This window comes from Rhodococcus sp. P3_B8, from assembly GCF_056402775.1.
In genome coordinates this window covers 1-40,416 of record NZ_JBFUGT010000048.1, presented here as the reverse complement: position 1 = coordinate 40,416, position 40,416 = coordinate 1, and the positions used below count along the sequence as shown (strand labels likewise).

Below are 40,416 nucleotides of genomic sequence, written 5' to 3'. Positions count from 1 at the left end.
GTGACGGAACACTGCGAAAGTCCATCCAGTGCCCGTGAGGAGTCCATCCCATGTGGAACGGGAGCTCGATGCGACAGATCGGCCCAGTGCTGATGTCATCCGTATCAAAGATCTGGAACTCGCCGAGGTGCTCCTTGAACTTGGACACAGGAACGATGAGGTAACCATCGCCTTCGGGGGCGTCTACAGTCCGAGGGACAAACGCCGGCTCGAACGGGGACTCGTGGCGATTTGCGGTCAACTTCACTCGCTTGTCCGACCCACTGCGCATGTTGCGTCGAATTAGCGTGTCCATCCGCATCGCGCCTGGCCTGCTATCGCTGGGCGAGCCTCCCACGAGAACACCCCAGTCGTAGGGTCGGCCGAAGTGCCGTTCATCGATCTTCGGGAGCTCGCACATGACATCGTCGAGCACCTCACTCGTGACTGTTCGTGTCTTGAGGTTGATCGTCCATCTGCCAAGCACACTCGGCGCAACCTGGAAGAACGGAATGAAAGGGTCACCTGGTGCTGACATCTCGTCGGTTTGGAACGGCGGACGCCCGAACAACGGTGCGTCGAGCTGGATCGTGTCACCGATCTCGTTAGCCGACAGCATGTGCATCATGTACTGCGGCGGCAAGTCGGCAGTGATCCAGATGATCTCCGAGTTGATGTCGAAGCGGTTGATCAGCGCCAGCATGATCGGCTTGGCGACTTCCCATCCGTACCCACCAAGGCCCTTATTCGCCTTTTCGCTCGAGAGCGTGAACGGTTGGAACGGCAGAATGAAGTAGTTCTCGGACAACCACGCGTCGTGGGCGACGGTGTTGTACGGGGCATCGAGGATAGGACGCGACTGGACATCGCCGTTGGGCTTGATCCAGTGAAGGGTGACGAACGGGCGCACGTCGCTGTAACCCCACGCATACAGCATCCCCGTGTCCGCATCCCACTTCGGGTGCGGCGCCATATTGCCGTCATTCTCGTCGATGGGCTCACGGATACCCCGTGAGAGGTCCTTGCCCCAGGAGGGGAAACCCTTGGTCTCGAGCGTTATTGGATCGATGCGAAGCGGAGCCCCGGCCTGCTCACCAACCGCGAAGATGTCGCCAGCGAAGGGGAAAGCATTCACCAGCGCCGTGTTGTGAGAAAGCAGACGCGTCTGCTCATTGCGGATGATGTCACCGAGACCCATCGCACGCCAGTCTTGGCTGATCGCGCAGTCCTCCCACTCGAAGAGGGCTTCTCCGGCCTTCTCCTCGGCCAGGAACTTGGGCGTCCTTACCCACCGGTTGCGGAAGGACGCCTTTCCGTTCTCGAGAACCAAGCCCTGAACCATGCCATCAGTGGTAAAGACACTCTCGACCCCCTGACGCGCAGGGCGTCGAACGGTCGGGCCGTTATGGTACAGCCCACCGTAGATGTCCTTGGGGATCTGACCCTCAATGACTCGACATTCCGGAACCGTGGCCTCGAAGGCCATGGGCCAGAACACTCCCCTTTGCTGCATGCTCATCGCTCCTCAGTCTTGAATCTACTTTTTTGAATCTTGATTTAATTATGCTCTTGGCTAGGATCACGTGTCAACACGACGAGTTCAGAATGAGCGCAGCATGACCTCCGACATATCGGCCGCTCAGGGCATTTCGCGCTTTTAGGGTGGCCACCGCAAGCTAGTCGTTAGCGAGCAATTCAGCGCCATCATCGATCGCGCCTCGCCGAACGGCTCTGTCGGCGGTGAGGGGCGAGTACTTCAGCCTCTGGATGCTGCCAAGACGGTCCAAGACACCGGAGTCGGCGGGCTACGGTCGGCACAGCCCGCCATATCTGATCGTCAGGTGGCTGCAGGAGCGCCATGCCGGCGGATTCCTCTCAGCGATGGGCCGCTGGAGAAGAGGCTTTGAGGTCCGTCATCGGCTTTGCCATTTAAATTCGAGTCTCCGGCCCCCGTGCAATCGGATCAACGAGGAGTAGGAGGAGCCCTTCCTCTTGAACGGCGAGGCATCGGACCCGAGCTGGCTGCTTTCACTTCTCACATAACCTCATGCCAGACGGCGGATAGTCAGACCAAGCATCGGGTACCGCTCGAATGCACGTATTGCACTCCGAAGACCTGCCGGGGCAGCACCCGTCGGGGTGGCGCCTCAAATCGCAGCCCGCCTATCCGCGAAGTCCTCGCGGAACGGCTCATGCTTACAGAGACGGGCAAGGTTGGCGGCCGGCTTCGAATCAGGAGCGAACGACTAACGCCCCTTGACCGCTGATCCGCCCACCGCGAGTCGTGCCATCCGCTCCCCGAGAACCCGCCGCGACTCGCTCGTCCGCGCCCAGCGACTCGAGCATGTCGGGATTCTGCGCGTTTAGGATATCCTGGCGGTTGAAGGTGATACGACAGCTGCCGTCCGTCTGGTCAACCAGCAGTGAGCCGGATGTCAACGTCGCCATAAAGCACCTCCGTTGTCAGGACGGTGGCACCTAGGGATTGTGCACGCTGAATGACGAGGCGATGTCACGCCCGATGATCTCTTTCATGATCTCGGTCGTACCGCCGTAAATCGTCTGCACGCGCGAGTCGATGAAGGCACGGGCAACGGGATACTCGATCATGTACCCATAGCCGCCATGCAGCTGGACGCATCGGTCAACGATCCGTTTCTGGAGCTCAGTGGTCCACCACTTACCCTTCGCCGCATCCGTGGCCGTCAGGGTCCCAGCGTTCTGGCGGACGGCGAGGCTGTCGACATAGGTTTCCGCGATGTCCAGTTCGGTCGCCATTTCGGCCAGCGCGAACCGTGTGTTCTGGAACTCACCGATCGGCTGACCGAATGCCTTTCGCTCGAAACAGTACGCAGCGGTCAGGTCGAAGATGGCGCGAGCATCCGCAACCGCGCCAAGTGTCGTGCTCAGCCTCTCGCGTGGGAGGTGCCTCTTGAGCTGTGACAACCCGGTCCCGTACGTGCCGAGCAGGTTCCCCAGTGGTAGACGCACATCGTTGAAAAAGAGCTCGCCGGTGTCCTGYGAGTGCAGACCCACCTTCTGCAATGGCCGCCCGCGCTCGAATCCAGGCATGCCGTCCTCGACCACGAACAAGCTGAAGCCCAGAGAACCATCGTCTTTCACCGTGCGCGCCGCAACGATGACGATTCCGGCAATCGTGCCGTTCGTAATAAATGTTTTGCGACCTGATAAGACCCACTCGTCACCGTCTCGGCGCGCCATCGTTGACATCCCCCGCAAATCGCTGCCCGCTTCCGGTTCGGTCATAGCGACGGCTCCGACAATCTCGCCCGCCGCAAGACCAGGCATCCAGCGATCGAGCTGCTCGTCCGTACCGAGGTCCAGCAGGTAGACCAGAACCATGTCGTCCTGGTTCGCCAGGCCGATCGAGAAGGTGGTCGCTCTCGCCAGCGCCATCTCCTCGCTGACCACCATCCGGAAGCGCACATCGGTCTCGCCCGGTCCCCCGAACTTCTCCGGGATCCCCAGTCCGTAGATTCCAGCGTTGATCGCGGCGGTGAAGGCTGACAGGTCGATTCCACCCTCCTCCTCCCAACGGGCGTAGTGAGGCGTGACCTCCCGTTTGATGAAAGTCCTTACCGTGTCGCGGTACTGCTCGTGCACGTCCTCGTAGATCGCGCTGCTCATGAGACCGGAGCCATCTGGGGGGCGCCCGCAGAACGCTGTGACACGCTGACGCCAGGAAGGATCAACGCGGCGATCGCGTTCCTCAACACTGGCGGGCTGCCGCCGGCCACAATTGTTGCCACGACGTCTCGATGGATGCGCTCGATGGCGTAATTCGTGGTCGCCCCGTAGCCGCCATGGAGCTCCAGCGCCTTCAGCGTGATCTGCGAGGCCACTCGCGCGCCGTAGAGCTTGGCGGCCGTTGTCTCCAACGCCCGCGGGTAGTTACCGTCGATTGCCGAGGCCGCGGCATTTCGCGCCATCAGCCGCAGCGCCTCGAGGTCCGTCCACATGTCGACCAGGGCGTGGTAGACGGCCTGGAACTCGGCCAATGGCCGTCCAAAGGCGACTCGTTCGCGGACGAACCTCTCCGCTTCGTCGTATGCGGCGCCAGCCATGCCGAGGTTGAACGCACAGTTGTGCAATCGCTCCATGTTGAAGGCAGTCATCAGGTCACCGAAGCTGCCCGGCCCCCGAATGATGTTCTCGACAGGAATCACGACGTTCTCCAGCGTCAGGTCCCCGTGAGGGATACCTCGGCACCCAAGGAATTCGGGGCCAGCCTCGATCGTCACACCAGGCATGCCTTCTTCGACGATGACCGCGCCGATTCCTCGGTGCCCCGGAATGTCATCGAACCGAACGAACACGGCATAGAGCTGGTTTACCGTTGCTCCGGTCACAAAGTTTTTCTTGCCGTTGAGGACCCAATCGTCGCCTCTTCGCTCTGCAGTGGTGACGAGGGAGGTCAAGTCCGACCCAAAATCCGGCTCGGTGAGCGCAATGGCGCACTGCCTTGCTCCGGTGACGAGGTCCGGAAGAAACTTGTCCCGGGTCGTCTGCGACTCGGCCATCATCACCATGCACGGTCCCGGTCCGGCTGTGGCGAACAGCGGCTCGCCGATCGCCCAGAACTGCGAGTTCCTGAACATCGCCTCGACGGTGATCAGATAGTCCATCGCGGTCAGTCCCTGGCCGCCGTACTCGGTAGGCATCGTCAGGCCAAGGAGCCCGTGCGCCCTGACATGCTCCACGACCTCGGAGTACGGCACCTTGTTCGACCGATCCCATTCCGCCGACCTGCCACGAAGGGCGGCTCCAGCGGCCTTCGCACGCTCCTGCAGTTCCAGCTGTTGCGCACTGAGGGTGAAATCCACAGCATTCTCCCGTCCTCATACGCTCGACACGAGCGCATGCTTTTGAAACTTGATTCAAAACTGTATACTACATGAAGAACGGAGGCGCGTCACGGCCTCGAACCCCTCATCGATTCCGAAACGTGTCGAAGAATGACGGTGCGTCGCATAGTGTTCGAGAAGAAGCCGTGAAGACTCCCGCGCGATGGTGACGCCATTCCTGAGTCTTTCGCGTCCTGAGTCTTTCGCGATCGTAGTTGCGACGCGGCAGACGCCCTCGCGTCGACCTTCTGCGGGGTGCCCCGGATGCGGATTGACCACCACGGGTCGCTGCGTGCAGGTCGACGTGCCGACTCAAAGTTCGGCAAGTCCCACCGACCGCTGCTGTATCGGTCGCCCGTCTCGGCGTTGCCGACGCTCGCGTGAAATCGAAAATACCGAAGTGGTGGGCACGTCCCGTCCGCCGCGGCCAGCGGTCCAGATCCCGATCACCACTTCGGCGAGCTGTTTCCCGATCAGCGCATGCAACCGCGCGATCCCGTCCACTCCTTCCGGAAGCCGGCCTTGCTCAGCCTCCGTCCGGCCGGGCCCATCAGCTCGAGATCATGATGATCCTGAGTTCAAACGTCTCCTACAAACAGCAACATCAGCGGCGCGTCTCGCTGCGTCATGTTCGCCACTCCCTGCCGTCAGCGTGCGGAAGAACTGTCAGCAATCTATGTGGCAGTGCTTCAGTGACACTGACATTCCATCAGCGATTCCGTTCTGCCCGGCGGACCGGCAGGGCACGATCATTTTCCAGGACTCCAAGTCCAACAGGAAGAGCACTCACCTACCCGCCGCTACCGGTCACGAGTCTGCCGCATGGCCAGACCCGCTAGCACTCGATAGGGACTCGGGAGGCGGGGTTGGGCGCGCGGCTACTCGCCAAAGGCGACCAACGAAGGCTTGGACCGATGACGAAGAAGCGGATCCGGGATGCGGGCCGAGGTGACACTCACGACGAGACCCGAGCCGACGTGGTGCGGATCCCCCCGCCAGACGAGCCTCAGCCGAGGTTATCGAGGAATTCGACCACATGGGTGGCGAAGACATCGTTGTCGTCACCCGCGATCATGTGGCCGGCGTCTGCCGACTCGACCTGGGCCTGAGGGATGAGCGCCTTCATCTCCTGCACGCCTGCTTCGCTGACGACGTCTGAGTGCTTCCCGCGGACCAGCAGGGTCGGGACGGTGATTGCTCCCGCCGCCTGTGCAAGGCGCTCGACGTGAGCAACGCTCATTCCTTCGTCGGACTGGGTGAGAAACTGAGGATCCCAGTGCCAGTACCAACGGTCGTTCGCATGCAGACGGACATTCTTCCTGAGCCCATCCAGTGATGCGGGTCGAGGACGATGCGGGTTGTAGCCATGGATCGCGTCGGAGACTTCTTGCAGGTCGGCGAAGCCATCAGGCGAGGCCTCCATGAAGTCACGAATGCGCGCCGCGCCTGACTCTTCCACTCGCGGCGTGATATCGACGAGAACGAGTGCCCGCGCGAATCCCGGAGCCTCACCTGCTGTCAGCATGGCCACGATGCCGCCCATTGATGCGCCCACCACGACCGGGTCTCCGCCTACGAGCGCACATGCGCGACTGAGGTCGCTCACCATCGCATCGAACCGGTAGTCTCCGGTCGGATCCCAGTCACTGTCGCCGTGACCACGAGCGTCGTATGCGAGGACTTTCCAGCCCGCCCGAGCGAACAGCGCGCTGCTGACCCTCCAGGAATGGCGAGTCTGTCCGCCGCCGTGAAGCATGACTATCGAGCCGCGAGGTGGCACCACATGGTCAGGAAGCCACAAGTCGCCGACTAACGCAATGCCGTCATTCACCTCGAACTTGACGATCTCGTGCGACACGCCGTTCCTCTCGTCGGCAAGGAGAAGCCTCCTCGCGCGTGTTGTCTGATCTAGGCGCATTCGATGACAGGTGCCATTCCGTGGCCGCCACCATGTCTGCGGGCGGTGAGGCCGTGCGGCATTCTTCGCCAGCAGATCTCGGGATGTGGGTACATACAGCGGCGATATTCTTGGCGGAACCGGCCTTCTGTCAATCGTGCTCCCAGCGCCCGTCACTTCTGCTCGTTCGCGGGCCGTCGTAGCCCCCGCCGGATTGTCGACTGACTTGACGAACCCGTTCATCGACCTGTCTTAATATAGATTAAGTCATGCTTTGGCGTACCGGGCGCCGGATCCGCGCCTATGAGCAGAACACATTGCCTTCTTGGGCTCTACCGTCCCATCAATCACTTCCCGCACGTCGAGCAGTCGAATCCTGCGGCGGACGTCGCTGTCCGGGGCGGGCTAGCGAAGTCAAGCGTTACCCGAACGGACTGTTCGGTCTAACTCAGCTCGAGTTCACGCCTATCAAACTCTCCGGCCGCAGTGCGTGGTATGTCGTTGACGAAGTCAACCCTCTGAGGTGCCTTCTCGTGCGCAACTCGGTCGCGGGCGTAGTCGATGATATCGGCAGCTAGGTCGGAACATTCGCGGACTTCCGGCTTGACCCTCACGACTGCTTTGAACTGCTGTCCCCGCTTCAGATCGTCGACGCTGATCACAACAACGTCGTAGATTGCCGGGTGCATCATCAAGACGTCTTCGACCTCCTCCGGGCAGCGGTCGACTCTGCTGAAGGTGGTCATGTTGCTGTGCGATCGGCCAGGAACAAATAGCCATCCGCATCAAGAAATCCGTGGTCACCCACTGCGGTCCAGGTGGGATGGTCGGGATGTCGAGCAGCAGCAGTTTTCTCCGGGTCCTTGTGATACTCGAACGGCTGGTCTTCACGTTCGAAATAGACGGTGCCAACCTCGCCGGCGGGTAGCTCTGTCCCCTCGTCGTCACAGATATGCAGTGTTCCGAGCACACTGCGACCTACCGAACAGGGTTTCGTGAGCCATTCGTCCGACGAGATGGTGGTAAATCCGTTTCCCTCGGTGGGCGAGTAGTACTCGTTCAAAATCATTCCTACCCAGTCGATCATGGACTTCTTGACGGAGGGAGGACATGGTGCTGCAGCGTGCACGACACTGCGCAGACTGGATAGGTCGTATTTCGCGCGAACGGCTTCGGGCAGCTGCAGCATACGCACGAACATAGTCGGCACCATCTGGGCGACGGTAACGAAATGCTGCTCGATGACCCGCAAAGCCTCCTCCGCGTCGAATTTCTCCATCACTACCACGGTGCCCCCATACGCGTGAACAGCACCGCACCAACGAAGAGGTGCAGCGTGATAGATCGGGGCCGGCGAGAGATACACATCTGAAAAGGTCAATTCATATGCAGAGCCGATGGCGCTCGTGGTGGGATCACCCGGCTGATCGACCTCGATCTGCAGCAGCGGCGATTTCATCCCCATTGGGCGGCCCGTAGTTCCAGAGGAGTAGAGCAGGTCGGAGCCGCGGGGACACTGGACAAGCGGCACACCTATGTTCGCACGCATGTCCTCGTAGGACCGATACCCCTCGATCTGACCGCCGAAACAGAAGCGGTCCGCGATCTGCAGGGTGAGCGGAACCAACGCTTCGGCAAGTGCCCGGACACCCGCCGAAACGACGAGAACCTTCGAATCACTGTCGTGAATGATGAAGGCAGCGTCGACGGGTGAGAGATTGCGATCGACCGGTGTCACGTACAGACCGGAGCGCAGGGCAGCCCAATATAATTCGAAGCACTCCGGCGCGTTGTCCGACACAAAAGCGAACGCGTCGCCCTTACGAAGCCCCAGGTCGTGGAGAACCCGCGCGAACCTCGCCGAGTTCTCGTTGAGTTCTCGATAGGTCAGAGTGCGTCCCGACTCGCTCATGACTACAGCTGGCCGGTCAGGCGATGTCACAGCATGCACACCGGGAAACATGTCGCTACCTCTCGAGTCGTTATCGACGGTGGGACGGTGGGTGACGATCAGCCAGAGAGGCTTCTGCGGCCGTCTCGCAACGCAGGGTTCCGTCGGAGATCATCTGGCGAACTTCGAGGGCGCGAACCTTGCCCGAAGCAGTGGTGGGCAGCGTGTCGGTGAAGTACCACCGCTGTGGCACCTTGTACTCCGCCAGATGCGTCGCACAGTGCCGTTCCAGATCCTCTCGAAGTGCGTGATGGTCGGTGGCCGCGTTGCACACCACCACTCCTGCGACGATCTCACCGAGCCGCTGATCAGGTATTCCGACAACGACCACCTGAGCGACAGCGGGGTGACCGCTCAAGCAGTCGGACACTTCGTTCGGAGAGATGTTCTCCCCTCCCCGGATGATCAACTCTTTGAGCCGGCCGGTGAGCGTGATCATCCCACGCTCATCCATCGATCCGAGGTCGCCGGTGTGGAGCCATCCGTCGAGGTCTACGGTGCGGGCAGTGGCCTCAGGGTCTCGAAAGTACCCCAGCATCTGCTGGTAACCACGCGCGCATATTTCTCCGGGGACGTCGACCTCTTGCGTATGCCCCGTGACCGGATCGGCGATGCGGCATTCGACCTGCGGAAGCGGGCGGCCGACTGTTGTGGTGATGCCCCTCGCGCTGTCGTCGCGTCGCGTCGCGGTCAATGGGGCCGATAGCTCCGTTTGACCATAGACGTTGAGCACCGTGCCACCGAACAATTCCCTAGCCTTCTCGATCATCGAGGAGGGTACGCTTGCGGCGCCGACCAGGATGGTGGGAATGGTTTGGGGTGCACTATGACCCGCCTCCGCCGTCTGCAGGAGACCATGCAACATCGCGGGTACCAAGAGAATCGTCGAGACCCTCTCACGTTCGACGGTCGCCAGTACCTCCGTCGGATTCCAGCGGTCCACGATGACGAGGGTGCCGCCGACCGCGAGCGCTCCGAGGGTCGAGGTTACGCATCCGGCGGTGTGAAACTGCGGAAAAGGCGAGAGGATGACCGAGCCGGGTTCGACGCCAGCGGTCAGCAGCGTGATGCGTGCAACGTTGACCATGGACCGGTGTGCGAGGAGAACGCCCTTTTGCTTCCCCGTGGTGCCCGAGGTGTATTGCAGCATGGCGGCAGTGTGGGGATCAACGGACGGCCACTCGAACGCGGGATCGAGCGATTCCGTTGCCCAACGGGCGACGGTATCCAGGGAGTGAGCTGCTCGCACAAGTGGGCAATCGGGCAATATCGCCTCGATGACGGCGCCTAAGTCACGGTCACGGTAGGACGTCGTGAAGAGAAGCATCGTCGCTTCGGAGTTTGCAAGTGTGTATCGCAGCTCGTCGATTCCCGCTTGCGGGTTGAGGGCAACCAGGACCCGGCCGGTCATCGCGGCCGCGTACTCGATGAGCGGCCATTCGACGACATTGGCCACGAGCAGCGCGACATGTTCCCCAGGACGGGTGTGTTCGAGGAGAGCAGCGGCGATCGCCCGCGCCTTTTCGAGGATCTGGTGATATGTCAGGCGCTGATTCTCTCCGCGATGATCGTTACCGATCAGAGCCAGACGGTCCCCGAACTGGCCTGCCTGTGCTGTCAGCAGGGTGGCCGAGGTGTGGTCGAGCAAATCGATGCTCTCGTCTCGAGTCCAGTGTGCCTGCCGAAGCGGCGTGCCGATCCCTGCGGACATTATGTCTTCCATTCTCCCAAAGGCACCCGCTGCCCGGTCGGTCGTGAGCGGATGGTGTGAGACTCGTCCGACCAGGTGCCGGTTATCGCGATTTTCAGCTGCTGACGAATTACGCTGGCGGATTCGTAATGTCGTTCCGGACGTCGGTTCGCGGCCATCCCACTCCCCGATGTCTGCCATCCGCCGTCGATGACGAGATTTTGACCGGTGACGTACGACGACTCGTCCGACGCGAGGTACACCGCTCCTGCGGCGATGTCGTCGCCTGTTCCGAAGCGCTTGACAAGCATGTGATCGAGGCGCCTGGTGTCCGAGGTTCGACCGCCTGATGACAGATTTGGAGCTCCGACCTTCCTACATCAGCCGTCCGCCGCCGACCTCGAGGACTGCACCCGTCATGAAGCTCGACAGATCCGAGGCCAGGAACAGTGCCGTACCCGCGACCTCATGCGGTTCCCCCGCGCGCTTCATCGGAATCGTCGATTCCAGGTTCGCGAACGCTTCGGCAGACATCGCTGCGGTCATGGGTGTGCGGATGAGTCCGGGCGCGATCGCATTGACACGAACAGCCCTGCTCGCGAGTTCCTTCGCGGATGCTTTCGTCATGCCCACGATGCCGGCCTTTGCCGCGCTGTAGTTGGTCTGGCCGAAGTTACCGCCCTTACCCGACAGGGAAGACATATTGATGATCGAGCCGCGCCCCTGCTCGCGCATGATCGCGCCGGCGGTCTTCACACCGAGCCAGGTGCCGGTCATGTGGACGTTGACGACCAGTTCGAAGTCGCTGAGCGACATTTTCGCCATCCGGTTGTCGCGGGTGATACCGGCATTGTTGACCCAGATGTCGAGTGATCCGAACTGTGACACAGCGCTGTCGGCTACCCGTGAAACCGCGTCTTCGTCGGTCACATTGCATGCAAGAGCCACCACATCCCCGCCACCAAGCGATTCCGCGGCGATCTCGGCCTTGGCCTGGTCGAGATCGGCGATGATGACCTTCGCGCCGTGCTTGGACAACGCCGCGGCGATCTCGTAACCGATTCCCTGAGCGGCTCCGGTGACGACGGCCACCTTTCCTGCTACCAAGCCCGGCTCTGTGACAAGCAATTCCGGAGCCAATGCAATTTCAGACATTCGTCAAACCCTCTTCTCATAGCATGCTCGGCCGATGATCAGCTTCTGCACTTCATGGTTGCTTCGTAGATGCGTTACATATGGGGATCGCGATGGAACCGCTCGGTCGGGGGGCGTTCCGCATCTGCCCGAGGGCCTTTACACCTCCGGTCCGCGATGCCGTGGTTTCGTCCCGAACAGAGACCGGAGGACTAAGTGGCCGAATTCCACTGCGAGCTGTACGTCTTCTCGCATTTTCAACCCATGCCCGCCGTACTCCTCGGGAAGGGCACACCCGAACAGAGGCACCGCAATGGATGTACTCGGCGATAGCGTCGGCCTCGTCGCGGCGAAGTCCTCTGCTTGCGTATGAATACGATTACTGCCGTGACTATCTGGACGAAGCCGTCTTGGTCGATGACTCGAGTTCTTATCTGTATCGAGTCGTGCTGGGAGGTATACGCTCAATGCCTTCGTAGGCGGGTTCGGGACGCCAGGGGAACCATTCCGGAAGGTCGGAGCCCGGGTTGAGGGTCCACACCGGGGTACGCTTGTCCAGGAACGCCTTGACTCCCTCTGCGGCGTCCGGGCCCGATCCGGTGTACGCGATCGCCGCGGACTCGATCTCATGCGCGACCATCGGGTGGTCGGCGCCCATCATCTGCCACAGCAGTTGGCGCGTCAGCGCGACGGATACCGGGGCGGCGCTTCGTGCGATTTCCTGCGCAATCTCGGTGGCGACGGCGAGGACTTCTTCGGCGGGATGGAGGCTGCGCACCAGCCCGGCTTCAAGAGCTTCCTTGGCCCGGAACACTCGCCCGGTCATCGCCCAGTCCAGGGCACGGTTCGGTCCGACGACGCGCGGGAGGAACCAGCTTGCCGCGCCGTCAGGAACGATGCCACGAGCTGTGAACGGGAACCCAATCTTCGCCGAGTCCGCGGCGACCCGGATGTCCATTGGAAGAGTCAGTGACGCACCGAATCCCACGGCCGGCCCGTTGATCGCAGCGATGACGGGCTTGAGGGAGCGGAAAATGCGCAGGGTTACTCGCCCACCGGTATCACGGGGCGGACCTGATTCGCCGTTTGTCCGGTTGAACGAGTCCCCCCCGGAGGAGAGGTCCGCCCCAGCGCAGAACGCGCGCCCGGATCCTGTCACCACGACGGCGCGCACCGAGTCGTCGGCGTCGGCAGCGTCGAAGGCGTCGATGAGTGCGTCGCACATGGCGGTGGTCACTGCGTTGAGGTTCTCGGGGCGATTGAGTGTCACGAATGCGACGTTGTCGGAGACCTCGTAGAGGATGTCGGGCACGGTCTGTGGTCCTTTTCCGGCTTGTTCAGTGGTTGAGGAGTTCGAGGATCGTGGCGTTGGCCATGCCGCCACCCTCGCACATCGTTTGGAGCCCGTATCGGATTCCGTTCGCCTTCATGTGGTGGACGAGCGTGGTCATCAAGCGGCCACCAGAGGCGCCGAGCGGATGGCCCAGGGCGATGGCGCCACCATTCGGGTTCAGACGGGTCGGGTCGGCACCGGTCTCGGCCAGCCAGGCCATCGATACGCTCGCGAACGCCTCGTTGACCTCGAATGCACCGATGTCGGCGATGCCCAGCCCGGCCTTACCGAGGACCTTCTCCGTCGCCGGAATCGGACCGGTCAGCATGAGCACTGGGTCGACACCGGCCAGCGCGAAGCTGTGCAGTCGTGCGAGCGGCTTCCATCCCAGCTGACGTGCACGTTCGCTGGTCGTGATGAGCAGTGCGGAAGCGCCGTCGGAGATCTGCGAGGAGTTCGCGGCCGTGATGACTCCGTCCTCGGAGAATGCCGGCTTGAGCTTGGCCAACGACTCGAGCGAGCCGCCGCGCCGCACACCCTCATCGGTGTCGACGACCGATGACGTTCCGTCCTCACCCGTCACCTCGATGGGAGCGATTTCGTTCTTGAAACGGCCTGCATCGATCGCCTCGGCGGTCTTGGCGTGCGACTCGAGTGCATGCTGGTCGAGATCGGTGCGGCTGAAACCCCAGCGGCGGGCGATGGTCTCCGCGCTCACTCCCTGGTTGAACTCGATTCCGTCGTAGCGAGCAAGAGCTTTGGGTCCGTACGGTTCCCCGAACCCTGCCCGCCGCGGTGAACCCATCGGCACGCGACTCATCAGCTCGACACCGCCGGCGACCGCGATGTCGTACTGACCCGACATGACACCCGCGGCGGCGAAGTGGACTGCCTGCTGCGACGAACCACACTGACGGTCGATGGTCACCGCGGGGATGTCCTCCGGCCAGCCGGCTCCGAGCACGGCGAAGCGGCCCAGGTTTCCACTCTGTTCACCTACCTGCGACACGCAGCCCCAGATCACGTCCTCGACCAGGGTGGGATCGAGGTCGTTGCGGGCCGCGAGTGCCTCGAGCACCATGGCGGACAGGTCAACCGGGTGGACGCCGGCCAAGGCGCCGTTGCGCTTCCCTACGGGGCTTCGTACTGCATCGACAATGACGGCGTCTCTCATTGGACTACCTTTCTCGGCTTCTGACTACGGTCGCGACGGCACCCTCTGGCCGTCGTGGGGGGTCGATCGATTTGTGGGTCTTCAGGATCCGGTCCACTTCGGCGTCCGCTTCTCCGCGAACGCCCGGGCACCTTCTTGTGCGTCGGAGGACGCGAAGACAGGACCGGTGATGTCTCGTTGGCGATCGAACTGCTCGGTGGTGGACCAGTCACGCGCCTGCGCGACCACTTGCTTGGTGGCGCGCACGGCGAGCGGACCGTTGGCCACGATCCGTCCGGCCAACTCGAATGCCCCGGCCAGCGCCTCGCCCGGTTCGGTTACCCGATTGATCAGTCCGAGTTCGAGAGCGCGGTCGGCGGTGAGGTGCTCACCGGTCAAGGCGTACTCGAGTGCGACTCGTTCGGGGATCAGCCTGGGCAACCGGAGCAGTCCCCCGGCGGCGGCAACCAGACCCCGTTTGGTTTCTGGCAGGCCGAAGACAGCGGCCGATGAGGCCACGACCAGATCGCAGGCAAGTGTGATTTCGAAGCCGCCTGCCAGGGCATAGCCCTCGACTGCGGCGATCAGGGGCTTCTGTGGTGGGTTCTCGACGAAACCTGCGAAGCCGCCCTGGGGTGTGGCCGGGCGGATTCCTTGTACGAACGCCTTGAGGTCCATTCCTGCGCTGAAAGTGCCGCCGGCTCCGGTAATGATGCCGACGACCAGATCGTCCCGCCGGTCCAGTTCCGCGAGCGCCGACTCGATTCGCTCTGCGACTTCCAGATCTACCGCGTTCCGTGCGCTGGGCCGATTGATGGCAATCACCAGTGCGCCATCTGTGACTTCGGTGAGCACGACTGGGGCATGCGTCTTTGGCTCAACTGCTGTCATCGCGATCCTCCTGTGGCAGTGCGATTCATAAGCCCAGCGACTTGCTGATGATCGTTTTCATGATTTCGCTGGTTCCGCCGTAGATTCGGGTCACCCGTGCGTCGGCGTAGAGACGGGCGATGGGATATTCGAGCATGTATCCGTATCCGCCGAACAGTTGCAGGCACTTGTCGACCACTCTGCCCTGTAACTCTGTGCAGAAGAGTTTGACCTTGGCCGCGTCGACGGCGCTCAGTTCGCCTTGGTCGTGGTCGTCGAGCGCCCTGTCGACGAGCATCTGCCCCGCCTCTATCTCCGTCGCGCATTCGGCGAGAATGAATTTCGTGTTCTGCATGCTCGACAGCGGCCTGCCGAAGACGTTGCGGTCCTTGACGTAGGTGGTGGTTTCGTTTAAGGCGGCGACTGCGGCAGCCTGTGATCCCACTGCGATCGACAGCCGTTCCTGGGCGAGATTGTGGCCGAGGTAGTCGAACGCACGACCTTCTTCGCCCAACAGGTTCGCAGCCGGCACCCGCACGTTGTCGAAGTACAGTTCGACGGTGTCCTGCGCCTTCATCCCCAGCTTGGACAGGGTGCGGACCACACCGAATCCGGGGCTCGAGGTTTCTACGACGAGGATGCTCAGGCCCGCGCGCCGGTTGTCCAGGTCGACCGGTGCCGTCCGTGCGACGACGAGCATCAAGTCTGCGTTGACGCCACCGGTGATGAAGGTTTTCGACCCGTTCAGCACGTAGGTGTCGCCATCGCGGGTGGCGGTACTGCTGATGCCTGCGAGGTCCGATCCGGTCCCCGGTTCGGTCATTGCGATTGCGGAGATCAGGTCGCCGCTGGCGGCGCCGGGAAGCCATCGTTGCTTTTGTTCCGCAGTGGCGTACTTCAGCAGGTACGGCAGCACGATGTCCATGTGAACTCGCAGCGACCCCAGGCCGAGCTTCGCGCGCAGGGTCTCCTCGGTGAGGACGGCGCTGTACTTGTAGGTCTGCTCGCCGCTTCCTCCGTATTCTTGCGGGATCTGGATTCCGAGAATGCCGAGCTCGCCGACCTCGTTGTAGAATTCGCGCGGCGGAGCGCCCTGCTCTTCCCACTTCTCGAAGTTGGGTACGACATTCTTTTCGAGGAACCCTCGTACCATCCGCCGGAATGCGTCGTGTTCGTCCGTGAAAACCTTGCGTTTCATCTCGACTTTCCTGATCAGTGAAGGGGTAGTCGTGGCCGTGGTGGTCCAGCCTCAGTTATCGCGGTGCCATGCGGTTGGCGCCGTCGAGCCGGAGGGTCTCACCGTTCAGGTAGCCGTTGTCGATGATCGAGCACGCCAGCTTGGCGTACTCGTCCGGTTCACCGAGTCGCGCCGGGTGGGGAACCCCACTTGTAAGGGACTGGCGCACGTCGTCACGCAATCCTGCAAGCATCGGGGTATCCATTAGGCCCGGCGCGATCGTGCACACTCTGATGTTCTTTGTAGCAAGGTCGCGCGCTGCGCAGATCGTCAGGCCTGCGACACCTGCCTTGGATGCGGCGTATCCGGCTTGTCCGATCTGCCCCTCGAAGGCAGCGATGGACGCGGTCCACACCATCACGCCACGCTCGCCGGCGATCAGCTCGTTTCCGGCCATGTTTGCGGCGGCAACACTTGACACGTTGAAAGTCCCGAGGAGGTTGGTGCGCACGATAGTGGCAAACAAGTCACCGTCACCCCGCGAGCCGTCCTTGTTCACAAGCCGGACCGAGCCTCCACGGCCGGCTGTGTGCACGAGCACTCGGAGCGGTGATCCGAGCGATGCCTCCGCAACGGCGTTCTCGACTTCGCCGATGTCAGTCACATCGGCAGGAACGAATCGTGCGCGTTCACCGAGCGATGCCGCGACTTCCTTTCCCTGCGAGGACGGAAGATCAGCGATGACAACCGACGCACCCAGGTCGATCAGTCGGCGAGCTGTTGCGAGCCCCAGTCCGGAGGCTCCGCCCGTCACCAGAGTGGACTTGCCGTTGATATCCATAACTCCCTCACCAAACATGTAGGTGCGACCTACTGGCGGCAGCAGTTCAGCCACCCCGTGCCGCGTCGCGGTCGGCGAGAGCGATCGTCGTGCACCGATCCGCTCACATAGATTTTATACTAGATTAAATCTAGCAGGGTCAAGGGGGATTGCCGTGCGGATCGCCAGGACCAACTAGTGCATGGACACAGAGCGGTGACACCCAAGCACTGTTACGCCGTCATTCGCACTACCCGGGCCAAACAACGGTCCGCAGGGCATTTCTACCCACGGTATGCGCACCCCAGACCCATGCTGGGACACTGCCCGGTCCGTTGGCTGCCAAGTGGACGCGGAAGTTTTATGCCGACACCAGTTTTCTAATGTAGATTCATACTATAATGTGGTAGTCACTGGTAGTTTGGTCTACTGCGAGAATTTCGGACATTGAAGGGGATTGATTCAGGCCGCGATCGTCGGCCGCTGGTAACTGCAGTGGACGTCGTCCGGGTACCGGTAGCCGAGCGCAGAATCCCGGCGCCGCGAGTTGTGAACCCTACGATGCACCTGACGATGTCCTGTCGCGCTCGCTGTTTCGTTGCATAGAACGTGCGGTAGACACATTCGTTCTTTAGCGCTGCGAAGAAACTTTCGGCCATACTGTTGTCCCAGCACACCCCCGGTACGCCCCATCGAGGATCGAATTCCCAATCCGGCCACGAGCCGCCGAAATGCGCCAGAGGTGTACTGGGCGGCCACGACCGGAGTGAAAGACCGCCCCCGGCTCGATCAGGGTCGTCGAGGCCGCGTTCGCCAGCTCGGCTGCGATCAAGTCAGTGCGCATGTGATCGGGCGATCGACCACCCGACCACCTTGCGGGAGAAACAGTCGATGACCGCCACAAAGTACTGCAACGACAGTTTGCGATGTCGACGTTTGTAGTGGCTGGCGCGCGCTCTGGCCTGGCTGGCGCGGCGCCAGTTCGACCAGTGCCAGACATGCACGAGGGCGTGTTCGACCGGACAGGCGACGCGGTTGAACAATCGCCGGATCTCGTTGATTGTCAGAGGTATTAGATCTCGGTTACCAGCCGGAGATCCCGTTTTTGAGCGCCGCGGCGCAGGATCGTCAGGAAGGCGGCCGCGGCCATCGACAAGGTGATGTGCAAGTACCAGGCCGGGTACCCGCGAACCTGGTAGTGGTCGAGCCCGGTCTCGTTCTTGGTGGTCTGAAAGCACTCCTCGATCGCCCAGCGACTACCGGCCACCCGGACCAGCTCGGCGGGTTCGGTCTCGGCGTGGCCTTAACATATGTAGTAGGCCATCTCGTCGGGGTCAGTGATCGACCGGCGGGCCAGCAGCCGGTGATCGCGACCCCGTTCGCCACATTCGGAGTCGCCCGAACCCAGCCGGCGCTTGTAGCCGTTGGGCGCGCTGGCTTCTGGGTCTCGACCACTCCGGCGCCTAGACGGCCGCCCAGTTCGAACTCATCGATGCCGGTGGTCATCGACCTGAACCATCCCGTCGGTGGTGAACACGCTCTCGACGCCCTGGCGCGGGGCCGCTGGGCAGGTCCGTTTCCGGTAGAAGCCACCGAACACGTCCTTGGGGATCTCCCCGATCGCCTGGCATTCGGGGACCGTCGCCTCGAACGCCATCGGCCAGAACACACCACGCTGACAGATATGTTTCCCGTCTCCGTAACCAATCCGGTTGATCGGCCGCAAGTCCCCAGCGGACGGCCCGGTGGGGGACTCCTCCGCGCGGGGTCAGCTCCATGGTTGGACTAGGTCAAGCACGAAGGCCATCACGCCGATGCTGATATAGAAGGCGGTCGGGCAGATTGCGAAGCCTATTGCGAACAACGTCCAGGGCTCGGCTGAGGACCGGCCGGGCAGGCGAGGGCTGTCCTCGGTCACGGCGACGGACGGGCGCGCCCCGGCACCAACCGGAGTGATGACCCGCTGGTCCGCATCGACGACCGCCGGAGGACCGTTCACCGCCATCGTCCCGCGCTCGTGCTGCATCCGCACGATCCCTCGGCCGGTCCACGCCATCAGCATCAGAATGATGTTGACCCACACCAGGTTGGTGTAAGGGACGCCGAGAACCGTCCACTCCTCCCGGTAGCCATAGCGGTAGATGTCCAACGCGTAAATCGTCAGACCCTCGACACTCACATCGAGCACCGCGAAGAAGACCGGCAGCACGACGTACTGCCAGCGACCCAGTTTTCGGTCGAGCCAGTCACGGTAACGCAGGATCAGCAGGGTGGTGATCCCGAAGAACGTCGCGTACGAGCACGGCGACCACAGCGGCTCGGGCCGGCCGGCGAGCGTGAAAAGGTTGATCGACCGAGCATCGTAGGTGAGATTGAGGAACCAGTGATCAGTGAAGATCCAGTCCCAGAAGAAAATCGATATACATCCAACGTAGAGGCCGGCGAGAAATCGGGTTCGACCAAACCGGAACACCAAGTATCCACCGAACACCGTGCCCAGGACTTGGGCGAACTCGTAGAGCCGAAGGACCACCAGCGGCGTCTCAGCCAACATGCGCCCGGACCCCGCTTACGTAATCAACCGGCTCGATCATGACCCCTCGACCACTCGAACGGACGAGCTCCGCCGTCTCGTCGGCGCCCGCACGATTGCCTCGATACGCCACGACGACGTCATGGCCATCCTCCGCCAGGTTACGAGCGATGGCCCGACCCAGACCACCGGACGCCCCGCCGACAACCGTCCAGCTCATCGATTCCACCATCTTCTCTTCTCACTCCAAACTCGAGGATCGTCCGGCACAGGAAACAGACCGCGCGTCATCACGACTTCACGGCGCAGCTACGGGCCAGCTGAACGGGGACCAACATTCCCGGAAGTATCTAATTCAGATAAAATATTAGGTGCATGCGACCGGGATCGTCAACAAAACCAGGGTGTCGCAGTCACGACCGTAGAAGGGAAGTAAGAATCGGGTTTGTGCCACACCCAGCGACGAACGATGCCAGCAGCGCTCCCTAATCGACTACCAAGCCCGAATGCACCGATTCGTTGATGTTGTCGTCGTGAATTCCGTTGTGTGGAACGGGTTGTGGGGACGTGGGTGATCGTCCGACCTGGTGTGTCGGGTTGTTTCACTGAGCCTTTCGCATCCAGGGTGGCATGTGTGATCGGTGTTAGGTGATGATCGGCTGATTTCCCTCCGGGCGGTGGAAGCGATGTGTGCGAGCATGGACAAGGTGGTGTGGATACCATGCACGGTAGGTACGCCCCTGTTACTGGACCAGGCCGGCCTCGTTTCTTGGCCTGCTGGAAGCACTCCTCGACCCGCCACCGCGATCCGGCGACGACTGCGAGTTCGGTGAGCGTGGTGCGCCGGGATCCGACGCCGATGTAGGCGATCTCGGTCGGATCGGAGAGGGACCGGCGGGCGAGCAGCCAGTGCCCCGCCCGGGCGCACAGGCGCTCCGGATCGGCACCCGAACCGAGGAGTATCCCGCGGGCGGGGTGCGCCGTCGCCGGCCGAGATCCGGCGCCACTGCCTCGGCGGGACCGCGGCGATCATATCGCCCGCCGGTCCGGGGTGAACACGTCGTCGTTGCGCCGGGTGGCCAGCACATAGGACACATCGCGTTCCTCGAGCCACACCCGCAGGGACTTCACCTGCCCGTACGCTTCGTCGGCGGTGAGTCAGGAGAACGGCACCTTCGCATCGAGAGCGGGTTCGATCATGTGCTGCGCCAGCACGGGTTTTGGTCGCGAACTCGACCCCATCCCCGATGCCGGCGGCGCGGCACCGGACCCGATCGGCGGTCCACGATTCGGGGCAGGTGCAGCTCCCGGTCGATGAGCGCGTGCCCGGGCCGCGCTCGCGTAGGCGAGGAACACCCCGATCTGGCTGTTCTCGATCCTCCGGCCGTGCCGGAGTACTGCCGGGCCACCCCGGCCGACGGGTGCCCTCTTCAAGACTCTGTCTCGTCGACGATCAATACGCCCATGTCAGCGTCGCCGATCGTCTCGACCACGACCTCACGCACGTCGTCGCGGAGCCCCTTCACAGTCCCAGGAGTAGAAGTTCAGCAGCCGCTGCATGCCCTCCGGGCCGCATCACCGGCCATCGAGCCACGTCGGATGCTTCTGATGCCAACTGCGGCACCTCCGGGGCCGGACGGCAAGACGCAGTTTGCGGCGCCACTTCGCGACTACCACGCCCCCAGGAATGGACCTCGACATCAAGAGCGATACCACCAGCGCCGCAGGGCTTCCGAATTCGCTACATTACCGGGAGATCTCGGCACCGGCTACCCCGTCGCCCGCCCGCAGCAATGCCCGCGCCTGGACTACCTGTCGGTGCGGCGGCGCGTGGATCCAGCAGTCCGCCCGAGCTCTGCCCGATATTCGCCACTGACCGTCCACGTCACGGCAACCATGAACGCAGCATGAAATCGCTTGCTACTTCACAGACGGACCATTGGCTCGAGCAATCGTTTCGATGGACAGGCCGAATCCTGCGGCGCGAAAACCCTCAGACACCCGGTTGTTATGATTCGGCGTCTGTCGCGCGGGAGATGCTGGCCACGACGCGCGCCTCGTAATCTTTCCGGGTCCCTTGATCGATCTGGGGACCTAGACGGTCGATCTTCGTAACCCGAAACAGCAACGAACGGAGTGTGTACGGCAACGCACCGTAGACGTGGGCGGCTATTCCGACTACACCAGGCGAGAAGATAGCGTGCCGCTTTCGCTTCAGGCCTTCGATGATTGCATCGGCGACTTCTTCTGGTGTAACGCCGCGCATCCCGCGCATCTCCTGTAGTCCCGCCGCCAGTTCCGTCTTGACGATGCCGGGGCCCACCGACGACAGATTAATACCACTGCCCGTCAGTTCGAGACGCACGCTATCGGTGAGACCAACGATCGCGTGCTTTGTGCCGACGTATGTGGCGACGCCGGGGGCGGGCAACCACCCACCGGTCGATGCCAGGTTGACAATATGGCCGGCGCCTCGCGGCTTCATGCGTCGTAGGGCTTCCTTCATCCCGATGAGGGTGCCGCGGTAGTTGACGTCGACCAAGCGGTCTGTCATCTCGTCGGTTTCGTCAATAAAGTAGCCCACCGGCATGATGCCGGCGTTGTTGACGAGGATGTCGAGCGGACCGAAGTGCTGTTCGGCGGCATCGAGAACCGAGCGGAACTGCTCGCGGTTGGAAACATCGAGTGACCGACTAATGGCGTTCTTGCCGATGGCGGTAGCGACGGCCTCGGCAGCCGCCCCGTCGAGGTCTGCGACGACGACTCGTACACCCTCGCGTGCGAGGGCCTCGCACGTCGCCCTTCCAATTCCTCGGCCTCCGCCGGTGACGACGGCGACTTTGCCGCTCAGTGCAACTTGGTTCATGGCTGTCTCCTAAAAGTTCTGCTCCGTTGTTGACTGCGGATCTGCGTTATGTGGCCCGCAACCCGCGCAACGATACACCTGACGTACCGTGTATCAGAGTATCGTTTTTGTCTGCCCCAGGCCAGGTCTGTGCAGAGCACGTGCCGTTTTGCGGTCAGCCGCGCGGCTCGGCGCGTGACGATGGCGTCCGTCCGGTTCACTATTTCCAGCGGCTTCGGTGACATGCCCATACCCGAATCAGCATCGCGCGCCTTCGTTGACGCGAAACTGCTGCTCGTGGCGACCTTCTTGTTCCCAAATGATGTAGCGGCAGATCCCGCGCTGGACTTCTCGCGATGAGAGGAATTGCCGGTGTCGAACGCGAGAATCGGCGCAGTGGATCTCGCGGGGCAGGATCCGACGTGGTTCCACTATCGGGGACCTGCCAACCCCATCGCCGGCCGGAAGAATCGGCAAGTTGGGTCAGGGCCCAGGCAGAAAATGTCCAGATCGTGTTCGCTCGAAATGAGCGACCTTCTCATGATCTCCGCGGTCGGCTACGCTGGACGATTTCTGGCTCCACCTCATAGAGCATCGAATCCATCAGCACCGGAGACGTTGTATCCCATTCTCGACGCACCACACCGCAGGCGTGGACACGGCCAAAAAACGGGCGCCTGCTTGCCGGTTGACCGTCGAGCTGGACACCGTGTAATGAATATGCAGCCGATCTGCCATGCAGTACTGGAACCGGATTACCGCGGAGGCACCGCCGGCGCCGGCGGCGACTCCACAGATGGCGGGGCAGTCGACGACGAAGAGGGCGGCGGATTGCCAGCACCGCCGAGCGACGCATCATCTCCCCCAATGTCCGAAATCTTCCAATTGTCGCGGCCGTCGACCGTCAACTGATAAGAGGCAGTCGAATCGATTCCGTCGGGCGCCTGACTGTTCGTTGTCAATACCTTTACGAAGGCAGTCACGGTATACGAACCGTTATTCTCGGAAACTACTTTTGCTGCCACCGGTTTCGCTGTAGCCACCCATTGCAGCGGCGTGATGATCTGCTCCATCGACGATGCTGCGTGTGTCAGCCGATCCGCCAATTCATCGCTTGTGCCACTGGTTAAGCGCGAACGCCAGGACGCGAGATCGCGAAAATCCATCTGCGCGGCGCCGGTCGAGTAGTCGAGAGCCACCTGCTCCGCATGCGAACGGGCGTCCGCATTGTCACGCATGCTGTTCAGGTCGTCCGTTTTCCCATGGAGTTGCCACCCGAGGATTCCGATCGATCCGATCATTGCAAGGAGTACGAGGGCGCCGATGAACGAGCGGACCCGGATGACTCGGTCACCATTTCGCAGGCGGCCTGCAACGGCCCCGGTCTTGTACTGGCGGACATCACCTTCGCCGCTCTGGACGACCGCCGACTCTTCATTAGCCTGCTGTTTAGTTGTTCTAGCTTCAGTTCTACTGATCATGTTCCCAATGCCTTTGAATATCGGTTTTCTTGATGGCGCTCCGAGTAGTAACTTGGTGGATGAAACTCAGCCTCCTCCCAACCCTTGGAGATGCAGCGTGAGCGCATCGCCCGCATCGGCCGCAGCGAGCGCATTCGTAAGCAGATCTGACACCGGGATTGTCCGAAGCGACGCTGCTGCAGCAGTCATGCTCGGAAGCAGATCGCCACCGATCACGTGCAGATCCATCGCGTTCTTGTCGAGAAACGCCTGCGATTCAGCGAGAAAGGGCTCCACTCCGTAGGTAATGCCATCCGGAAGCGATGCCAGGCCGACAACGTCGAAATAGCGGTTGATGACGTTCGCGAACCCTTGGCCGAACTCTACGATGTTGGGCGTTGCTCCATCGAGCGCGTATGGCACCGGCGCACTTTGTTGGAGTAGCGGTTGTATTACCTGCAACAGCTTGTTGAGATCACCCCTCCGAGTGATGATCTCGTTCGCCAGAAGTTCACCGACTCTATTCAAATTGTTGAGCACGCTGGCATCTTCGGGCAACGCGACATCAACACTGGCGAAGACCTCCCGTACCCGGTCGGGGTCGACCTGCTCCAACATCAAGGTGAGCCGCTTTGAGAAATCCTGGAGCGAAGTTGGCTGACTTACCCGCGAAGAATCCACGACCGAACGATTCTCGAGGAAGGGGCCTCCCGAAGAACTGCTCTGGATAGCCATGTACCCCTCGCCGAGCGCCGACATGTTGTCAACGCGAAAGGTGCTTTCGATCGGAATCTCGTAGCTCCGGTCATAGTTCCACTTGAGTTCAACACCGTCTGCAGACGCATTCAATGCGGTCACATGACCGATTTGCACTCCGCGTAGCAGCACTCTGGAACCGACGACCAAACCATTCGTGTCGGTCACCGTCATGCTGGCCTCGTTAACCTTCTGCAAAGGCGAGACGTTCAGCCCGAGATTCCCCAGGTAGGCAAACGACGCCACGGCCATCGCAAGCATCCCAACGACGGAGATGCGCGTCTTTGTGAAGATCATTTCACTGCTCCGAGCATACGCAGAACGTTCTCGACATCAACCAGAACTTGATCTCCGTTCGCTGCCTGGATCGACTTAATATCAACCTGAGGATCCTTTACGAATGGAACAAGTGTTGTGCGAATAAAATTGTCCAATTTCTCGCCCGAAGTCGGCCCCTCGTCCCACATGTAGCGAATAGACTGCCCCGCATCGGCAACAGAATTCAGCATCGGAACCAGCCACATTCCGCCCTCGAAGACACTGCCAACGTTGGGCAGTACGACGCTCAGATGACCGATGAATTTCTGATTCAAGCTCCGCCAGTAGTACGTGCCTGTGTGATTCTCGTCGCCTTCGAACATGATGGAGAGCGCATCAGACTGGCCATCCACCGCGACGGCTGTCGAATTCATGCCGTCCAGCATCCGATCAATCTCGCTGAGGTGGTCCGAAAGGTCGCGCAAATCGACTGCGACTGTCGATGCGATCGCCCTCACATCCTGGACCTGCGGCATCACGTTGTTGAGGCGTTTCATTGTGTCTTGAACCTTCTGGATGCTGCCGCCGTTAACGAAGTAGGCGAGCACCGCCATCGTATCCTCCAATTGCGGAGGCGATGTGGTCTGTGCGGCAGTAATCAGCATGCCCGGCTTCAAATACTCCACCTGCGCCGAATTCTGATTTGTTTCGAGTGCGATATACGTATCGCCGAGAAGCGTGTCTTGGCGGATAACCCCGTGTATGTCGGTGGGGATGCGGGCATCACCTGCCACGTTAACGGTCACCGCAACCACCGCCCCCTGCACATCCACGGCCGTGACCTGTCCGACTCTCAGCCCGTTGAGCGTTACATGCGCGCCGTCCGGAAGGTTGAGCGCACTCGCGAATTGAATCGTGATGGCGTAGCCGTCTCGGACACTGCCTTGCACCGATGGCAGGTCCTTCGGCCCCAGTGAACACGATGCGGTCAACGCGACCACGAAACACATCGAAATGGCGCCGAGACCGTGCTTCCATCGTTTGGCTTGGCTCATCGAACGCCCTCAACTAAGAGTCTGTCGAGATTTCCAGTCAGGACAACCGGTTCACCGGATCCATTGTCGACAGTCATCGGCTGATAGTTCATCGTCGGTCCACCCGGACGGCCGAACTGTTGCTGTAGCACGGTCGTCACCGAAGGGAGGGAATCAAGCAGACTTGCAAGATCTTTGGACCGGGTCGCGGCAAGGTGAATCGCGTCGCTGACAGGCCCATGCATCGTCGGCCACAGCAGATCACCGTAATGATCTTGAATGCTGTACAACACCGCGATTAGGTATCCGGTGCCATCGACCAGCTTCGTGACGCCTGGCCACAGGTCAATTCCCTCGGCAACCACATCCGGCAGTTCATTCAGGAGCGAGCTGACAGTCGACCAGTTGTGCAGTGCTTCCTCTGTCAAGGGCGCCATGTTGAGAACGCTCGAACCGATATCGGAGACCAGTTGGTCTGGACTCTCTGCGGCAGCCGATGCGTGCTCCAACATCGCGCGTGCGTTCTCACCCTGCCCCTGTAACTCCGTATCGAGACTTCCGATCGCGTGAGCCAGGCTCTTTTCACCCTCTGCCGGAGTCATTGCATCTACGAAGTCTGCTGCCGACCCGACAATTTCGGAGATGCTCTTCGGCGTGAAACTGCGATTCATTGGGATACACTCCCCTGGTTCGAGATGCGGGCCGGAATCGTAGTTGCCGACTAGTTCGAGGCTCCGGTCAGCCAGCAAGGATTTCGACCGTGTCACAACCTGCACGTCAGCACGATATTCGCGCCCTGGGTCTAGCGAGAAGCTCACGATCACGCGATCACCTGCAGGTTCGACGTTGTCAACTCTTCCCACGCGATAGCCCATCTGGGTCACCGGATTGCCTGGGTACAACCCGAGGGAGTCTGGCATTTCTGCGCAGAATGCCGACGTGCTGCCGTGCGAGTCACCGCGTACCACGTACAGGCTTCCAGCTACTACAAGCGCAATCGCTACAGCACCGGTCACGGCTGCGGCGAGCTTCCGATTGATGTGTGACATGTCAGCACGTCCCTCCTGGAACAGGAACACAGACCGTCGAGGCCAATATGGTTCCTCCGCTGATCTGGGCGATTCCCGCCGGCGTCAGCCACGCAGCCAGGCGATCGCGGAGCTGTTGGAGTTGATCGATGGCGGGACCCATGTCCTGCTGGAAGGCACCGATCGAATCGCGCAGTTGCTCGATCTTCGGGCGCATTTCAGGTTCGTGGGCAAGATAGAATTTTTCGAGCGGAATGACACGGTACAAGACCTCACCGAGGAGCGTATAGGCCTCGTTGAAGCCGGCGTTCGTATTGTGATAGGTGGACAGCACCACCTCGATTCGGCGGATCAAATCGAATACGAAGTCACGCCGTTGATTAAATTGCTGTAGATATTGTGCCGCCATATTCACAATGTCACGAATCTGCTCACGCTGGTGGTCCATCACCGTGCCGATGCTGTCCATTCCCGAGATGATCGTGGCGAGCGAACCCGGATTTCGTTGCAGGGCATCTGCTGTCTGATCGATGTTTGCGTCGATCGTGCCGCCATTCACGCTGTCGGTGACGATCGGCGCCGCCTGAAGCACATCAGCGATAGAGTACGGGACGTTCACGCGGTCGACTGGTATAACGGCCGAACCAAGGTCGTTGTTGCCCAACGGAAGCACCGAGACTGCATACCCGCCGACCGGAGTCAACATTCGCACGTCAATTCGGGAGTCGGAGCCGATAAAGACCTCTCTTTTGATCTCGGCGGTCACCCGGACGAACGAATCCCCGATGGACAGGGCAGTGACCTTGCCGACGCTGATGCCGGCAACACGGACGTCGTCACCGACTTCAATTGCTGCAGCGTCTGTCGTTTCGAACGAAATTTGTTTGCGGCCTGGCGGTTGTACGTACACCATCACTGTGATCGTCAACGCGATGGCCATCACGACCACGACCGCGATGCCGAGCGTCAGCTCACTGCGGTACCCCTGGGTGATCCGCCTCAATCCCCTGACCACAACGGTCATCGTGCGTTGCATACAACTACCTCGCTGCCATTGAGAAGCACCTGGACTGTCGTCGGCAATGTGGCGACTCCGTTGGTGCAAGATACGTTGGCCGAGGTCGCCGACACCTGCGGTAACTGCAGGCCCGCGATCGACGCGGGGAGCAAGCGCAGCGCATCGGCCGCAGCCGGTAGAGATTCGAACGCGTTTGTCAGCATCTGGTCAACATCCATCTCATGTGTCAGACCGAGTTGCTCGATCAATCGGAATAGCGGCCGCATGAACTGAGGCCCAAACACGGCTGTCTTCTGGAACTTGTCGAGGACTGTCATCGCATCTTCAATCGAATAGTTGAGCGAATCCAGGAAATCCATCACCTGCGGCGAACGGCTGCCCATTGTGTCGGCGATCCGCGCCATGTTCGCGGTCAGCGTCGAGAGGACTTGTTGACGGTCGCGTGCCATAGCGGCGAGTTTGTCCGCGCTTTCGAGCATCGGAGCGAGCCCCCCGCCGTCACCCTGCAATAGCGCAATCGCATTCTCAGTGAAGTCGTTGATCTCGGCGGTGCTCATCGTGGTCAAAACGGGTTGCAAGCCGTTGAACAGCTGCGTGATGTCGAAGGACGGCTTGGTATTGGCTGTGGTTAGATGACCGACCGGCGTTCCTGGATTCTCAGGCACCGTCAGCTCGACGTACCTGGCACCGGTGAGATTCTGATACTTGACCGCGAGCTCCGTTGTGTTCGTGAGTTCGTACGGTTCTTTCAGTGTGAATGCTACCTGGGCGAGGGTGTGACCGTCCTGACTTGTGAGCTCAACCGAAGTCACCTTGCCGATCTGCACGCCTCTGGTTCTAACGTCACCATTCTCGTGAAGTCCAGATACGTCGGTGAATTGCGCTGTGTAAGAACGTGTATCACCCTCGACAGGGCTCTTCATCGCGTTGACCACAATGACGAACAACAGTGCAGCGACTACCGCCACCACACCCAATTTGAGTGCCGTAAGCCCAAGTTTCATATGCGGCTTCATCGAGGTATCTCTCCCTGCTGCGCCGCCGTCGCCCCCGCCATCGCACTGAGTGGCGCTGCCAAGGACGGAAGGTCGTCGAGCGCGACGCGAAGGTTGAGGACCTTTTTGTCGCCGTTCGTCGTAAAAACGTTGTTGTACCGATCGATCAGGCTCGCGAGTTTGCCCAGCGCCGTGCCATTGTCGAGAAGGTTCGGCAGTGCGGTGGCGAACGCCCGTGCGATCTCCGTTAGCGGTGTCAACTCTGTCGCGTGTGAAGCCAGCAGAATGCCGGCCGAACCAAACAGCTTTTTCGCGGCCAGGTCAAGTCCTTCGGCACCCCGGTCCATCATGGGATCATTGACACCAAACGAGCCATCGGGTCTCTTGTTGAACTTGGTGTCGAAGAGGATGTAGAACGCCTGGATGGTCTGGTCGCTGAAGGCCGGCATCACGTCCAGGACGTCGTTTACCCGAGACAGCAACGCGCTCGGTATCTCCTGTTGCGTTTTCGCCACTTCGTCAGCCAGGACAATGCCGGTCTGGATCAGCGGCGTCATGCCGTCGCTGTACCGGATGACCTTGTTCAAGGTAGTGATCATGCTCGTTGTAAGGGTTCCATCGATAGTGTGTGACCCCTGTTCGAGCAGTGTCGACATCGTGTAGTCACCGACCGTTGTGCGCTGGAGTTCCGCCCCGGAGACCAGGTTGTTACCCCCCTCCTTGGCCACCAGATCGACGGCCGCGACCCCAAAATAGTTGAGCGGACGGAAGTCCAAATCCATCGAGTCTGTCAACCCCTCGACCTCATCAGGCTTCAGAGACAACTGGATGCGTACCATGTCTTGATCCGTCTTCTCGACGGACGTCACCTCACCAACTTCGGCACCTCGCAAAATCACCCTGGTACCTTCGGCCACGCCAGGCCCGACCTGAAGAGTTTCGACCGTGAGGCGCAATCCGTCGGGTTTTGTCAGAAGCGGACGAATCCAGATAGCCGTTACAAGCACGATCGCCACCAGCACGATGGTGAGACCGGCAGCAGTGTTGACCATTCGGGTTTGGTGCTCGTCGGACCCTCGGATGAAATCCTGATTCCTCGGTTTGCTCATTATCTTATCCTTTGAAGGTCAACACCGGGCTCAGACCCCAGAGCGCCACCGTCATGCAGAAGTTCAGTACCACGATCAATACGAGGCTGGCCCGAATCGCCCTGCCTGATGCCAATCCGACCCCGGCCGGCCCGCCGCTGGCAAAGTATCCGTAGTAGCAATGGATGATTGTAACGACGACGCAGAACGTGATTGTCTTGAAAACCGATGCTCCCAGATCCGGCCAATTTAGGAATTGCGCGAAGTAGTGGTCGTACGTTCCGTGTGGTTGTCCTTCGAAAGTCTTCACGATTACACCGCCAACGAAGAAGCTCACCACCAGCGCCATCAGGTATCCGGGCAAGACCACCAACAGACCTCCAATGAGCCGGGTGCCTACGACGAATGGAATTGATTGCAGGCCCATAGCTTCCGTGGCGTCGATCTCCTCCGAAATTCTCATGGCGCCAATTTCTGCTGTCATGCGGCAGCCGGCCTGTGCGGCAAACCCGATTCCGGTGATAATCGGCGCGATAACGCGAATATTGCCGAACGATCCGATGATGCCTGTGAGGGGACCGAAACCGAGCAGGTCGAGCGCTAGGAACGCCTCGATGGCGACCACAGCGCCGACCGCGACACCGAGAAAGAACATTAGGCTGATTACGCCGCCGTCGACAACCAATGAACCACTGCCCCAAGCCATGTCGTTCATGGTCTTCCAGGTGGCCTGACGGTAGTGTTTGACGGTTCGGGGAAGGGAGATGACGACTTTCCACACGAACACCGCCAGCTGGCCGATCTCACCGGCCATGCCTGATATGCCGCGCCCCACCACCCTGAAGGGCCGCAACATGACCGGTGCAACCGGGCTGTATTTTGAGCAAGCATTCATTTCATCAGGCCAATCGGGTCGGATAGAACATCAGCTGCAGCTGGCTGACCAACAGATTTGTGATAAAGATACTGAAGACACTAAGCACCACCGACGCGTTGACGGCGTTCGCCACCCCCTTGGGCCCGCCTTTCGCCTCGAGTCCTCGCAGACTGGCTATGGAGACGACGATTGCGGCGAACAGAAACGCTTTCAACACCGAGAACGCTAGATCGGTGGGAGAGGTAAATGCGCCGAACGACTGCCAGAAGCTGCCCGGTACGACGTCGGCGACATTCACAGAGATGATGAGGCCGGCAGCGACACCGGTCGAGATGATGATGATGCAAAGGATGGGAGAGATTAGGAGCATCGCCAAAAATCGCGGCATCACCAGACGTTCTACCGGGTCCACGCCCATCACCCGCATCGCGTCGATTTCCTCGCGGATTGACCGTGCACCCAAGTCGGATGAGATTGCCGAGGCAGCCGCGCCACTCATGAGCAGACCCGCCGCCATCGGTGCACCCTGGCCTACGACACCGAGTCCGCTTGCCGCGCCCGCGAGTGAACTGGCACCGACCTGATTCATGATGCCACCGACCTGGACCGACACCTCGGCGCCGATCGGGATAGCCATCAGCAACGCGGGCAGCGCCGTCACCTTGAACAGCAGCCACATCTGATCCGCGATCTCATGCACGGGCAGACGCAGCTTGATCGTGTCAACAACGGTGTACCGCAGTACTTCGGTAACCAGATGTACCAGCCTGCCCAACGTCTCCAGGCTCCGGACTGGCGCACTTTTGTTAAGGTACCCGGCCGCCCGCTGCGTCCGGGCAGGCCGAGCGTTCGCGCCTGTGTGACCGCCCTTGAATGTCCCGTTTGCCGAACCTCGCTGATCATGCTCCAGCGGAACCTCGGTGGTTGCCAGCGTCCCCATCGATCCTCTCCTCGCGTGTAAGCGCACGACAATTCCGTCGCCCTCGAATCGGCGAATTCGGCTCTTGTTTCCCGCCTATGGTTCGACCCATCATCGGCACTTCTGGAAGAGCCGGCGCAGGCTGTTGCCGGCTCCGGCAGGCTCAAAGATTTCGTTCGCTGGATCAGGCCTGAGTGCCGAGCGTCACTTTCGATTGATACTGTGATACACGCAACGTTCTGCGTATCATGCTACCCAGGTTTGCCGACTACTGGCAAGCGAAACCGAGCAATAGATCGCATTTCGTACTCTTAGTCTCCGGCAACGCTGCAATTCGTTAGGGGAGAGAGGATTTGCGATCTGTGACCGACCAACGTCCCCACGCTCCTACGTGCAGTCACGCGCCGGAGAGGATTGGACAGGTCGGGTCACGGCTTCAGTACCCGTCGCGACTCCTCAGCTCGCCCATATGGAAGGGGAATGACCTCAGTATTGAAATCATCGGCAGGAAACTGTGTTTCGTCGAAGCTTTGCTGAATCGCGATTTGCGCGGTCTCAGGGAGCGTGTGCATGATGTGCCGGACGCGTTCCTGACGGCGGGCGACGGCCTGCCGGAACGGCATCCCCGGCGTCGCCTTCATCTGCGGGACGATGCCCTCGACGTCGTCGACACCACCGGCATGGTGMCCGGCATCGACCATCGCCTGCTCCTGCGCCATGGTGGCCTCGTCCTTCTCCTCGGACATGCCGATCGGACCGATCATGGTGCCGTTGAGGAACTGCTTGACCACCGGCTCCTCRCTGGTGAGCAGCACCTCCCGCGGACCGAACATCACCAGATGACGGCGGAACAGCATGCCGATGTTGTCCGGCACCGTCCGCGCGAGATTGATGTTGTGCGAGACGATCAGGATCGTCGCGTCGATCTCGGCGTTGATGTCGATCAACGTCTGGGAGATGTAGGTGGTACGCACCGGGTCCAGGCCGGAGTCCGGCTCGTCGACGAGGATGATCTGCGGGTCCAGCACCAGGGCGCGGGCCAGGCCCGCACGCTTGCGCATACCACCGGAGATCTCACCGGGCAGCTTGTCCTCGGCCCCGAGCAGGCCGACGAGCTCCATCTTCTCCATGACGATCTTGCGGATCTCGGACTCGGACTTCTTGGTGTGCTCGCGCAGCGGGAACGCCACGTTGTCGAACAGGTTCATCGAGCCGAACAGGGCGCCGTCCTGGAACAGCACACCGAACAGCTTGCGGATCTCGTAGAGCTCCTTGGACGAGCACTCGAGAATGTTGGTGCCGTCGATCACGATCGAGCCCTGCTCCGGGCGGAGCAAACCGATCAGCGACTTCAAAAACACCGACTTACCCGTACCCGACGGCCCGAGCAACGCACTGACCTCACCGGCGGGAAGGGTCAACGTGACGTCCTGCCAGATCCTCTGCGAGCCGAACGACTTGGTCAGTCCCTCGACGGATACCTCGACTCCCACCATTACCTCCGCGTCTTTTCAGGCATCCCCGAGCACCAACGCGGACACGTCGACCGGATGGACGCGGCCACAGCACTGTCGCATGTCCTTACAGGGCTTCTTACTGAACCAGCAGTGACGGCGTCTCTCATCGGACTACCTTCCTCGGCTTCTGATTACGGTCGCACCGGCGCCCTTAGGTCACCGTGTAAAACACCCGGGCCTTGGACCCGGTCCACTTTGCGGGCACGCTCGGGCGCCTACATATGTGTCAGAGGTCGGCGATACGCCACGATCAGAGTGATCTACCTCGTGAAATAGTCGCCGCCCCATGCTCGAATCGAAATCGCATATGAGCCACGGACGAACGAACATAATTTAGAATAGATTCGACTATGTGTCAACGCTCACATCAGATGGGGGAAGGTGGCCGCGCACCCGGGACCATCGAACCGCGCGAACACGGCAAAAGGATCGTTCTCACTACGGCCCGCCATGTAGCCCTCGGAAAGCTGCGGGAAGTGGACAGAAGGGAGCGGGTAGGGCCGCCTCAGACAGTGCTTCCTTGTTCGCGATCTCGCATGGCTTCTCGTCTGCCGCATCCTCGTTACGCCAGATGATGTAGCGGCGAATCATGCTGCTCTGCTCCTTGTGACCGATGCCGATCGAGGCGCAGTTCCCGGCACTGCGGGCCTTCGCCCTCGACGGGCACCTCAAGCCGCCGAGAACCGCTCGAAGTCTCTCGTTCTTCCGGTACCTGCGCAGCCTGTATCCGACGGACGTTCGGCTGTCGATCGTGCACAACTACACTTGTCCTCGCCCAAGCCGTTACGCGGCGAACAGGTGCCGCACCCCGTGTAGTCGGGTGTAGGTAGCGCGCGACGTCCTCGCGACTCCCGCCCGAGTGCAGCGTGCTTGCCGCCGCGTTCGGCCCGCTGCCGGCCCGGATGCAGCTGCAGATTGCAGATTCAGCAGCTCGAACTCGTCGAGACAGACCACCTCGGCGACCAAGAACTCGGCGAGCTTGGTCAGGCTCCAGGTCGATACGGCAGATCGTGCTCGGTGGAGGTGGACTTGGCGATCTTCGGAACCGGCATGCCCTGCATGGGCAGTAGGGTATCTGGCTGCGCTGCCAGGTCATACCGACCGGAGGCCACGACAGATTGCCTGCACCAGTCGATTGCCCCTCGTTATCGTCGAGCGAGTGCACTCGTACTCTGTCACCCGACCAAAATGACCGGTGCCGTGCCCGTTACACCGCCACCGGACGGCGTGCCGACCCGAACAGGCACAGGTTCCCGGGTAGGGCACTAGCGGAGTTGCGGGGGGTGTCGTTCGCTCGGCCCGAATCCTTCGGGAGCAGAAGCGTCGACTGCCTGCTGCAGCCGCTCTGCGGTGCAGAGGCGTCGAGTGCGACCGACTCGTCCACATCCCGTGCTCGCGATGATGGATCGTGATCGCGTTTGGTCGTCTAGATCTGGCCACACAGGCGGCAGGCTTGTCCGCCAGCTTGGTCTCGGTCACCGGGCCGCGGGTTCCGATTCAGTTCATCTCGGATCTGTCTCGTGTTCGTTGTCCGAGACCGTCGACCAGAATCTCAACGCTAGGCTTCCACCTCTTGTGGCCTTCCCTACCCCAGGGACAACAAGGCGCGGTTTCGGGTTCGCTCGCGGCCGCACGATTCTCCTTCCGCGGCGATACCCGATAGGGGCCTGCCTGAAGGCTCTGCCTCGGGACGAAGGGGACGCGATGCCCTTTCCGGCAAACACGGATATGCATGCCCCCGGTGACGACGGCAGAGGTAACCTCTCGGCGCGCTCATACACAACCGCTCGGGTTGCGATGGAATCGGAAGATCGACGCCGAGGCTGCTGACCCGTGGCACACATCAACTCGGCGGTTCGCTTCTGATCACCGCGGCTGCCAGGGACTCGGCTGGCACGTCACGTCATCCGCCGCCAAAGCGGCCGATCGGGGTGTCTGGCTAACCAGTGCTCCCTTGCGGATGCTCTGCCCCTCAAGGCACTAGGACGCGAACAGACTCTGCAACACACGCAGGCTTGTCCTCACCCTTGATCTCGATGGTGTACTTCACGACCACCCGCGAGCCCTGCCTGGTGTGCTCGAACGACGCGATCTCGCCGCCTACCCGGATCGATGCCCCCACCCTCACTGGCTGTGGGAAGCGCAACTTGTTCAGCCCGTAGTTGATGACAAGTTTCACGCCATCGACGCGCATCAGGTCGGCACTGAGCCTCGGTAACAGCGAAAGCGTGAGGTAGCCGTGCGCGATCGGGCCACCGAACGGACCCTGCGCCGCCCGCTCGGGGTCGACATGGATCCACTGGTGATCATCGGTGGCGTCGGCGAACGCATTCACGCGGTCCTGCGTGATCTCAAGCCAGTCGCTGTGGCCGAGGTGATCGCCGACGGCGGCCTCGACCTCGTCTATTTTCTGGAATAGGCGCATTGACTCTCCTTGTGTCTGCCCGGTTATGGAGCGGTTATGGCAGCTAGTTCAACTATGGTCGGGCAGCGACGAGCCGGGATGGCCCGCAGTTGACCGCCCGAACACTACTGTCCGCCTCATGGAAAGACCCGTCCGACGCTACCGCGAGTACAAAGCGAATACCCGACGCTGATCAGCTGAAAAGCACCTCGTTATTTAATAGTGAATAGAAAGATAGGCGGTCTCCGACTCGACGTCAAGGACGAGTACCTCAGCTGCAGATTGCCCATCGGGGGTCCGGCCCGGCAGGCAGCGTGCGCGTCATACCCTCAGTCGGCACGCTTTTGTGGCGGCCTGAACTGCCCGGCGCTCGCGCGGCTACCGGGGTCAACCACGCCACGACCTGCATCGATCTGGATCAACGGGTTGCGGCCAGGGGCGTCGAATCGCCTTAGACCGCGGGCTTCACCAGCCCACCGTTTGCAGGGTGGCGCGCGAGACGAGATTTGAGACGATGCATCAACGTCGCGTCATGCGAGTGACACCAGCCCGATGTGGCGATTGCGTCTTGCCGGAACCGTAGGGGATCTGTTCGTCGACAATTGGACTACACTTGGGTGGCATTGGAACTGTCCGCTGATGATATGTCACGTCGCGGTGAAACACGGAAAGTCAAGGCCGCCGACGCATGCGATGGCGGCCTGACACCCTCTCGGGCAACGGAATCGCGGTGTCCTCACTGATGGTCCGCGCTGTGGGAAGACTTCAACATTAAGGTTGCCCTTGAAGGTGACCTCGGATTTCATGCGGAAATTGACAACGTAGACGACACGATCGGCGAGCAGCAGTCCACCTCCAATTTCTGGCCGCCGACGGCTTGGCAGCAATAGGAATATCTATCGTAATGGGCGCAACCCCGGAATTTCATTACCGCTGAGACGTATTCACCGCGACCGCATGGACCTCGCAGCACCCCGTTTGATATGACTTGTGCACACACGCGATGGTGATCATGCCCGTCGCACGGGCAGATTGGGCTGGTACGGGACAGTGCAGAAAATTGTGATCGTCGGGGCGGGCCTGGCCGGTCTGCGCACCGCGGAGGAGCTGCGGCGGGCCGGATACGAGGGTGACCTGGTTCTTCTCGGCGGGGAACCGCACCTTCCCTACGACCGTCCACCGCTGTCGAAGGAAGTGATGCGCGGGGAGAAGAGCGACACCACCCTCAAGCCGCGCGAGTTCTTCGACGAGAAGAACATCGAATTGCGTCTGGGGGTCGAGGCGGCCTCGGTGGACACCGGTTCCCGCATCCTGAGACTCGCCGACGGCACCGAACTCGGCTACGACGAACTGGTGATCGCCACCGGCCTCGTGCCGCGGCGGATACCGGGTCTGCCCGACCTCGCGGGCGTCCACGTTCTCCGGTCCATCGATGAGAGCCTGGCGTTGCGCGCGGACCTCGCCGAGGGCAAGCGGGCACTGATCGTCGGCGCGGGCTTCATCGGCTGCGAGCTGGCGGCGAGCATGCGGGCCGGTGGTCTCGACGTGGTGCTGGTGGAGCCGCAGCCGACGCCGCTGGCGTCGGTGCTCGGCGAGAAGGTCGGCGGACTCGTCGCCCGCCTGCACACCGGCGAGGGGGTCGACCTGCGTGCCGGTGTCGGGCTCACGTCGCTGGTGTGCACGGACCGGGTCACCGGGGCCGTTCTCGGTGACGGAAGCGGGGTGGACGTCGACGTGGTGGCGATCGGTGTCGGCTCGGTGCCGGTCACCGCGTGGCTCGACGGCTCGGGTGTCGAACTGGACAACGGTGTGGTGTGCGACGGCGTGGGACGCTCGGCGGTCCCGCACGTGTGGGCGGTCGGCGACGTGGCCGCGTGGCAGTTGCAGGTGGGCGGGCGCAAGCGCGTCGAGCACTGGAGCAATGCCGGTGAGCAGGCCAAGATCCTCGCCGGGGCGTTGACCGGGACCGGCGACGAGAAYSCCGCCGCKCAGGTGCCGTACTTCTGGAGCGACCAGTAYGACRTCAAGATCCAGGCACTGGGCACRGTGGCGGCCACCGACGAGGTKCACGTGATCAAGGACGACGGCCGCAAGTTCCTCGCCTACTACGARCGGGACGGCATCCTGGCCGGTGTCGTCGGCGGTGGAATGGCGGGSGGCGTCATGAAGATGCGGGSCAAGATCGCGGCGGGAACTCCGATCGGCGAGGTCCTCGAGGCCGCGTCAGGGACCTGCTGATCGGGGTTCTCCCCATCTTCGAGGGCATTGTCACGTTAACGGTAGTGGGGTCCGGCTAGCAGGATCGGCTTGGTGAACACCGCAGCGCCGTCGTACAAGCGTCACCGCTTCCCGGTCGACATCATCCGGCGCTGTGTGTGGTTGTACTTCCGCTTCAGCCTCAGCTTCCGCGATGTGGAGGAGGTGATGCTCGAACGCGGTGTCGTGGTGTCCTACGAGACGATCCGGTAACACCTGATCGACCTCGGTGATCTCCTCGCGGGCCGCGGTTCGCGCCCACGCCACCTCCCCGTTCGCGCTCACGCACTATGTGGACGCCGGTGTGAGGGTGCTGTCGTCGCCGAGGTAGCGATCGCGTTCGGGCAGGACTGGGCGAGCCAGCTGCGGCACCGCCGGGCACGAGGTTTTCGACTGGGACTTTGGCAGGACCGCCAGCGGGTTGCCCGTATGCTCGGCACCCTTCCGCCCCAACGCATTGCGCAACTCGATGCGACCGGGTTCGTGTGGAGTGATGACGATCTTCCACTTCCTGCCGTGTCACCGGCCGACGGCAGCCGAGAATGCCAGCACAGCCTGTGGGATAAACATTTCACCGCCCTTGTCTACGGGCACAATTGGTCGCTCGCCCCACCATCCGGCGGACAGTGGTAGTTGACCCACTTGGTGGGCGGACTCCTGTCCCGGCCGACCACGCCCACATCGAGGTGAGGGACACAGCGTCCCGAAATATCTAGCGGCCCCGTGGATTGCTCCGGCGCGCCAGCCGAGGCACGGAGGACTCTTAGATCCAGTCGATGTGGACGGAGTCGATGTGGTCGAAGTGGAATCCGAACTGGTCGCTGTACGTGTCGAAGCCTTTGTTTTCGGGGTAGTCGAGGGTGGCATGCCGCTCCAGGAGTGCGACGACGCGGGCGTGATCGTCATTGGCCAGTGCGGCGGCGAGTTCGCGGGACTCTTCACTGGTGAACGGGGTGTCGGAGTTCGCGAAGTCCAGGGTGCGGATGCGGTAGTCGTAGCCCTCGTCGGCGCCGTTGCGGACCATGACGCCGCCCTTGACSCGGATGACCGCCTTTTTGGGTGTTCCGTCSGGSCGCAGTACGCCGGCSCGYTTCATGATGTCCTCGGCTTTGACGTTGCGGAGTTTCTTGCTGGCGTCGGCGCGCAGCTCGTTCGTTTCACCGGACCTGTATCGGGAGACGGCGGAGCGGGATCGGCCGATCTTGGTGGCCACGGCGTCGATGCCGCCGAGGCGTTCGATCGCGGCACGGCGTTGCGCTCGCTCGAGAACATCCGGGTGGGGGATGCGGCCTTGTTGGGCCCACCGGCGCAACGTGCGGGCGGACGGCGGTGTGCGGCCGGCATCGATTGCGGCCTGCCGCAGGCCCTCGTTGCCGAGTTCCTTACGCAACTGTTTCACCGAGACCTTGCTGGTTAAACCCGCGAGTCCCCCGCTTTTGACCTGCTTCGACTTCTCCACACCGCTGGTCGCGGCGCTGGCGACGGAAACCTTGAGGCCATCGAGACCGACCGCCTGCTGCGGCGGCTTCGTGGTGCGGGGCTTGGGAAGATGCAGGGCCATCAGTCCTCGTCTTCCTCGGCGAATGCCGCTTTGATCGTKAGTTTCACATCGTGCATGTCCTCCGCCGACGTGAAGGCGGACAGAAGCGTGTCGGTGAGCAGTGTGTCCTTCTCCACCGACATCTTCCCCAAAGCGTCGCTCGGGTCGGCGATGTCCTCACCGCCGGAGAGCAGGTACACCCAGGAGTCGGTGATGGTGCGGACCGGCCAGTGGCCGTGCTCGCGGGCGATCCGCATCGCYACSCGSCGGCCGCGCCACCGGCAGTGGGCGATGATCGCCGCACGCCACAGCGGTTGGTGGTGGTGTTGCATCTGCTTGGCAGTCCACATGTCCGGGTTGACCATCCGCCCGATGTAGCCCTTGTAGCAGGAGCCGATGAAGCTCTTCATTGCGGCGTCCTCGGTGTCCACAGCGCTCTTGCGGGCCTCGCGGAGGATCTTCGCCCACTTGTCCAGYACGCGGCCCTGCTGCGGGTASACCCAGGCCTCGGYGATGTCGAGGTCGTCGAGRTCGGCRCCGATCCCCCCATCCGCGACCGGTGAGCACAACCCGTCGAGGCTGACCGAGGTGACCCASGTCTGCACCGGCTGGTCCGCCCGCATGTGCGGGTGCGGGGGCGGCAGCTTCTCGGGCAGCGACARYGTYTGCCCCGCGGGCAGGGTGATYCGCCACAGCCCGAACGGGGCACCCTTGTCCCCCACCGCCGCCGCGGCCGCCGCCSCACCGGTCAGATGTGTGGGTTGCCCGTAGCCGAATTCGAGCATCCCGGCCGASGCCAGGTAGGCGGCCCGTTGGTCGATGGACACCAACCGGCKTACACCGTCGAGATCCTCCGSGTCGGGCACTCGGACCCAGCCGACCGCGGGTTCGAGCTCCTTGCGGGGAGCACCATCGAGCGGTGGTACCGGGCCGGCGGTCGCCACCACAATGCCCTTCCCCGATCGGGTGCGTTCGCGCTTGATCTTGTCGAGGATCGCGGCGCCGGTGCGGCCGGTGCG

At 61.6% G+C, this 40,416-nt stretch carries 29 protein-coding genes and 8 pseudogenes; 4 read left to right on the top strand and 33 right to left on the bottom strand.

What is annotated here, in order from left to right; translation table 11 throughout:
• The 31 genes and pseudogenes from AC1D1G_RS18010 to AC1D1G_RS17860 all read right to left on the bottom strand — a co-directional run.
• The coding region (locus AC1D1G_RS18010; protein WP_477953065.1) for a carotenoid oxygenase family protein at window positions 1–1,498 on the bottom strand (1,498 nt) is incomplete at its 3' end.
• Window positions 1,499–2,457: 959 nt separating this feature from the next.
• Window positions 2,458–3,627 carry an acyl-CoA dehydrogenase family protein gene (locus AC1D1G_RS18005; RefSeq protein WP_477953064.1) on the bottom strand — a complete coding sequence of 390 codons (1,170 nt, stop codon included), beginning with the start codon at window positions 3,625–3,627 and terminating at the stop codon, window positions 2,458–2,460.
• Window positions 3,624–4,823, bottom strand: a complete 1,200-nt coding sequence (locus tag AC1D1G_RS18000) for an acyl-CoA dehydrogenase family protein (protein ID WP_105417946.1) — start codon at window positions 4,821–4,823, stop codon at window positions 3,624–3,626. The genes AC1D1G_RS18005 and AC1D1G_RS18000 overlap by 4 nt, the downstream gene beginning before the upstream one ends.
• A gap of 1,027 nt (window positions 4,824–5,850) precedes the next feature.
• Window positions 5,851–6,702: an alpha/beta fold hydrolase gene (locus AC1D1G_RS17995; RefSeq protein ID WP_241031839.1), complete on the bottom strand. Its 852-nt coding sequence runs from the start codon at window positions 6,700–6,702 to the stop codon at window positions 5,851–5,853.
• Window positions 6,703–7,184: 482 nt separating this feature from the next.
• A pseudogene (locus AC1D1G_RS17990) lies at window positions 7,185–8,704 on the bottom strand (AMP-binding protein).
• 19 nt (window positions 8,705–8,723) lie between these two features.
• Entirely contained in the window at window positions 8,724–10,403 is a 1,680-nt protein-coding gene (locus AC1D1G_RS17985) for a class I adenylate-forming enzyme family protein (RefSeq protein WP_206016901.1), read from the bottom strand.
• On the bottom strand, window positions 10,403–10,693 hold the full coding sequence (locus AC1D1G_RS17980; RefSeq protein ID WP_206016900.1) for an SDR family oxidoreductase: 291 nt from the start codon (window positions 10,691–10,693) through the stop codon (window positions 10,403–10,405). The genes AC1D1G_RS17985 and AC1D1G_RS17980 overlap by 1 nt, the downstream gene beginning before the upstream one ends.
• Window positions 10,694–10,757: 64 nt before the next feature.
• Entirely contained in the window at window positions 10,758–11,537 is a 780-nt protein-coding gene (gene fabG / locus AC1D1G_RS17975) for a 3-oxoacyl-ACP reductase FabG (protein ID WP_141471500.1), read from the bottom strand.
• Between the two features lie 409 nt (window positions 11,538–11,946).
• Window positions 11,947–12,828: an enoyl-CoA hydratase-related protein gene (locus AC1D1G_RS17970; protein WP_283351053.1), complete on the bottom strand. Its 882-nt coding sequence runs from the start codon at window positions 12,826–12,828 to the stop codon at window positions 11,947–11,949.
• 25 nt (window positions 12,829–12,853) lie between these two features.
• Window positions 12,854–14,023, bottom strand: a complete 1,170-nt coding sequence (locus AC1D1G_RS17965; RefSeq protein ID WP_164065116.1) for a thiolase family protein — start codon at window positions 14,021–14,023, stop codon at window positions 12,854–12,856.
• Window positions 14,024–14,104: 81 nt separating this feature from the next.
• The gene (locus tag AC1D1G_RS17960) at window positions 14,105–14,893 is read right to left on the bottom strand and encodes a crotonase/enoyl-CoA hydratase family protein (RefSeq protein WP_206016898.1); all 789 of its coding nucleotides are present in this window, start codon (window positions 14,891–14,893) and stop codon (window positions 14,105–14,107) included.
• A 25-nt stretch (window positions 14,894–14,918) separates the two neighbouring features.
• Window positions 14,919–16,070 (bottom strand): acyl-CoA dehydrogenase family protein, encoded by a 1,152-nt coding sequence (locus AC1D1G_RS17955; protein ID WP_105417938.1) that lies wholly within the window; start codon window positions 16,068–16,070, stop codon window positions 14,919–14,921.
• Window positions 16,071–16,125: 55 nt separating this feature from the next.
• Window positions 16,126–16,890: an SDR family NAD(P)-dependent oxidoreductase gene (locus AC1D1G_RS17950; protein WP_164065114.1), complete on the bottom strand. Its 765-nt coding sequence runs from the start codon at window positions 16,888–16,890 to the stop codon at window positions 16,126–16,128.
• Between the two features lie 441 nt (window positions 16,891–17,331).
• Window positions 17,332–17,777 (bottom strand): annotated as a pseudogene (locus AC1D1G_RS17945) (DDE-type integrase/transposase/recombinase); the annotation flags it as partial.
• A gap of 164 nt (window positions 17,778–17,941) precedes the next feature.
• Window positions 17,942–18,250 (bottom strand): annotated as a pseudogene (locus AC1D1G_RS17940) (IS701 family transposase); the annotation flags it as partial.
• A 105-nt stretch (window positions 18,251–18,355) separates the two neighbouring features.
• The gene (locus tag AC1D1G_RS17935; protein WP_206016897.1) at window positions 18,356–18,526 is read right to left on the bottom strand and encodes a hypothetical protein; all 171 of its coding nucleotides are present in this window, start codon (window positions 18,524–18,526) and stop codon (window positions 18,356–18,358) included.
• Between the two features lie 111 nt (window positions 18,527–18,637).
• Entirely contained in the window at window positions 18,638–19,423 is a 786-nt protein-coding gene (locus AC1D1G_RS17930; protein ID WP_206016896.1) for a hypothetical protein, read from the bottom strand.
• Window positions 19,413–19,622: an SDR family NAD(P)-dependent oxidoreductase gene (locus AC1D1G_RS17925; protein ID WP_241031838.1), complete on the bottom strand. Its 210-nt coding sequence runs from the start codon at window positions 19,620–19,622 to the stop codon at window positions 19,413–19,415. Before AC1D1G_RS17925 ends, AC1D1G_RS17930 begins: the two co-directional genes overlap by 11 nt.
• Window positions 19,623–20,148: 526 nt before the next feature.
• Window positions 20,149–20,971 (bottom strand): annotated as a pseudogene (locus AC1D1G_RS17920) (IS701 family transposase); the annotation flags it as partial.
• 439 nt (window positions 20,972–21,410) lie between these two features.
• Window positions 21,411–22,268, bottom strand: coding sequence for an SDR family NAD(P)-dependent oxidoreductase (locus AC1D1G_RS17915; RefSeq protein WP_206016894.1), 858 nt, complete (start codon window positions 22,266–22,268; stop codon window positions 21,411–21,413).
• A gap of 734 nt (window positions 22,269–23,002) precedes the next feature.
• The gene (locus AC1D1G_RS17910) at window positions 23,003–23,728 is read right to left on the bottom strand and encodes a hypothetical protein (RefSeq protein WP_206016893.1); all 726 of its coding nucleotides are present in this window, start codon (window positions 23,726–23,728) and stop codon (window positions 23,003–23,005) included.
• A 66-nt stretch (window positions 23,729–23,794) separates the two neighbouring features.
• On the bottom strand, window positions 23,795–24,760 hold the full coding sequence (locus tag AC1D1G_RS17905) for an MlaD family protein (RefSeq protein ID WP_241031837.1): 966 nt from the start codon (window positions 24,758–24,760) through the stop codon (window positions 23,795–23,797).
• Complete coding sequence (locus AC1D1G_RS17900) at window positions 24,757–25,776, bottom strand: MlaD family protein (RefSeq protein ID WP_206016892.1); 1,020 nt, start codon at window positions 25,774–25,776, stop codon at window positions 24,757–24,759. The genes AC1D1G_RS17905 and AC1D1G_RS17900 overlap by 4 nt, the downstream gene beginning before the upstream one ends.
• Window positions 25,773–26,804 (bottom strand): MlaD family protein, encoded by a 1,032-nt coding sequence (locus tag AC1D1G_RS17895; protein ID WP_206016891.1) that lies wholly within the window; start codon window positions 26,802–26,804, stop codon window positions 25,773–25,775. The genes AC1D1G_RS17900 and AC1D1G_RS17895 overlap by 4 nt, the downstream gene beginning before the upstream one ends.
• 1 nt (window position 26,805) lies before the next feature.
• Window positions 26,806–27,807, bottom strand: coding sequence for an MlaD family protein (locus AC1D1G_RS17890; RefSeq protein ID WP_206016890.1), 1,002 nt, complete (start codon window positions 27,805–27,807; stop codon window positions 26,806–26,808).
• The gene (locus AC1D1G_RS17885; protein ID WP_206016889.1) at window positions 27,804–28,817 is read right to left on the bottom strand and encodes an MlaD family protein; all 1,014 of its coding nucleotides are present in this window, start codon (window positions 28,815–28,817) and stop codon (window positions 27,804–27,806) included. Before AC1D1G_RS17885 ends, AC1D1G_RS17890 begins: the two co-directional genes overlap by 4 nt.
• Complete coding sequence (locus AC1D1G_RS17880; protein ID WP_206016888.1) at window positions 28,814–29,905, bottom strand: MlaD family protein; 1,092 nt, start codon at window positions 29,903–29,905, stop codon at window positions 28,814–28,816. Before AC1D1G_RS17880 ends, AC1D1G_RS17885 begins: the two co-directional genes overlap by 4 nt.
• A gap of 4 nt (window positions 29,906–29,909) precedes the next feature.
• Complete coding sequence (locus AC1D1G_RS17875) at window positions 29,910–30,740, bottom strand: MlaE family ABC transporter permease (protein ID WP_206016983.1); 831 nt, start codon at window positions 30,738–30,740, stop codon at window positions 29,910–29,912.
• Window positions 30,741–30,783: 43 nt separating this feature from the next.
• Window positions 30,784–31,701 carry an ABC transporter permease gene (locus AC1D1G_RS17870; protein WP_167115751.1) on the bottom strand — a complete coding sequence of 306 codons (918 nt, stop codon included), beginning with the start codon at window positions 31,699–31,701 and terminating at the stop codon, window positions 30,784–30,786.
• Window positions 31,702–32,108: 407 nt separating this feature from the next.
• Window positions 32,109–33,176 carry an ABC transporter ATP-binding protein gene (locus AC1D1G_RS17865; protein WP_477953063.1) on the bottom strand — a complete coding sequence of 356 codons (1,068 nt, stop codon included), beginning with the start codon at window positions 33,174–33,176 and terminating at the stop codon, window positions 32,109–32,111.
• Between the two features lie 1,993 nt (window positions 33,177–35,169).
• Window positions 35,170–35,622, bottom strand: coding sequence for a MaoC family dehydratase (locus AC1D1G_RS17860; protein ID WP_105424010.1), 453 nt, complete (start codon window positions 35,620–35,622; stop codon window positions 35,170–35,172).
• Between the two features lie 1,029 nt (window positions 35,623–36,651).
• Here AC1D1G_RS17860 and AC1D1G_RS17855 point away from each other — a divergent pair.
• From AC1D1G_RS17855 to AC1D1G_RS17840, 4 genes and pseudogenes are all read left to right on the top strand, one after another.
• Window positions 36,652–37,839 (top strand): NAD(P)/FAD-dependent oxidoreductase, encoded by a 1,188-nt coding sequence (locus tag AC1D1G_RS17855; protein ID WP_477953062.1) that lies wholly within the window; start codon window positions 36,652–36,654, stop codon window positions 37,837–37,839.
• A 72-nt stretch (window positions 37,840–37,911) separates the two neighbouring features.
• Window positions 37,912–38,067, top strand: a pseudogene (locus tag AC1D1G_RS17850) (IS6 family transposase); the annotation flags it as partial.
• 19 nt (window positions 38,068–38,086) lie between these two features.
• Window positions 38,087–38,182, top strand: a pseudogene (locus AC1D1G_RS17845) (phosphatidylserine/phosphatidylglycerophosphate/cardiolipin synthase family protein); the annotation flags it as partial.
• Window positions 38,183–38,241: 59 nt separating this feature from the next.
• Window positions 38,242–38,398: pseudogene (locus tag AC1D1G_RS17840) on the top strand (helicase associated domain-containing protein); the annotation flags it as partial.
• 222 nt (window positions 38,399–38,620) lie between these two features.
• On the opposite strand, the gene AC1D1G_RS17835 reads toward AC1D1G_RS17840, so the two are convergent.
• Both AC1D1G_RS17835 and AC1D1G_RS17830 read right to left on the bottom strand, forming a co-directional pair.
• On the bottom strand, window positions 38,621–39,418 hold the full coding sequence (locus tag AC1D1G_RS17835; RefSeq protein WP_242323765.1) for a hypothetical protein: 798 nt from the start codon (window positions 39,416–39,418) through the stop codon (window positions 38,621–38,623).
• A pseudogene (locus tag AC1D1G_RS17830) lies at window positions 39,418–40,416 on the bottom strand (hypothetical protein); the annotation flags it as partial. The pseudogene AC1D1G_RS17830 and the gene AC1D1G_RS17835, both read right to left, overlap by 1 nt.

Excerpts from the sequence above, each read along its gene's own strand:
- AC1D1G_RS17985 (WP_206016901.1), bottom strand. The coding sequence starts at position 10,403 with ATGTCCGCAGGGATCGGCACGCCGCTTCGGCAGGCACACTGGACTCGA.
- AC1D1G_RS17980 (WP_206016900.1), bottom strand. The coding sequence starts at position 10,693 with ATGCTTGTCAAGCGCTTCGGAACAGGCGACGACATCGCCGCAGGAGCG.
- fabG (WP_141471500.1), bottom strand. The coding sequence starts at position 11,537 with ATGTCTGAAATTGCATTGGCTCCGGAATTGCTTGTCACAGAGCCGGGC.
- AC1D1G_RS17965 (WP_164065116.1), bottom strand. The coding sequence starts at position 14,023 with ATGAGAGACGCCGTCATTGTCGATGCAGTACGAAGCCCCGTAGGGAAG.
- AC1D1G_RS17960 (WP_206016898.1), bottom strand. The coding sequence starts at position 14,893 with ATGACAGCAGTTGAGCCAAAGACGCATGCCCCAGTCGTGCTCACCGAA.
- AC1D1G_RS17955 (WP_105417938.1), bottom strand. The coding sequence starts at position 16,070 with ATGAAACGCAAGGTTTTCACGGACGAACACGACGCATTCCGGCGGATG.
- AC1D1G_RS17950 (WP_164065114.1), bottom strand. The coding sequence starts at position 16,890 with ATGGATATCAACGGCAAGTCCACTCTGGTGACGGGCGGAGCCTCCGGA.
- AC1D1G_RS17935 (WP_206016897.1), bottom strand. The coding sequence starts at position 18,526 with ATGGCGTTCGAGGCGACGGTCCCCGAATGCCAGGCGATCGGGGAGATC.
- AC1D1G_RS17930 (WP_206016896.1), bottom strand. The coding sequence starts at position 19,423 with ATGTTGGCTGAGACGCCGCTGGTGGTCCTTCGGCTCTACGAGTTCGCC.
- AC1D1G_RS17925 (WP_241031838.1), bottom strand. The coding sequence starts at position 19,622 with ATGAGCTGGACGGTTGTCGGCGGGGCGTCCGGTGGTCTGGGTCGGGCC.
- AC1D1G_RS17915 (WP_206016894.1), bottom strand. The coding sequence starts at position 22,268 with ATGAACCAAGTTGCACTGAGCGGCAAAGTCGCCGTCGTCACCGGCGGA.
- AC1D1G_RS17910 (WP_206016893.1), bottom strand. The coding sequence starts at position 23,728 with ATGATCAGTAGAACTGAAGCTAGAACAACTAAACAGCAGGCTAATGAA.
- AC1D1G_RS17905 (WP_241031837.1), bottom strand. The coding sequence starts at position 24,760 with ATGATCTTCACAAAGACGCGCATCTCCGTCGTTGGGATGCTTGCGATG.
- AC1D1G_RS17900 (WP_206016892.1), bottom strand. The coding sequence starts at position 25,776 with ATGAGCCAAGCCAAACGATGGAAGCACGGTCTCGGCGCCATTTCGATG.
- AC1D1G_RS17895 (WP_206016891.1), bottom strand. The coding sequence starts at position 26,804 with ATGTCACACATCAATCGGAAGCTCGCCGCAGCCGTGACCGGTGCTGTA.
- AC1D1G_RS17890 (WP_206016890.1), bottom strand. The coding sequence starts at position 27,807 with ATGACCGTTGTGGTCAGGGGATTGAGGCGGATCACCCAGGGGTACCGC.
- AC1D1G_RS17885 (WP_206016889.1), bottom strand. The coding sequence starts at position 28,817 with ATGAAGCCGCATATGAAACTTGGGCTTACGGCACTCAAATTGGGTGTG.
- AC1D1G_RS17880 (WP_206016888.1), bottom strand. The coding sequence starts at position 29,905 with ATGAGCAAACCGAGGAATCAGGATTTCATCCGAGGGTCCGACGAGCAC.
- AC1D1G_RS17875 (WP_206016983.1), bottom strand. The coding sequence starts at position 30,740 with ATGTTGCGGCCCTTCAGGGTGGTGGGGCGCGGCATATCAGGCATGGCC.
- AC1D1G_RS17870 (WP_167115751.1), bottom strand. The coding sequence starts at position 31,701 with ATGGGGACGCTGGCAACCACCGAGGTTCCGCTGGAGCATGATCAGCGA.
- AC1D1G_RS17860 (WP_105424010.1), bottom strand. The coding sequence starts at position 35,622 with ATGCGCCTATTCCAGAAAATAGACGAGGTCGAGGCCGCCGTCGGCGAT.